At 42.3% G+C, this 57,671-nt stretch carries 60 protein-coding genes, 1 pseudogene and 2 other annotated features (2 of these 63 cut by a window edge); of the genes and pseudogenes, 51 read left to right on the top strand and 10 right to left on the bottom strand.

Features of this window, described 5'->3' with window-relative positions:
- The 5 genes in view from AC3ISE_RS16490 to hemL are tightly spaced (at most 42 nt apart) and all read left to right on the top strand, a layout consistent with a single transcriptional unit that may run on beyond the window.
- A protein-coding gene (locus AC3ISE_RS16490; protein WP_070876414.1) for a cytochrome C assembly family protein crosses the window boundary here: on the top strand, window positions 1-207 show its 3' end. 627 nt of this gene lie to the left of the window's left edge; the window shows 207 of its 834 coding nt (coding positions 628-834); its start codon lies beyond the left edge, outside the window; its stop codon occupies window positions 205-207.
- A 42-nt stretch (window positions 208-249) separates the two neighbouring features.
- Entirely contained in the window at window positions 250-1,182 is a 933-nt protein-coding gene (gene hemC / locus AC3ISE_RS16485) for a hydroxymethylbilane synthase (protein WP_489221807.1), read from the top strand.
- On the top strand, window positions 1,182-1,967 hold the full coding sequence (locus tag AC3ISE_RS16480) for a uroporphyrinogen-III synthase (RefSeq protein ID WP_489221806.1): 786 nt from the start codon (window positions 1,182-1,184) through the stop codon (window positions 1,965-1,967). Before hemC ends, AC3ISE_RS16480 begins: the two co-directional genes overlap by 1 nt.
- A 6-nt stretch (window positions 1,968-1,973) precedes the next feature.
- Window positions 1,974-2,954, top strand: coding sequence for a porphobilinogen synthase (gene hemB, locus AC3ISE_RS16475; protein WP_489221805.1), 981 nt, complete (start codon window positions 1,974-1,976; stop codon window positions 2,952-2,954).
- Between the two features lie 18 nt (window positions 2,955-2,972).
- The gene (gene hemL, locus AC3ISE_RS16470) at window positions 2,973-4,259 is read left to right on the top strand and encodes a glutamate-1-semialdehyde 2,1-aminomutase (RefSeq protein ID WP_489221804.1); all 1,287 of its coding nucleotides are present in this window, start codon (window positions 2,973-2,975) and stop codon (window positions 4,257-4,259) included.
- Between the two features lie 196 nt (window positions 4,260-4,455).
- Here the strand turns inward: hemL and AC3ISE_RS16465 are convergent, their stop codons facing one another.
- Complete coding sequence (locus tag AC3ISE_RS16465; RefSeq protein ID WP_489221803.1) at window positions 4,456-4,623, bottom strand: hypothetical protein; 168 nt, start codon at window positions 4,621-4,623, stop codon at window positions 4,456-4,458.
- A gap of 88 nt (window positions 4,624-4,711) precedes the next feature.
- On the bottom strand, window positions 4,712-4,900 hold the full coding sequence (locus AC3ISE_RS16460) for a CsbD family protein (RefSeq protein WP_309192464.1): 189 nt from the start codon (window positions 4,898-4,900) through the stop codon (window positions 4,712-4,714).
- 194 nt (window positions 4,901-5,094) lie between these two features.
- Between AC3ISE_RS16460 and spoVID the strand changes: the two genes are divergently transcribed.
- Window positions 5,095-6,117, top strand: a complete 1,023-nt coding sequence (gene spoVID, locus AC3ISE_RS16455; protein WP_489221802.1) for a stage VI sporulation protein D — start codon at window positions 5,095-5,097, stop codon at window positions 6,115-6,117.
- 135 nt (window positions 6,118-6,252) lie between these two features.
- A complete protein-coding gene (ysxE, locus tag AC3ISE_RS16450) occupies window positions 6,253-7,275 on the top strand; it encodes a spore coat protein YsxE (protein WP_489221801.1) in 1,023 nt (340 codons plus the stop codon).
- A 32-nt stretch (window positions 7,276-7,307) separates the two neighbouring features.
- On the opposite strand, the gene AC3ISE_RS16445 is transcribed toward ysxE, so the two are convergent.
- On the bottom strand, window positions 7,308-7,499 hold the full coding sequence (locus AC3ISE_RS16445) for a hypothetical protein (protein WP_309192467.1): 192 nt from the start codon (window positions 7,497-7,499) through the stop codon (window positions 7,308-7,310).
- 158 nt (window positions 7,500-7,657) lie between these two features.
- Window positions 7,658-7,886: a binding site (T-box leader), on the top strand.
- Window positions 7,887-8,010: 124 nt separating this feature from the next.
- Between AC3ISE_RS16445 and AC3ISE_RS16440 the strand changes: the two genes are divergently transcribed.
- The 3 genes from AC3ISE_RS16440 to AC3ISE_RS16430 all read left to right on the top strand — a co-directional run bounded on the left by AC3ISE_RS16440 (window position 8,011) and on the right by AC3ISE_RS16430 (window position 13,837).
- Window positions 8,011-10,653, top strand: a complete 2,643-nt coding sequence (locus AC3ISE_RS16440; protein WP_489221800.1) for a valine--tRNA ligase — start codon at window positions 8,011-8,013, stop codon at window positions 10,651-10,653.
- Between the two features lie 82 nt (window positions 10,654-10,735).
- Window positions 10,736-12,040: a bifunctional folylpolyglutamate synthase/dihydrofolate synthase gene (locus tag AC3ISE_RS16435; RefSeq protein WP_489221799.1), complete on the top strand. Its 1,305-nt coding sequence runs from the start codon at window positions 10,736-10,738 to the stop codon at window positions 12,038-12,040.
- 84 nt (window positions 12,041-12,124) lie between these two features.
- Window positions 12,125-13,837 (top strand): sensor domain-containing diguanylate cyclase, encoded by a 1,713-nt coding sequence (locus AC3ISE_RS16430; RefSeq protein WP_489221798.1) that lies wholly within the window; start codon window positions 12,125-12,127, stop codon window positions 13,835-13,837.
- Window positions 13,838-13,874: 37 nt separating this feature from the next.
- On the opposite strand, the gene AC3ISE_RS16425 is transcribed toward AC3ISE_RS16430, so the two are convergent.
- From AC3ISE_RS16425 to AC3ISE_RS16415, 3 genes are read right to left on the bottom strand one after another with little or no spacing between them, the layout of a single operon-like run.
- Window positions 13,875-15,503, bottom strand: a complete 1,629-nt coding sequence (locus AC3ISE_RS16425) for a hypothetical protein (protein ID WP_489221797.1) — start codon at window positions 15,501-15,503, stop codon at window positions 13,875-13,877.
- A gap of 13 nt (window positions 15,504-15,516) precedes the next feature.
- On the bottom strand, window positions 15,517-16,020 hold the full coding sequence (locus AC3ISE_RS16420; protein WP_489221796.1) for a PulJ/GspJ family protein: 504 nt from the start codon (window positions 16,018-16,020) through the stop codon (window positions 15,517-15,519).
- Complete coding sequence (locus AC3ISE_RS16415) at window positions 16,017-16,457, bottom strand: type IV pilus modification PilV family protein (RefSeq protein WP_489221795.1); 441 nt, start codon at window positions 16,455-16,457, stop codon at window positions 16,017-16,019. Before AC3ISE_RS16415 ends, AC3ISE_RS16420 begins: the two co-directional genes overlap by 4 nt.
- Before the next feature lie 165 nt (window positions 16,458-16,622).
- Here AC3ISE_RS16415 and AC3ISE_RS16410 point away from each other — a divergent pair, with 165 nt between their 5' ends.
- From AC3ISE_RS16410 to pheA, 28 genes are all read left to right on the top strand, one after another.
- Window positions 16,623-17,072, top strand: a complete 450-nt coding sequence (locus AC3ISE_RS16410) for a hypothetical protein (RefSeq protein ID WP_489221794.1) — start codon at window positions 16,623-16,625, stop codon at window positions 17,070-17,072.
- A gap of 2 nt (window positions 17,073-17,074) precedes the next feature.
- Window positions 17,075-18,451, top strand: a complete 1,377-nt coding sequence (locus AC3ISE_RS16405; protein ID WP_489221793.1) for a VanW family protein — start codon at window positions 17,075-17,077, stop codon at window positions 18,449-18,451.
- A gap of 3 nt (window positions 18,452-18,454) precedes the next feature.
- Complete coding sequence (locus AC3ISE_RS16400; RefSeq protein WP_489221792.1) at window positions 18,455-20,110, top strand: GspE/PulE family protein; 1,656 nt, start codon at window positions 18,455-18,457, stop codon at window positions 20,108-20,110.
- 7 nt (window positions 20,111-20,117) lie between these two features.
- Window positions 20,118-21,158: a type IV pilus twitching motility protein PilT gene (locus AC3ISE_RS16395; RefSeq protein WP_489221791.1), complete on the top strand. Its 1,041-nt coding sequence runs from the start codon at window positions 20,118-20,120 to the stop codon at window positions 21,156-21,158.
- Window positions 21,158-22,363 (top strand): type II secretion system F family protein, encoded by a 1,206-nt coding sequence (locus tag AC3ISE_RS16390; RefSeq protein ID WP_489221790.1) that lies wholly within the window; start codon window positions 21,158-21,160, stop codon window positions 22,361-22,363. The genes AC3ISE_RS16395 and AC3ISE_RS16390 overlap by 1 nt, the downstream gene beginning before the upstream one ends.
- A 106-nt stretch (window positions 22,364-22,469) precedes the next feature.
- Window positions 22,470-22,874: a type II secretion system protein gene (locus AC3ISE_RS16385; protein ID WP_489221789.1), complete on the top strand. Its 405-nt coding sequence runs from the start codon at window positions 22,470-22,472 to the stop codon at window positions 22,872-22,874.
- A 31-nt stretch (window positions 22,875-22,905) separates the two neighbouring features.
- The gene (locus AC3ISE_RS16380) at window positions 22,906-23,649 is read left to right on the top strand and encodes a prepilin peptidase (RefSeq protein WP_489221788.1); all 744 of its coding nucleotides are present in this window, start codon (window positions 22,906-22,908) and stop codon (window positions 23,647-23,649) included.
- Window positions 23,650-23,666: 17 nt separating this feature from the next.
- Window positions 23,667-24,698, top strand: a complete 1,032-nt coding sequence (pilM, locus tag AC3ISE_RS16375; protein WP_489221787.1) for a type IV pilus biogenesis protein PilM — start codon at window positions 23,667-23,669, stop codon at window positions 24,696-24,698.
- Window positions 24,699-25,331, top strand: a complete 633-nt coding sequence (locus AC3ISE_RS16370) for a PilN domain-containing protein (RefSeq protein ID WP_489221786.1) — start codon at window positions 24,699-24,701, stop codon at window positions 25,329-25,331.
- On the top strand, window positions 25,312-26,130 hold the full coding sequence (locus tag AC3ISE_RS16365) for a hypothetical protein (protein ID WP_489221785.1): 819 nt from the start codon (window positions 25,312-25,314) through the stop codon (window positions 26,128-26,130). Before AC3ISE_RS16370 ends, AC3ISE_RS16365 begins: the two co-directional genes overlap by 20 nt.
- A 118-nt stretch (window positions 26,131-26,248) precedes the next feature.
- Window positions 26,249-27,286 (top strand): hypothetical protein, encoded by a 1,038-nt coding sequence (locus AC3ISE_RS16360; RefSeq protein ID WP_489221784.1) that lies wholly within the window; start codon window positions 26,249-26,251, stop codon window positions 27,284-27,286.
- Window positions 27,287-27,767: 481 nt separating this feature from the next.
- On the top strand, window positions 27,768-28,340 hold the full coding sequence (locus AC3ISE_RS16355; RefSeq protein WP_489221783.1) for a Maf family protein: 573 nt from the start codon (window positions 27,768-27,770) through the stop codon (window positions 28,338-28,340).
- Between the two features lie 37 nt (window positions 28,341-28,377).
- Window positions 28,378-29,061: a RadC family protein gene (radC, locus tag AC3ISE_RS16350; protein WP_070879453.1), complete on the top strand. Its 684-nt coding sequence runs from the start codon at window positions 28,378-28,380 to the stop codon at window positions 29,059-29,061.
- Between the two features lie 120 nt (window positions 29,062-29,181).
- Window positions 29,182-30,204 carry a rod shape-determining protein gene (locus AC3ISE_RS16345; protein ID WP_223436984.1) on the top strand — a complete coding sequence of 341 codons (1,023 nt, stop codon included), beginning with the start codon at window positions 29,182-29,184 and terminating at the stop codon, window positions 30,202-30,204.
- A gap of 34 nt (window positions 30,205-30,238) precedes the next feature.
- Window positions 30,239-31,132 (top strand): rod shape-determining protein MreC, encoded by an 894-nt coding sequence (mreC, locus tag AC3ISE_RS16340; protein ID WP_070879455.1) that lies wholly within the window; start codon window positions 30,239-30,241, stop codon window positions 31,130-31,132.
- Window positions 31,132-31,650, top strand: coding sequence for a rod shape-determining protein MreD (gene mreD / locus AC3ISE_RS16335; RefSeq protein WP_489221782.1), 519 nt, complete (start codon window positions 31,132-31,134; stop codon window positions 31,648-31,650). The genes mreC and mreD overlap by 1 nt, the downstream gene beginning before the upstream one ends.
- Before the next feature lie 146 nt (window positions 31,651-31,796).
- Window positions 31,797-32,480: a septum site-determining protein MinC gene (gene minC, locus AC3ISE_RS16330; protein WP_489221781.1), complete on the top strand. Its 684-nt coding sequence runs from the start codon at window positions 31,797-31,799 to the stop codon at window positions 32,478-32,480.
- Between the two features lie 2 nt (window positions 32,481-32,482).
- The gene (gene minD, locus AC3ISE_RS16325; RefSeq protein WP_070879458.1) at window positions 32,483-33,289 is read left to right on the top strand and encodes a septum site-determining protein MinD; all 807 of its coding nucleotides are present in this window, start codon (window positions 32,483-32,485) and stop codon (window positions 33,287-33,289) included.
- Between the two features lie 201 nt (window positions 33,290-33,490).
- On the top strand, window positions 33,491-34,267 hold the full coding sequence (locus AC3ISE_RS16320; protein ID WP_489221780.1) for a peptidoglycan DD-metalloendopeptidase family protein: 777 nt from the start codon (window positions 33,491-33,493) through the stop codon (window positions 34,265-34,267).
- The gene (locus tag AC3ISE_RS16315) at window positions 34,260-35,126 is read left to right on the top strand and encodes a M50 family metallopeptidase (RefSeq protein ID WP_489221779.1); all 867 of its coding nucleotides are present in this window, start codon (window positions 34,260-34,262) and stop codon (window positions 35,124-35,126) included. Before AC3ISE_RS16320 ends, AC3ISE_RS16315 begins: the two co-directional genes overlap by 8 nt.
- Before the next feature lie 59 nt (window positions 35,127-35,185).
- Window positions 35,186-36,619: an Rne/Rng family ribonuclease gene (locus AC3ISE_RS16310; protein WP_489221778.1), complete on the top strand. Its 1,434-nt coding sequence runs from the start codon at window positions 35,186-35,188 to the stop codon at window positions 36,617-36,619.
- A 52-nt stretch (window positions 36,620-36,671) separates the two neighbouring features.
- Window positions 36,672-36,756, top strand: a sequence feature (ribosomal protein L21 leader region).
- Window positions 36,757-36,771: 15 nt separating this feature from the next.
- Window positions 36,772-37,080 carry a 50S ribosomal protein L21 gene (gene rplU, locus AC3ISE_RS16305; protein WP_489221777.1) on the top strand — a complete coding sequence of 103 codons (309 nt, stop codon included), beginning with the start codon at window positions 36,772-36,774 and terminating at the stop codon, window positions 37,078-37,080.
- An 11-nt stretch (window positions 37,081-37,091) separates the two neighbouring features.
- Window positions 37,092-37,445, top strand: coding sequence for a ribosomal-processing cysteine protease Prp (locus AC3ISE_RS16300; protein WP_489221776.1), 354 nt, complete (start codon window positions 37,092-37,094; stop codon window positions 37,443-37,445).
- Between the two features lies 1 nt (window position 37,446).
- Window positions 37,447-37,740, top strand: coding sequence for a 50S ribosomal protein L27 (rpmA, locus tag AC3ISE_RS16295; protein ID WP_070879464.1), 294 nt, complete (start codon window positions 37,447-37,449; stop codon window positions 37,738-37,740).
- 299 nt (window positions 37,741-38,039) lie between these two features.
- Window positions 38,040-38,588 carry a Spo0B C-terminal domain-containing protein gene (locus AC3ISE_RS16290; protein WP_489221775.1) on the top strand — a complete coding sequence of 183 codons (549 nt, stop codon included), beginning with the start codon at window positions 38,040-38,042 and terminating at the stop codon, window positions 38,586-38,588.
- 23 nt (window positions 38,589-38,611) lie between these two features.
- On the top strand, window positions 38,612-39,898 hold the full coding sequence (obgE, locus tag AC3ISE_RS16285) for a GTPase ObgE (RefSeq protein WP_489221774.1): 1,287 nt from the start codon (window positions 38,612-38,614) through the stop codon (window positions 39,896-39,898).
- 66 nt (window positions 39,899-39,964) lie between these two features.
- Window positions 39,965-40,408 carry an ACT domain-containing protein gene (locus tag AC3ISE_RS16280; protein ID WP_070879467.1) on the top strand — a complete coding sequence of 148 codons (444 nt, stop codon included), beginning with the start codon at window positions 39,965-39,967 and terminating at the stop codon, window positions 40,406-40,408.
- A 15-nt stretch (window positions 40,409-40,423) separates the two neighbouring features.
- Complete coding sequence (pheA, locus tag AC3ISE_RS16275) at window positions 40,424-41,281, top strand: prephenate dehydratase (protein WP_489221773.1); 858 nt, start codon at window positions 40,424-40,426, stop codon at window positions 41,279-41,281.
- A gap of 42 nt (window positions 41,282-41,323) precedes the next feature.
- Here the strand turns inward: pheA and AC3ISE_RS16270 are convergent, their stop codons facing one another.
- Window positions 41,324-41,869 (bottom strand): transcription repressor NadR, encoded by a 546-nt coding sequence (locus tag AC3ISE_RS16270; RefSeq protein WP_489221772.1) that lies wholly within the window; start codon window positions 41,867-41,869, stop codon window positions 41,324-41,326.
- The gene (locus AC3ISE_RS16265; RefSeq protein WP_489221771.1) at window positions 41,856-43,022 is read right to left on the bottom strand and encodes an IscS subfamily cysteine desulfurase; all 1,167 of its coding nucleotides are present in this window, start codon (window positions 43,020-43,022) and stop codon (window positions 41,856-41,858) included. Before AC3ISE_RS16265 ends, AC3ISE_RS16270 begins: the two co-directional genes overlap by 14 nt.
- A 101-nt stretch (window positions 43,023-43,123) precedes the next feature.
- Here AC3ISE_RS16265 and nadB point away from each other — a divergent pair, with 101 nt between their 5' ends.
- The 12 genes and pseudogenes from nadB (at window position 43,124) to yajC (ending at window position 55,301) form a co-directional block, all read left to right on the top strand.
- Window positions 43,124-44,707 (top strand): L-aspartate oxidase, encoded by a 1,584-nt coding sequence (gene nadB / locus AC3ISE_RS16260; protein WP_489221770.1) that lies wholly within the window; start codon window positions 43,124-43,126, stop codon window positions 44,705-44,707.
- Window positions 44,694-45,524, top strand: coding sequence for a carboxylating nicotinate-nucleotide diphosphorylase (nadC, locus tag AC3ISE_RS16255; protein ID WP_489221769.1), 831 nt, complete (start codon window positions 44,694-44,696; stop codon window positions 45,522-45,524). Before nadB ends, nadC begins: the two co-directional genes overlap by 14 nt.
- Window positions 45,525-45,579: 55 nt before the next feature.
- Complete coding sequence (gene nadA, locus AC3ISE_RS16250) at window positions 45,580-46,647, top strand: quinolinate synthase NadA (protein WP_489224362.1); 1,068 nt, start codon at window positions 45,580-45,582, stop codon at window positions 46,645-46,647.
- 187 nt (window positions 46,648-46,834) lie between these two features.
- Window positions 46,835-47,263: pseudogene (gene safA, locus AC3ISE_RS16245) on the top strand (SafA/ExsA family spore coat assembly protein); the annotation flags it as partial.
- Window positions 47,264-49,148: 1,885 nt separating this feature from the next.
- A complete protein-coding gene (locus tag AC3ISE_RS16240; protein ID WP_489221768.1) occupies window positions 49,149-49,880 on the top strand; it encodes a YhcN/YlaJ family sporulation lipoprotein in 732 nt (243 codons plus the stop codon).
- 165 nt (window positions 49,881-50,045) lie between these two features.
- Entirely contained in the window at window positions 50,046-50,609 is a 564-nt protein-coding gene (locus AC3ISE_RS16235; RefSeq protein WP_489221767.1) for a BofC C-terminal domain-containing protein, read from the top strand.
- Between the two features lie 348 nt (window positions 50,610-50,957).
- Complete coding sequence (ruvA, locus tag AC3ISE_RS16230; RefSeq protein ID WP_489221766.1) at window positions 50,958-51,566, top strand: Holliday junction branch migration protein RuvA; 609 nt, start codon at window positions 50,958-50,960, stop codon at window positions 51,564-51,566.
- An 11-nt stretch (window positions 51,567-51,577) separates the two neighbouring features.
- Window positions 51,578-52,579: a Holliday junction branch migration DNA helicase RuvB gene (ruvB, locus tag AC3ISE_RS16225; protein ID WP_489221765.1), complete on the top strand. Its 1,002-nt coding sequence runs from the start codon at window positions 51,578-51,580 to the stop codon at window positions 52,577-52,579.
- On the top strand, window positions 52,576-52,776 hold the full coding sequence (locus AC3ISE_RS16220) for a DUF2905 domain-containing protein (RefSeq protein WP_070879762.1): 201 nt from the start codon (window positions 52,576-52,578) through the stop codon (window positions 52,774-52,776). Before ruvB ends, AC3ISE_RS16220 begins: the two co-directional genes overlap by 4 nt.
- Window positions 52,777-52,794: 18 nt before the next feature.
- The gene (queA, locus tag AC3ISE_RS16215) at window positions 52,795-53,823 is read left to right on the top strand and encodes a tRNA preQ1(34) S-adenosylmethionine ribosyltransferase-isomerase QueA (RefSeq protein WP_489221764.1); all 1,029 of its coding nucleotides are present in this window, start codon (window positions 52,795-52,797) and stop codon (window positions 53,821-53,823) included.
- A 29-nt stretch (window positions 53,824-53,852) separates the two neighbouring features.
- Window positions 53,853-54,995: a tRNA guanosine(34) transglycosylase Tgt gene (tgt, locus tag AC3ISE_RS16210; protein WP_070879764.1), complete on the top strand. Its 1,143-nt coding sequence runs from the start codon at window positions 53,853-53,855 to the stop codon at window positions 54,993-54,995.
- Between the two features lie 21 nt (window positions 54,996-55,016).
- Entirely contained in the window at window positions 55,017-55,301 is a 285-nt protein-coding gene (yajC, locus tag AC3ISE_RS16205) for a preprotein translocase subunit YajC (protein ID WP_309192509.1), read from the top strand.
- 58 nt (window positions 55,302-55,359) lie between these two features.
- Here the strand turns inward: yajC and AC3ISE_RS16200 are convergent, their stop codons facing one another.
- The gene (locus AC3ISE_RS16200; RefSeq protein WP_489224361.1) at window positions 55,360-55,740 is read right to left on the bottom strand and encodes a TIGR04086 family membrane protein; all 381 of its coding nucleotides are present in this window, start codon (window positions 55,738-55,740) and stop codon (window positions 55,360-55,362) included.
- Between the two features lie 151 nt (window positions 55,741-55,891).
- Between AC3ISE_RS16200 and AC3ISE_RS16195 the strand changes: the two genes are divergently transcribed.
- Complete coding sequence (locus tag AC3ISE_RS16195) at window positions 55,892-56,542, top strand: DUF421 domain-containing protein (RefSeq protein ID WP_489221763.1); 651 nt, start codon at window positions 55,892-55,894, stop codon at window positions 56,540-56,542.
- 3 nt (window positions 56,543-56,545) lie between these two features.
- On the opposite strand, the gene spoVB is transcribed toward AC3ISE_RS16195, so the two are convergent.
- Window positions 56,546-57,671, bottom strand: the 3' portion of a protein-coding gene (gene spoVB / locus AC3ISE_RS16190) for a stage V sporulation protein B (RefSeq protein WP_489221762.1). Its footprint extends 437 nt past the window's final position; 1,126 of the gene's 1,563 nt are visible here — the last part of the coding sequence; the start codon falls outside the window, past its right edge; the stop codon is at window positions 56,546-56,548.

Raw genomic sequence — 57,671 nt, 5'->3', positions numbered from 1 at the left:
AAACTTCCAAACTTTCACTGGTACGATGCAAAAGTGCTTGGATCCTTTATGATGCTCCTCGTTTATAGTTTTTATTTATACAGCCGCATTGTGAAAGAGTGGCAGGGCAAGCAGGTTGCTTACTTAAATGCAGCATCCTTTTTAATTCTATTAATTAATTTCTTTTTATTTGGAAGTTTGTCCCGATTTCATATATGGGATTCATAATAAATGCACCATACATCAGGTTGAAAGTTGGAGGTACTCATTATGCGCAAAATAATAGTAGGTTCTAGACGTAGCAAATTGGCATTAACCCAAACGAACTGGGTGATTGATCAGTTAAAAAACATAGGGCTGCCTTTTGATTTTGAAGTGCGTGAAATCGTGACAAAAGGCGATCAGATATTAGATGTGACACTTTCAAAAGTAGGCGGAAAAGGTCTGTTTGTCAAAGAAATTGAGCAGGCCATGCTTGACGGCGAAATTGATATGGCTGTACATAGTATGAAAGACATGCCCGCTGTTTTGCCTGAAGGACTGACAATCGGCTGCATTCCTTTCCGTGAAGATCCGAGAGATGCATTCATTTCAAAAAATCATGTGAAGCTTTCTGAGCTGCCGGCAGGCGCGATTGTTGGAACGAGCAGTTTAAGAAGAAGCGCGCAGCTGCTTGCGATGAGGCCGGATCTTGAGATTAAGTGGATTCGGGGAAATATTGATACACGTCTTGCAAAGCTTCAGCATGAAGAATATGATGCAATTATTTTAGCTGCAGCCGGTCTGGCCAGAATGGGATGGAGTCAGGATGTTGTAACTGAATTCCTGGATGCAAATGATTGTGTCCCGGCAGTTGGACAAGGTGCACTTTCGATTGAATGCAGAGAAGATGATCACGAGCTGCTTGAGCTCTTGTCTCATTTTACGGATGAAGCAACAAGACTCGCGGTTCAGGCTGAGAGAACATTCCTTCATGTCATGGAAGGCGGTTGTCAGGTTCCGATTGCAGGCTATGCTACAGTTGCTTTTGATAACGAAATCTCCTTAACTGCTTTAATTGCCTCACCTGACGGAAAAGAGATATATAAAGAAAGAATCGTTGGGAAAGATCCGGAGGCGATCGGCAGGGAAGTTTCAGACCGCCTGATCAAACAAGGGGCTAAAGATTTGATAGACCGGGTGAAAGAGGAGCTTGATCTATAATGGCTCCTGACCTCTCCGGTAAGAAAATTTTAATTACGAGAGAGCATACACAGGCGACCACATTTGCCGAAAAAATTAAAAACGCCGGCGGAGTTCCCATTGTAACTCCGCTTATCCGTTTTGAAAAGGCAAAGAATGAAAAGCAAATTCATGAGATTATCGACAGCATCAAACCCAAAGACTGCCTAGTTTTTACAAGCACAAATGGGGTTGCTTACTTTTTTGACTTCCTGACTGAACATAATATACATATAACCAAATTATCAAAGTGCGTCTTTGCCGCAGTCGGCAGAAAAACAAAGAAATTGATAGAAGACAAAGGCTTCCCGGTCACCATCATTCCAAAAGAATATGTGGCAGAGCGATTAGCAGAGGAGATTGCAGCAACGACCACTGCCTCTCAGCATATTTTTCTGTTCAGGGGAAACCTCGCCCGAGAAATCTTAATCAATAAGCTTACGGATAAGGGCTTCTCCGTGACAGATGCCAAGCTGTATGAAACAATACATAATGTAGAAGATGGACAAAAAATCGAGCATTTGCTGAAGCAAAATGAGCTGGATTATATCACATTTACAAGCTCTTCAACCGTAGATGCTTTTATGAAAGTAATGAAAAACAAGGGTCTGGATTCGCTGCTTTCTGGGGTTACTTTGGTAAGCATCGGGCCTATTACTCAGCAGACCCTTGCCAATTACGGATTTAATGGGATTGTTTGTGAAACGTACACAATCGATGCCATGATAAATAGAATGAAAACTCATATTCAATCTGAAAGGAAATGAATAACTATGGACCTTCAATTTACAAGACACCGCAGACTCCGCACCACCAGCAGCATGAGATCAATTGTACGTGAAACTCACCTTCATGCAGAAGACTTCATTTATCCAATCTTTGTAGTAGAGGGAGAAAAGAAGAGAAATGAAGTAAAATCAATGCCTGGCGTTGAACAGATTTCACTTGATTATTTGAATGCAGAAATGCAGGAAGTATCCGATTTGGGCATTAAATCGGTTATCGTGTTTGGTGTTCCCGATGAAAAGGACGAGGTCGGTTCACAAGCTTATCATGACCACGGGATTGTTCAGAGAGCGATTACCCAAATTAAAGAAAACTTCCCTGACCTGGTTGTCATCGCCGATACTTGTTTATGCCAATTTACAGACCACGGACATTGCGGCATTGTTAAAGAAGGCAAAATATTAAATGACCCTACATTGGATCTGCTTGTACGGACTGCTGTCAGCCAGGCAAAAGCAGGAGCTGACATTATCGCACCATCCAACATGATGGACGGATTTGTAGCAGCAATCCGCCGCGGATTAGACGAAGCGGGTTTTGAAGATGTGCCGGTTATGTCATATGGAATCAAGTACTCAAGTGCATTTTACGGTCCATTCCGCGATGCTGCACACAGCACACCGCAATTTGGCGACCGCAAAACGTATCAAATGGATCCTGCTAACCGCATGGAGGCTTTAAGAGAAGCAGAATCAGATTTATTGGAAGGTGCAGATTTTCTAATTGTGAAGCCTGCTTTATCTTATCTTGATATCATCCGTGATGTAAAAAACAACTTCAATGTGCCGATTGTTGCTTATAACGTAAGCGGAGAATATGCCATGATCAAAGCGGCTGCACAAAATGGCTGGGTTGATGAAAAAGCGATCGTGATGGAAATGATGATCAGCATGAAACGTGCGGGTGTAGATATGATTTTGACGTACCATGCAAAGGATGCTGCACGCTGGCTTAAAGAACAACACTAATCGTAAGGGAGAATTCTTATGCGCAATTATGAAAAATCAAAGCAGGCCTTTAAAGAAGCGCAGGATTTAATGCCAGGCGGTGTAAACAGCCCGGTGCGCGCATTTAAATCGGTTGCAATGGATCCTATCTTCATGGAACGCGGAAAAGGCTCCAAGATTTATGATATCGATGGAAATGAATATATTGATTATGTTTTATCATGGGGACCGCTTATTTTAGGTCATACAAATGATGAAGTGGTTGAAGCAATCAAAAAGGTGACGGAATCAGGTACAAGCTTCGGTGCACCGACATTAATTGAAAATGAACTTGCAAAGCTTGTGATTGACCGTGTCCCTTCAATTGAAGTGATTCGCATGGTAAGCTCAGGAACAGAAGCAACAATGAGTGCATTGCGCCTTGCCCGGGGTTTTACCGGCCGAAACAAAATTCTCAAATTTGAAGGCTGCTACCATGGACATGGTGACTCATTATTAATCAAAGCGGGGTCTGGTGTTGCAACACTAGGTCTGCCGGACAGTCCTGGTGTACCTGAGGGAATTGCAAAAAACACGATAACGGTTCCATACAGTGATATGGAAAGCGTAAAATACGCATTTGAACAATACGGAGACGATATTGCGGGTGTGATTGTTGAACCCGTTGCAGGAAATATGGGAGTGGTGCCGCCGCTTAAAGGATTCCTGGAAAACCTTAGAGAAATTACCGCTCAATACGGCTCACTGCTTATCTTTGATGAAGTAATGACAGGTTTCCGTGTTGATTATGGCTGTGCGCAAGACTACTTTGGTGTAACACCTGATATTACATGCCTTGGGAAAGTCATTGGCGGAGGATTGCCTGTTGGAGCTTACGGCGGGCGTTCAGACATTATGAAGCAGATTGCTCCAAGCGGACCGATTTATCAGGCTGGTACCTTATCCGGAAATCCGCTTGCTATGACTGCAGGATATGCAACTTTAAAACAGCTGACTCCGGATTCTTATAAAGAATTTGGCCGCAAAGCAGATATTCTCGAAGAAGGCTTAACGGCTGCAGCGAAAAAGCATGATATTCCGATCACATTCAACAGAGCCGGCTCAATGATAGGCTTCTTCTTTACAAATGAAAAAGTAACAAACTTTGAAACAGCCAAAACATCTAATTTAGAGTTTTTCTCAAAATTCTACCGTGAAATGGCAAATGAAGGTGTCTTCCTTCCGCCGTCTCAATTTGAAGGTCTATTCTTATCTACAGCCCATACAGATGAAGATTTGAATAAAACCATTGCTGCTGCTGAAAAAGCTTTTTCTAAATTAAAATAGTCATTTGAAAACCCCTGTACAAAAATGTACAGGGGTTTGTTTTTAAGAGATAAGAAAGTATAAAATTTTGTGCTTCGATGTCTAGCTCCATCGCCCAACTCCTCGGCCAGAAAGGATCTGCAAGTAAAGGCAAAAAGCGCCTTTACTTGCAGATCCTTATCTGTCTGTCGGAGCTAAACGGGCGCTTGCGCTTTTCTTATTTTTCCTCATAACCAGATTTCCTGCTCAGCCACTTGCTTGCAAAAATAATAGCAAGACCAATTAAGCCTACTGCAGCCATCAGCCAGTCATCGACAATATTGAACCATAATGGGATCTGAAGCAAAAAAATAAGACCTATAATTATAAAAAATAAGGGTTTCATAGAATCTCCTGTGTTTTTCTTCTAGTATAGCAGGTATACCACAAAATAAAAAAGAGAGCCGGCTTTGGCCAGGCTCTCTTTATGTACATTAATACCGGCGGGAATCATCCTTCGCTTTTCCTACACCTTCTTGGATGTTGCCTTTAAGCTTATCTTTTTTGCCTTCACGCTGCATGTTAGGATTGTCTGTTGCATTGCCGACCTGGTCTTTCACTTCACCTTTGGCCTGGTTTACCTTGCCTTTTACTTTGTCGCTTAAACCTTGATCTTTTGACATTGCAGATCACTCCTTTTTGTATGTTACTGTCTATATTCCCTGTCCGGGGATCGTTGAAACACTTAATTGAAAATACTAAAAAGCCCTAATTGAATGAAGTCTAATTCGAAAAATCACTCATAATCTTTGAATCTGGAACATAAACCTTTAATGTCATAGCTATTTGGTTAGGCCATTGAAAGGAGGAGTTCAAGTTGTCACAGGATCAACAATCATCATTACGGTTTTCTGTTGAAGAATCCGTTTGGTTTCAAAAGGGACAGGAAGTAGGTGAGCTGTTATCCATCTCATTAGATCCAGACATCACCATCCAGGAGTTTGACCAGTACATCTCCATTCGGGGTGCACTGCAGTTAACGGGTGAGTACAAAATAGATGAGGATTATAACGAAGAGGAATTTGAATATGCCAATCTCCGGTTCGTAAGCAGTGTTGAAACCCGGGAGGAAGACGGCATTTCGCAGCTTGTTCACCGATTTCCTGTGGATATTACGATCCCAAGAAACAGAATTGGAAATTTAGAAGAAGTATATGTGACGATTGAATCGTTTGACTATGATCTATCTGAAAGCAGAAATCTTAAGCTTGTTGCAGATTTAGAAATAAGCGGAATCGCAAGTCAGGATTCTTTTGAAGAAGTTCAGGAAGAGGAAGAAGAAGAGCACACATATAACCACTCAACTGAAGAAGAGCTTGAGCCTTTGTACCGTTCTTCTCAGGCTTTGCTCTATGAAGAGGAGACTCAGGAAGCATATTCAGAAAGCTATGATGCCGTTCTTGCTGAAAACACTCCTGAAAAAGAAGAGTTTTATCAGCCTTTTGATGTAGAGGTCAGAAAGCAGGCAATCGAAGAAGAAACGGTACAGCCTGAAATTCATTATAATGCGGGAAGGCCAGCTGAAGATGAGGTCCAAGAGGTTTACTCAGCACCGCCTAAAAAAAGTCCAAAAAGCCGAAAAGAAGAAGCGAAAAAGCAGGAGCAGCCGAAGGAGACCGAAAACTCTCTTTATTTAACAAAGCTTTTTGGCAGAGAAGACGAAGAAGAGTTTTCAAAACTGAAAATCTGCATTGTGCAGCATGGTGATTCCATTGACAGCATATGCGACCGTTATAATATTACGGTCCAGCAGCTGCACAGGGTAAACCAGATTAGCTCAACGGCAGACGTGCATGAAGGGCAGACATTATATATTCCGGTTTATGCAAACACGCATTAAGATGGACAGAACAGCTTGGGGAGGAGTATTCCTCAGCTGTTTTTTTTGTAAGAATTAATCTCTAGTAAAGCAAGCTAAAATCGTTCACTTATTCCTTCTTAAAGGAAGGTGAGGTATAGAGTGGTGAGAGGAATTATGGATAAGCTAGTGCCTGTAATCAGCCAATATGATTTAACTGGCGAGTACGCGGAATCAATCAGTGACAAGCTGACCAAAATCTATGCAAGCTCAGGGGCATCTTATGCTTTAAAAAGAGTGACAGCAAACCGGAATGGGAATTTTATAGAAACCCTTCATACTGCTCATCAAAAAGGATTTTCCGGCTATGTGCCGATCTTCAGAAATAAACACCGGCAATTTTTCACCTCAGATGGCGAGAACTGGTATTACATCATGCCTTGGCTGCACAATGAGCCTGAAGAAGAGAGAGACGAGCGCCATAAAAACATGTTCAGGGAACTCGCTGTGCTCCATCAGAAAACAGCGACTGAGGAAAAACTGAATCAGGATGCGCTTAAAGTTCACTATGAAACGTTATCAAAGCAATGGGATGACAACAAAGCCATTTACGAAAAATATGTGGAAGAATGCGAAAAAAGATGGTATTTGTCCCCGTTTGAACTGCAGGCGGTTACGTATTATTTTGAAACAGCAAGAGCGACGGATTTTGCACGTAAGAAACTTGATGAATGGTATGAGATGATGAAGGAAAAGGAAGATACCCGCCAGGTTATTATTCATGGCAGAGCTTCCATCCATCACTTCCTATATGATGAACAGAACACTGGATTTTTAACAAACTTTGAACAATCCAGATACTCATCTCCAATCGATGATCTGCTTCTCTTCTATCATCGCACGTTTCATACGTATCCATTTGCGGATGATGATTGTGTGGATTGGCTCTATACGTATCAGCAGCAGTTTCCGTTCAGAGAGGAAGAAATGCTTTTATTCACTTGCTATCTTGCATATCCGGATTTCATCTACAGAAATTTAAAGAAGCACATGAACCATGGAAATCGAAGTGTTCCGGAGCTCAAACGAAATCAGGATCTCATTAAATCCTATTGGACTTTTAAAAACATCGAATACTTTGTAATGAAAGTGACCCAAATTGAAGATAATAAAAAAATAGCGGCAGAGCAATCATCATAAAAAAATCCCAATCATCTCACTGATTGGGTTCTTTAAATCCACTCCATATGAAGGGCTACACCAAGTAAAATCAGCAAGGATAATAGAACAAGGTCTACTGGAGAAGGAAAGATCAAAGTCCTTATCGTCTGGAAAATCGTGATCGGTACAATGAACTGGCCTGCAATCACTTTGAATTGCTTTACCCATGGTGACATATTGTAGTAATTAATTTTTCTGCGCATACAAATTCTCCTAACCTGTTGGCTCATGCTAACAAGATATGTGCATTTACCCAAATTTGTGCTGACTGTGAATAAAGGACAGAAAAATTGGAGAAGATGATTGACGTAAAATGATAAGATTGTATACAATAATACATATATGCTTTTATTGAATAAAAGAACATACATTGACAGGGAAGAGTAAAGCCGAAAGCTGTTTTTAGAGAGAGAAATCATTTGCTGAAAGATTTCTTAAACAAGCTCGCTTGAAGGTCGCCCTCGAGTAATTCTCTTGAACTTGAAGTAGAGAGAATCGGCATGAACGCCGTTATCCCATTTGAGAGCATAGGCTTATTTTCGCCTATGAAAAAAGGTGGCACCGCGAAATCAACTCCTTTCGTCCTTTTATTGGATGAAAGGAGTTTTTTATTTTGTCCAGCTTCTGCGCCTAGATCCTCGGTCAGAACGGATCTGAACAAGGCGCTTGCGCTTTTCTATTTAATCACCGGTTTATTTTTAAGGAGGAAGAAAAATGGAGAACAATGAACAAACACTCTCTACAAAATATGATCCGCAGGCAATTGAGCGTAACCGCTATGACTACTGGCTTGAAGGCAAGTACTTTGAAGCGACAAACGACCAGGAAAAACAGCCTTATACAATCGTTATTCCGCCGCCGAACGTTACGGGCAAGCTTCACCTCGGGCATGCGTGGGACACAACGCTTCAAGACATTGTGACCCGCATGAAAAGAATGCAGGGCTATGACGTGCTGTGGCTTCCTGGCATGGACCATGCTGGAATTGCTACTCAGGCAAAAGTAGAAGGAAAGCTGCGCGAGGAAGGCAAATCCCGCTATGATCTTGGCCGGGAAAAATTCGTTGAAGAAACATGGAAGTGGAAAGAGGAGTATGCTTCTCATATCCGCACGCAATGGTCAAAGCTTGGACTAGGACTTGATTACTCGAGAGAGCGTTTTACATTAGACGAAGGTTTATCAAAGGCAGTAAATGAAGTGTTTGTATCACTTTATAAAAAGGGACTTATTTACCGCGGTGAATATATCATCAACTGGGATCCTCAAACAAAAACAGCTTTATCGGACATCGAAGTTATTTATAAAGATGTTCAAGGCGCTTTTTACCATATGCGCTATCCTCTGTCTGACGGCTCAGGCTTTATTGAAATCGCTACAACCCGTCCTGAAACGATGCTTGGCGATACAGCCGTTGCCGTTCATCCGGAAGATGACCGCTACAAGCATTTAATCGGAAAAACAGTTGTGCTTCCAATCGTTGGCCGTGAAATTCCGATTGTCGGAGACGACTACGTCGATATGGAATTTGGATCAGGAGCTGTTAAAATTACGCCTGCGCATGATCCGAACGATTTTGAAATCGGAAACCGCCATGACTTAGAACGTGTTCTCGTGATGAATGAAGATGGAACAATGAATGCTAAAGCAGGCAAGTACAATGGTCTTGACCGTTTTGACTGCCGCAAGCAAATCGTGAAAGATCTTCAGGAGATGGATGTTTTATTCAAGATTGAAGAGCATCTTCATTCTGTCGGGCACAGTGAACGAAGCGGAGCCGTTGTAGAACCATACCTTTCAACACAATGGTTTGTTAAAATGCAGCCGCTTGCTGATAAAGCGATTGAGCTTCAAAGCAAAGAAGAAAAAGTAAACTTTGTTCCGAACCGATTTGAAAATACGTATATGCGCTGGATGGAAAACATCCGTGACTGGTGTATTTCAAGACAGCTATGGTGGGGACACAGAATTCCGGCATGGTATAACAAAGAAACAGGCGAGGTTCATGTTGATCACTCACCGCCTGCAGATATCGAAAACTGGGAGCAGGATACAGATGTGCTCGACACTTGGTTCAGCTCTGCGCTATGGCCGTTCTCAACAATGGGCTGGCCAGACACAGAATCAATCGACTATCAGCGCTTCTATCCAACAGATGTGCTCGTAACGGGCTACGATATTATTTTCTTCTGGGTATCCCGCATGATCTTCCAGGGTCTTGAATTTACAGGTCAGCGTCCATTTAAAGATGTGCTGATTCATGGACTTGTACGCGATGAACAGGGCCGCAAAATGAGTAAATCTCTTGGCAACGGCGTCGATCCAATGGAAGTCATCGAGAAATATGGAGCAGATTCACTGCGTTACTTCCTGTCTACCGGAAGCTCTCCGGGCCAGGACCTGCGTTTCAGCTATGAAAAGGTAGAAGCGACTTGGAACTTTGCAAATAAGATCTGGAATGCTTCACGTTTTGCTTTAATGAACATGGACGGCCTGAAATATGAAGAAATTGATATCAGCGGCGAAAAGTCAGTCGCTGACAAATGGATTCTGACTCGATTAAATGAAACCATTGAGCATGTGACCAAACTTGCTGATAAATATGAATTCGGTGAAGTTGGCCGCCTTCTTTATAACTTCATTTGGGATGATTTCTGTGACTGGTATATCGAAATGGCGAAGCTTCCGCTTTATGGGGACAATGAAGAGGCAAAGAAAACAACTCGTTCCATTCTTGCTTATGTGCTTGATAACACAATGAGACTTCTTCATCCATTCATGCCATTCATTACCGAGGAAATATGGCAGAACCTTCCTCACGAAGGCGAATCAATTACGATTGCCAAATGGCCAGAAGTTGATGCTTCATTAACGGATTTAGAAGCTGCTGCAGATATGAAGCTGCTTGTTGAAGTGATCCGTTCTGTAAGAAACGTGCGCGCAGAGGTAAATACACCTATGAGCAAGCAGATTCCGATGCTGATTAAAGCGAAAAATGCGGATGTTGCACAGCAGCTTGATCAAAATCGCGCTTACATTGAGCGTTTCTGCAACACAAGCAGTCTGACAATCAGCACGGATGCAGAGTCAGGTGAAAAAGCAATGACTTCTGTCGTAACGGGAGCTGAGCTTATTTTCCCTCTTGAAGGCTTAATTAATATTGATGAGGAAATCTCACGCCTTCAAAAAGAGCTGGACAAATTAAATAAAGAAGTCGAACGTGTTCAAAAGAAACTGAGCAATGAAGGCTTTGTGAAAAAAGCACCTGAAAAAGTAATTGAAGAAGAACGTGCGAAAGAAAGCGATTATGTAGAGAAAAGAGAAGCTGTTCTTTCAAGAATCAGCGAATTAAAAGGGTAAGCTTTTTAGAGAGGCTCGGGTTGTGATCGGCAGAATCACACCCGAGTTTTCATGTAAATAGAGAGAAAAGGGGCAGAGGCTCATGTTTCAAACCTATGAGGAAGCTGTAGATTGGATTCATTCCCGCTTAAGATTCGGGATCAAGCCAGGATTAAAGAGGATGACCTGGATGATGGAAAAATTAAATAATCCCCATAAACACATTCGCGCCATTCACGTTGCGGGGACAAATGGCAAGGGTTCAACTATTGCCTATATGCGCAATGTTCTTCAAGAAGCAGGGTATACAACAGGTACGTTTACCTCTCCGTTTCTAGAAACATTCAACGAAAGAATCAGTATGAACGGCAAACCCATTTCTGATGAAGAAATGCTGTTTTTAGTAAATATGATCAGGCCTTTTGCAGATGAACTTGAAGAGACAGAGCTCGGCGGACCGACTGAATTTGAAGTGATCACGGCCATGGCTTTCTACTATTTTGGAAGACATGAAAAAACGGATATTCTGCTGCTTGAAACAGGTCTTGGCGGCACATATGATTCAACCAATATTGCAGAACCGATCTTAACGATGATCACAAGCATCGGCTTTGACCACATGAATATTCTTGGCAATACAATCGAAGAAATCGCTGGTGAAAAAGCGGGTATCATCAAGCAGGGCATTCCTATGCTGACGTCTGTTGCAGATGAACGTGCTTTAAACGTCATTAAGAAGAAGGCAAATGAGATGAACGCTTCTCTTTACTATGATTCTTTTCCGGTATTGTCTCACCAGCCTATCCCAAGAGGAGAAAGGTTTGAAATGAAGACGCCGTTCAGTCATTATCAAAATCTTGAGATATCAATGCGCGGAGAGCATCAGGTTCAAAATGCCGCTCTTGCAGTGATGGCACTTGATTATCTGCGGGCGAATGAATTATTCCACATCGATGAGCAACATGTCATTAAAGGTCTTTTGCAGACAAGCTGGAGCGGCAGATTTGAACAGGTATCCGAATACCCCGCCATTATTGTTGACGGTGCTCATAATAAAGAGGGAGTAGAAAGCCTGACAGCAGTGATGAAACGCCATTATCACGGCAAAAAGATTCATATTCTTTTTTCTGCTTTAAAAGATAAGGAATACGCTGAGATGATTGATATTCTCTCTTCGATTGCAGACAGCATGCATTTTACAACCTTTGATTTTCCGAGGGCCGCTTCGGCTGCAGAGCTTTTTGAGGCGTGCAGGCATCCAAAAAAAGAATTTGATGAAGAATGGAAATCTGCTTTTGATAAAATGATGACAGCGGGAGAATTAGGAGATATCTTCTTGGTGACAGGATCTTTGTACTTTATTTCAGAAGTCAGGCCTTATTGTCGAAATTTCTTATCGGAAAATTAGGCTGATAGTCCTAAAATAAATGACAGATATCTGAATTTTTGTTAAAATATAAAAATAGTAAAAGATAGAGAGGGGGAACAGTACGTGGATAAACATCTTAAAGTTGTATTGTGGGTGTCCTGGGCGATTATGTTTCCGTCAGCACTATATGCAGCCTACTATTTTTGGCCGCCGATGATAGCAGGCAATGAGCTGGAAATTGCAACTTTCCTGATCTTGATGTGTATTGTTTCCATCTTTCCTATTATCGTAAACGAAACACCTGTTTTTTTCGCCCAGGGTGTATCGATTTCTGTTTTTCTGCTCTTCGGTCCATTTGTTGAAATGATCCTGATGCAGGTTTCCCTGACGGTTCTTCTTATTAAGCTTCGCGTAGGTTCTAAAGAAATCTACCGCTACCCCACAAATTCATTGATGTTCATAATCGTTTCGATCGCAGGGGCGGCAGTCTATTATGCTGTTGGCGGATCACACGGGCAAACTGAATTCACTCTGGAATTCTTAGCAAAGGTCATTATTTATGCTTTTACCATCTGCCTGACCAATCACTTTTTTCTCCAGCATGTGATCAGAGGCTTCTTTTATAAAAATAAAGAAAAATTCTTTTCGAAAGATTTCTTATGGGAGATCTTCACCACTCTCATGTTCCTGCCCGTTGGAATCATGCTGTATCTTTTATATAAAGATTTAGGTCTAGAAGCATTGTTCTATGTAGGAATTCCATTTGTCGGAATATCCTTTATTCTGCTCCTGCTTTCAAACAGCCAGCGTTTGAATACATACCTTCAGCAATCGAGTGAAATTGGCCATCAGCTTACTGAAAGGCTGGAAGTAAAAGAAGTGCTGGACGTCTATATTGATAAGCTGACATCCATGATCAAAGCAGACTACGCTTATATAATTGATGTCATCAATGAATATGAGCTTAAAGTCATCCGGAAGCTTGAAAATGGACAGATTTTATCCAATACAAAAGAAACGCTTTCTGTTCATCAGGGGATCGGCGGGCTGGTTTATGCCAAAAAGAAAAGCGTTCTTTACAAAAAACGTGAGCATTGGGCAAAGCTTGAGAAAACTCTGCTGCCTGAAACGATTGAAAGTATGATTGCGGTACCGATAGTCAGAAACCAAAAAGTCGTTGGCATCGTGGTGCTTGCTTCTGACAAAAAACGCTCCTATGATCAGTCACAGCTGATGATCGTTGATTTATTAACTGCCTATCTCGGTGTTGCGATTGATAATGCAAGAAGCTATGAGGAAACGAAAAAACAAAGTGAACGCTGTGCGCTCACAGGTCTCTATAACTATCGCTATATGGAGAAGCTGCTTGAATCGGAGTATATGGAACTAGAAGGCGGTAAACTAAATCATTTATCCCTTATCTTGCTCGATATTGATCACTTCAAAAAAGTGAACGATACATACGGGCACCAGGCGGGAAATGAAATCCTGATCACACTCGCAGACCGGCTGGTAAAGTTTATCGGAGACCGGGGCACCGTTGCAAGATATGGGGGAGAAGAATTCGTAATCCTTCTGCCAAACGTAGACAAGATGGCATGCTTTGCCATCGCTGAAGGGATCCGTAAAACGATAGCCAACCGGTCATTCTTGATTGATCAGGGCATTCAAGCCATTGGCAGGCGCCAATCCGTTCCGATCACTGCGAGCATAGGATACGCAACTGCTCCTTATGACGCAGAGGGACCGCTTGACCTTATCAGACATGCTGACCGTGCCATGTATATCGGAGCCAAACAGGCAGGACGAAACCGTGTGGCGGAGTATGTGAAATAGAAAACCAGCTCCTTTTGCGGGTGCTGGTTTTTTGGTGTTATTCGATTTTTTGGTCGATTTCGGTGATCTGCAGTTTTTCCACTGTCGGCAGGCCGACTGGGGGATTTTGAATTAACTCTGGCTTGAATTCTATTTGCAGACGGGACGGCAGGTTTGGATTGGTTTGGTTTTTTTCTAGATACAATCCTCCTAGAGAGTCAAAATTGCTTGTATTTAGATTAGGGTTATAAGAAGAATGTCCTGTTGTAGGATAAGTCTCCCCTTTAGTAGCATTTAAAGTAATATTTTTACCGTAGACGCCTCCATTTATCTTAATATTAGACCCGACTCCATAGATTTCAAGATCTTGATCTGAATAAAGGAAAGCATCAATTTCTCTTGCCGTTTTTTGAAAAACATTATTATTAGCTACTCTTAAACTGCCTTTGCTTAAAATAACAGCAGTTCCTCCGCTCTTGTTTGACAAGTCCTCGATTGTGCTGTCGCCGGATACAAAAATAGTTCCATTCATATTTAAATTCTTTTTGATGCCGACATTTCCTGAGTTGTAAATATGAGAGTTGACCGTTAAATCAGAAATGGCTGTATCGCCATCAATAAAAATATAGTTTTCATTATTAGTAATATCAATTTTCCCTGATAAAGCATTCGTTTGTTTTTTACTGTTCTTTATGTATACATTCCCTGCTACTTTTAAACTGCCTTTGGAGGTCAAAATGATTCCTTCTTCTAAAGTAAGATCTCCTTTAACTGTTAAGTCGCTTTCTACTATCAGAAAATGTTTAAAGACAGCATTATTATTTATAACCTTTGAAGATTTGATAGATGAATCATGATAGTCGGATGAGAAATTCTTTTTGGTATCTAAATCCTGTTTTTTGTCTCCTATAATCTTTTGAATATTAAATTGTTCAAATTGAATGGATCGGTCTTTTACAGCCGGTGTATTAGGTAAATAGGTTTTAAGTGTGCTCATATCATTAACCGGATGCCATGTAGGTTCCTTGCCTTCAAAGACTTTCAAGCCCAAAGAGGTTGCTTTTTTAACCATTATATTTCCGTCAATTATAGGATAATCAGTTAATGGGGTGTAAATGTTGTTATTTACCATAAACTTTGCATATCTGCTTAAGTAGATGCCGTTATTTGCGAAAATGTCTCCTTTAATAGTGGCGGCCCCATTAAATATTAATTTTCCCTCAGTCACTGTGCTGAACCTGAAGATATCTGCAGCAGAGGTAATGGTTACTGTTTTAGTTAGGTATCTCATTGAATCGCCTATTTTGACTTTTATTGTGACCATTTCAGAAAAGCGGTTATCGTTTGAAGTAATGGTTCTTATATTTTTTGGATCGAATTTAATACCTTCATTAGGTAAATTTAAAGATTTAATGTTGGCTTCCAATTCTGATTTTAAATCCTCTCCGCTGATTTGATTCAAATTCACCTCATTATTAAACTGGTTTATCTTATTTTCTAATCGGATCATCGATTCATCCATCTTCATTTCCGCTGCAGCAAGATTCTCTGTATAACTCTCTGAGTAAGCGGTGAATTTCTGGGAGCTGAGCGTCATTCCGATTAAAGAGATTCCAAAGATCGTCACGATTGTGAAAATAAGGACAACATTCAATAAAGCATACCCGTTTTGATTTTTTAGGTTCATACCGTTTCCTCCATCAGGACAAGTCAAATATTTTAATGATTTTATAAGGTTCAGCGTTAGAATTTTTCGTATTTATGATGAGTGTACATACTAATTGATTGCCGATTATGAGAAATTTCGTATCTTTTAAGATGTGGCGGTCATCGCTAATCTGCTTGCCACTGATGAATAGAGCATTCCCTTTAACTTCAATAGAGAATGTGTTTCTGCTTTCGGTAAATTCTTTTTTATTCTCATCATAAATCTTTTCGATTTCTAAGAGATTTACAGCCTTCACCTCAGTATCAATCTGACTGTCAGATGCAAATTCATCTGTATTTTCCATTGCTTTATTTAAAGCATCCAGAATAAGAACAGATTCATTTCTCAATTCATTTTTTGTCATTGTAAGATTCCCGGCTTTAAACATCCCGGTCTGAAAGGAAGCACCTAAAATAATAACCATTGAAGACAATGCCAGCACAGCCAGCAGTTCAATTAAGGAGATTCCTTGTTGATTTTTTAACAGCTTCATCATTTTCGAATGTACCCCTCAATCTTTGAAGTACCAGAAGTATTTCCTGTATGGGCTGACACAGTAACTTGAATTCGGATTAATTGATCAGTCTGGATCCTATTTGGATCTGGAGGAAGAAAGGAGACAGCAGCTTCATAATCAGCAGCATTAAACATCGATTCAGGTAAACCCAGCTTTTCAGTTATTTCTTTTCCTGATAAATTCTCAGGTGGATATCCCACTTTTTTCTCAGCTTCTTTAAATCCCTCTGCCTGATATTTCTCCAGGAGACTCTTACTCAGCTGCACAGCAGACAATTTTTTGTCGAATGTATTTGAGTAAGAAGCACTATTTACAAAGAACCCACTTAAAACTGAAAACATGATGGCAAGTATCACAATAGATGCCAGAACTTCAATTAAAGTGAATCCTCTCTGACTGATAAACCGCTGTTTCATTACATTCACCTGCTTATATACAAAATATATTGGCAATTCTTCCATTTCTTTCTTTTCTTCTCTTAAAAGCTATTATACAATAAAACTAGTCGATTATTGTCTAGTATTTGGAAATTATTAATTCTTATTTCATGGGTTTATTTAACTAGTAAAGGGTGTTGGGGTTTGAGTGCAGAACAAATGATTTTAGCTATAGTAGGTGTCTTGATTATTTTTCCTTTCCTTGCAAGGCAGCAGATCCCAGTAAAACGGTCTAAGATATGGATCGTTGCTCCCCTGTCTTTCTTGCTTGCGGTAATTGGTGTTGCAGCTAGTTATTTTTTCTCATTATTGAGCGGATTGCTGATTCTGGTTATTTTGACAGCGGCAGCCGGCTTCTTGTTTGTAAATTCTCTCAGGATGCAGGATGTTGTACCTGCTGCTGCTGAGGTCGTAAAACTGTCTGCTAGGCCAGAAAATACAGCTTTGCCTGCAGATTTACCCCGTCCTGCGTCAAACCTTTTAGAGGATGACTATATTCCTGAACTGGCTTATGTTTCTTCCGGGGAGGAAGAGATTGATATAGACTTTGAATCGCTTCTTAACAAAACGAATCTAGTTAAAGGAAGGTCATAAAAATGGAGAAGGCTGTGAAAGTAAAAATCTTTGTCCTATTAACAGGATCTGTGTTCTTCATTTTTGGTTTTTCTGTTTTTGGTGCAAAGGCATACGGAGCACTATTTTCTGATAAAACGGTTCGTGAAGGTGTGGTTGTAAGCGGTGTTGATCTTTCAGGTTTAACAGAAGAAAAAGCCGCTGCCAGGCTGGATGATGCCATTAAGTCGTGGAGAGAAAAGAGCTTTTATTTCCTTCAGGCGGATAAAGAGCTCACTCTAGATTTAACACTTGTGGAATTTGATGTGAAAAGAACAGCAAAACTCGCACTTGAAAATAAAGCTGCAGCCATTGCGGTTAAATTGAATGAAGCAGCTTTTACAGCGTTTCTTCAAACTGAATTGCCCGCGGAAATCTTCCATGCCGTTGATCGAAAAGCTTTAACAGCTGAGATTGAAGCTGCCTCATCAGAGCTGATAGAAGGAATTATTTCAATTAATCTGGATGAATATTACTTGAAAGAAAAAGCGCCAAAAACCATTATTGCGGGTACATCCCTGGCAAACGAGACATTCATTTTGGGAAATCCGCTGACATTGACAATTGAACCTAAACAAACTTTTTCATTGGCATCATATATAGAAACAGCCGGTCTGCAGGACTTTGATGATGCCGCTTTAAAGTGGATTGCAACGGGAATTTATCAAACGATTCTTTCCGCAAATTTTGAAATAGTTGAAAGACATATAAGCCAAGTGCTGCCTGCCTATGCTGAGGTGGGAAAAGAAGCGAGTTTCACAATGGGTAAGCAGGATTTTATTTTTTATAACCCAAACGATACTGTTTTTGAAGTAAAGCTCACACAAAATGCAAGTTCCCTGCTTATTTCACTGGAAGGACTGGAATTTGAAAAAAGCTACAGCATAACGATGGAAAATGACAAAAGCTATAAACCTAAAAAAATCATCCAGTATGATCCTGCCTTAGCAGAAAATACAACAAGAGTAGAAGAAGAGGGGATAGAAGGGAAGTCTATTTCCGTCTACCGCAATGAGCTCGATCAAGAAGGGAACATCGTTTCGACTGAGTTTATTTCAGATGATTATTATGCTCCTGTGCACCGGATTGAAAAGACAGCATTAAAAGCAGTTCCAGAAGAAAGCCCCGCGGCTCCTGATCAAAGTGAAACACAAGTTAACCCTGGAACAGATGGCGCTGCACCAAGTGTGAATTCCAATCAAAATCCTAATTCGGATTCAGATCAAACTAAGAATCCGACAGAAGCCTCAAACGTTGCTTTGAGTCCAGAACAGACTGTGAATTCTTCTTCTAATGCTCCTATTTCTGCTGAAGATCATGAGTTATGGGAAGAACCCGCATTTGAAAAGGGGGAGAGATAAGTCATGAAGCAAATGAGAAAAAGACTTGGTGACCTTCTTGTTGAAACGGGTCTTATTTCCGAAGAACAGCTGCAGCTGACGCTAAAAGAAAAAAGCGAGAAGCAAAAACTCGGTGATGCCCTGCTGCAGCGCGGTTATATAACAGAACAGCAGCTGATTGAAGTTCTTGAATTTCAGCTTGGCATTCCGCATGTAAGTCTGTTCCGTTACCCGTTTGACACCAAACTGTTTACCCTGATCCCAAAAGAAACGGCCAAGCGCAATTATATGATTCCTTTAAAAAAAGAAGGAGACAAACTTTTTGTAGCGATGGCGGATCCAATGGATTTTTACGCAATTGAAGATTTGAGGCTTTCAACAGGCTTTCAGGTTGAGCCGGCTATTGCCACAAAAGATGATATTCTGCGCACGATTACAAAATATTTTGATATGGAAGAAGATATCGATCAGCTGATTGGAGCGCCTGAAGAAGCGGTGCAGGATGAAAGACTGGCTGATGCGGATTCTCCCATCGTAAGGCTTGTCAACCAATTGCTGCAGAATGCGGTGCAGCAGCGGGCAAGTGATATTCATATTGATCCGCAGGAAACAAAAATTGCTGTACGATATCGCATCGATGGTGTTCTGAAAACAGAAAGAACGCTGCCAAAACATATGCAAAGTGTTCTGACAGCAAGAATCAAAATTATGTCCAATCTTGACATTACAGAGCAGCGAATACCGCAGGATGGGCGGATTAAATTGAATCTCGATTTTCATCCGATTGATTTGCGGGTAGCTACCCTGCCGACCGTGTTTGGAGAGAAGATCGTTTTAAGGGTGCTTGATTTAAGCAGTGCCCTAAATGATATGAATCAGCTTGGTTTCCATAAGACGAATCTTCAGCGATTTGCAAATTTGATTGAACGGCCATCCGGGATTGTGCTGATCACAGGTCCGACCGGGTCTGGAAAGTCCTCTACTTTATATGCTGCACTTAATAAACTGAATTCAGAGGATGTGAACGTCATTACCATTGAAGATCCTGTTGAGTATCAGCTTGAAGGCATCAATCAGATCCAGGTCAACACAACTGTTGGCATGACGTTTGCAAAAGGTCTTCGATCCATTTTAAGACAGGATCCAAACATTATCATGGTAGGGGAAATCAGGGATAAGGAAACAGCAGAGGTTGCAATCCGGGCTTCGCTTACAGGACATCTTGTATTAAGTACGCTGCATACGAATGATTCAGTCGGAACGATTACCCGTTTAATAGATATGGGAGTAGAACCTTTTCTTGTAGCCACATCATTATCGGGAGTTGTCGCACAGCGTCTTGTCAGAAAAGTTTGCCGTGACTGCGCTGAGAGTGTTCCGTCTTCGGTAAGAGAAACGGAGATCTTTGCTAAAAGAGGCATGACTGTAGACAGAATAGTCAGAGGCAGAGGGTGCGGTACGTGCAACATGACCGGGTATAAAGGGCGTCTTGCCATACATGAGCTTTTAGTGATGACCGATGAAATGAAAAAAGTCATTATGAACGGGGAATCGTTCTCAAAGCTTCGTGATCTGGCGGTTAAAAATAAAACGCTGTTTCTAATTGATGATGGTCTTCTTAAAGTAAAGCAAGGGCTGACAACAACAGAAGAAATTCTGCGAGTTGCGCTATCGGAGTGATAAAGAAATGAAATCAAAACTAGAAGGAATTATGCGTGCGGCCTTTGAGTTGAAGGCCTCTGACATTCATCTTACAGTCGGAATCTCACCTATGCTTAGAATTAATGGGGAACTGAAAAAATACAGCAATACCGTTCTTCAGCCTGCCGACACAGAGGAAATGGCGAAGTCGATTCTGCCGCAGGCGATGTGGGACAAGTTTCAGGAAAAAGGCGAACTTGATTTTTCATATGGCATTCCCGGGATCTCCAGATTCAGGGTGAATACGTATAAGCAGCGCTCATGTGTAGCGCTTGCAATCAGGATTATTCCGACATCAATCCCAACACTTCAGGACCTCAAACTGCCAGAGATTTTAAGCGCGATCTCCCACAAACCTCAAGGGTTAATATTGGTTACAGGTCCTACTGGCAGCGGGAAATCTACAACTCTTGCAGCGATGATCGATTATATGAACCAATCGAGCAGAAAGCATATTATTACGCTGGAAGACCCGATTGAGTATTTGCATAAACATGGGTCATGCATCATTGATCAGAGAGAAGTCGGCTTTGATACTTTGAATTTTGCAAATGGATTAAGAGCAGCGCTGCGCCAGGATCCAGATGTGATTTTAGTAGGGGAAATGCGGGATTTAGAAACCGTGCATACTGCCATTACCGCAGCTGAAACAGGGCATCTCGTTTTAGGGACGCTGCACACATCCAGCGCTCCTTCAACGATTGACAGGATCATTGATGTCTTCCCTCCAAATCAGCAGGGGCAGGTAAGAATTCAGCTTGCCTCTGTTCTCGTTTCGATTGTGTCGCAGCGGCTGTTTCAGACGATAGATTTTAAAGGAAGAAGAGCAGCAACAGAGGTATTGGTCAACAATCCGGCAATCGCCAATTTAATACGCAATGAAAAAATCCACCAGATTCATAACATCCTTCAGACCAGCCGCGATCAAGGAATGATGACACTTGAGGCGAGCATAAGAGAGCTTGTGCAATCAGGAGTGATTCTGCGTGAAATGGCGGATCCCTTTTTACAGGAGACGATGAATTAATGGCTAGATTTAAATACGAAGGACGGGGCAAAACGGGCCAGTCAAGCGGAGTGATCGTCGGTACATCAAGGCGCGAAGCCATTCTGAAGCTTCAAGAAAAGGGCGTCCGGATCACAAAAATAGAAGAATTGCAGGAAACGCTGCTCACAAAAGAAATCAGCATTGGAAACCCTGTGAAACTTCAGGATTTTGTCATCTACCTGAGGCAATTTTCAACGCTGTTAAAAGCAGGAATATCTGTCGTTGAAGCGACAAATATTCTGGCAAGACAAACCGACAGCAAGGCTCTAAGCAAAGCGCTATTTGACGTAGAAGAGGACCTGCGTTCAGGAAACCCTCTCTCTGCAGCGGCCGGAAAGAATAAAAAGATCTTCACTTCGATGTTTACTAACATGGTAAAGGCTGGTGAAGCTGCCGGGAACATGGATGAAACCCTGGACAGGCTGGCCGTTCATTACGAAAAGCAGTATAAAACCAGGCAGAAAATCATTTCAGCTTTAGCCTATCCGGCAGTTGTCGGCATTGTTGCTATCGCAGTAGTCATCTTTTTATTAGTAGCGGTTGTGCCGACATTTGTTGACATGTTCAGTGATTTTGGAGCAGAACTGCCTCTGATTACCCAATTTGTGCTTGGAGCAAGCGAGTGGATGCAATCGTTCTGGTGGGCGGTCATTATAGGCATTCTAGCAATCTCTATTGGTCTGGTATTCATGAAGAGTCAGCCTTCAACTAAGTATTACTTGGATATTGTCATCTTGAAAACCCCTATTTTCGGAAGAATGCTGCAAAAAGCAGCTCTTGCAAGAATGACGAGGACTCTTAGTTCGCTGTTCTCAAGCTCTGTTCCGATATTACAGGCTATTTCAATAGTTGAGAATATCGTTGAAAACGAAGTGATCAGCAGAGTGCTGAAGGATTCAAGAAATGCCCTGGAAAGAGGGAACTCTTTGACAGAGCCAATGAAGGATCATTGGGTATTTCCGCCGCTGGTCACCCAGATGATTGCAATTGGAGAAGAAACAGGATCACTGGATGAAATGCTCTCAAAAGTAGCTGATTTTTATGAGGAAGAAGTAGAACAGGCGACAGATCGTCTCAAATCATTAATCGAACCGTTAATGATTGTTTTCCTTGCAGGAATTGTCGGTGTGGTCGTGACTTCTATCCTAGTACCTATGTTTGATATTTTTAACAAAATAAATTAAAATTTGACAAAAAATTAACAACATCATCCAATTTTCTATGCTATAATGACGATAGTCTACATACAAAGAACTATATTACTAATTTACTAGTTAAGGGGAGAAAGACATGCTTAAAAAGATGTTAAAGAACGAACGAGGATTAACGCTTATTGAGTTACTTGCTGTTGTTGTTATTTTGGGGATTATTGCTGCGATTGCTGTGCCGGCTATTGGTGGAATTATTGATAAGTCTAAGCAAGATGCTGCTGAAGCAGATGCAGTTCAAGTTTTAACTGCTGCAAAACTATATATTGCTAGTAATCCAATTAAAAGTGCAGAAACAATAACTCAATCTAGTACAGTAAGTGATACAAAGTTAAAAGATTATATGGAGAATGGTCCAACTGCCTATAGTATTACGATTACACCGCCGACTAGTACTAATAAAAATTACACTTACACTGCTATTTCGGCAACAAAAAATGGGAAAACTGCTACTGCAGCAACCGAAGCAGCTCTATTAGATAATTAATTGTTATAAAATGGTGATATATATAAATTTAATGCTGTTATTACTCTACGGCCTCCTACTAGGATCTTTCTTCAACGTAGTAGGTCTCCGCATACCAAATAAAGAATCCATAGTGGCGCCCCGGTCAGCATGTCCGGGGTGTCATCATACGTTAACGGCAGGAGAGCTTATTCCGGTTGTTTCCTACTTGCTTCAGGGCGGGAAGTGCAGAAAGTGCAGGGCGAGGATTTCTCCGCTTTACCCGTTTGTTGAGATGATGACGGCAATTCTTTTTACGATATCACCGCTATTGGTGGGATGGTCAAAAGAATTGGTTATTGCGCTTACTCTCATCTCGTTATTTATGATTATCTTTGTCTCGGATATCAAATATATGATTATTCCTGATAAAGTGCTGTTCTTTTTTGCAGGTTTGTTTTTAATAGAAAGAATTTTTATTCCGCTGGCTCCTTGGTGGGATTCACTGATTGGGGCTGCGGCCGGTTTCTTTTTGCTCCTCTCAATTGCTTTCATGAGCAGAGGCCGCGGCATGGGCGGCGGAGATATAAAATTGTTTGCTGTGCTTGGTTTCGCTCTTGGCTGGAAACTGGTTCTGCTGTCCTTCTTTTTATCATGTCTGGCTGGTTCCGTGATCGGCCTTGCTGCTATTTTAACGGGCAAACTGAAGCGCAGGCAGCCGATGCCGTTTGGGCCGTCAATTATGGCTGGAACCTTGCTTGCTTACTTTTACGGCGAAGAACTTTTAATGTGGTATTTCAGAATGATTGGTTTTTAGGGCAGGGGGAGAAAAAAGTGAAATTATCTGGATTTGCGCTTAATAAGAAAATAGGGAATTTGACTATTAAAGATGAAGTGATCCGATACATAGAATTGAAACAGTCAAAGCCGGTGGTTCTCCAGACATGTGTTGAGCGCTATCTCCCGGAAGGTTTGATTCGGGGAGGCGTCATTCAGGATTTTGATACGTTGTCGATGATCGTGGATGAGTGTGTACAGGATTGGGGCATCAAGGGCAGAAAAGTCCGGTTTACGGTTCCAGATGCTTTTGTTGTCATCCGCAAGGTTACGGTACCAGGTGACCTTAAAGATGATGAAATTAGAGGGCATCTTTATGTTGAAATTGGTTCATCTATTCATCTCCCTTTTGATGAGGCAGTCTTTGACTATATTGTTTTGTCAAGGAGCGGTAAGCATCTTCAATTGCTGCTTTTTGCTTCGAGTGAAGAGCTTGTGCGATCTTATTCAGATTTGCTTGATGGGGCAAAACTAAAGCCTATCGCTGCAGATATTTCTCCGCTCTGCAATTACCGTCTTTACTCTCAACAGGCTGAAGCTGAGAAGACAGATTCATCAGCCATGCTGATTCAATTTGATTTGACAGCCGTGAATTTAAGTATTTTTCAGCAGCAGCAGCCCGTTTTTATGCGCAATATAGAAATGGAGAAAAACCACATGATTCTGGATCGTGGAGACATCCCCTTAAAAGAAAGCACACAACTGCTCTTTCAGCAATCAGAAGAAAAATACATTAAGATATCTGTTTCTAAAGAGGAATTTCTGCTGCAGGTTGATGAAATTCTGAAAGAAATGGATCACGTTCTGAATTTTTATCGTTTCTCCTTAAATCAGGGCAATGATGAAGTTTCATCGTTTATCTTAACAGGCGATCATCCCATGCTGGCTGATGTCCATGAGAGGCTTAGCGCCAGGTATGATTTAAAAATTGCTGCATTGAAACATGTGCAGGCAGAGCTTGCAGACAAGTCTCCGCTTCCTGCTTCGTTTTATTTAACAGCAGGTCTTGCCTTAAAAGAGGTGCATTAAATGCTGGCTGATATTAATTTACTTCCCAAAAAAGACCCGAGAAACGTTGCTGCTTTATCCCTTTATTTCATTATTGCATTCATAACGCTAATTATGGCTGTCACCTTTTTCATACATAGCTATTCAGCGAATCAAAATCTCAGTGCCATTCAAGCAGAAATCACACAGCTTGAGGCGGAAATTGCAGCCTTGACTGCAAATGACTCAGGCGCAGCAGGCAGCTCTCAATCGTCAATAACTGCTTTGCAGACAGCTGTTGACTATTCAGAGGGTATTTCACTTGATACGGTGCCTATCTTAAGGGAGCTATCTAAACAGCTTCCGGAGAGAGGCTTTTTCAAAGCTTATTCGTATAATGACGCCGGAGAACTGACCCTGACCGTTCAGTTTGATACCAATCGTGAAGCAGCCTACTATTTAGCGAGGTTAAAGGACTCTATTTTTTTCACTGATGCAGATTTAACTAGTTTGTCTGCAGCAGCAGAAGCCGATCTAGTGAATTCTCTTTCAGAAAGCAATTCAGCGAGTGAAGAGGCTCTTCCGAGAGCTGAAGCTCAATATTTGCTTAAAGTAAACCCAGACTATGTGAATCAATCCAGTGAGGATGAAACCAATGACAATCCATCTTCATAAAAAACATCTCATTTTGCTGCTGGCAGCTGCTTTTGTGCTCGGATCTCTATATGCCGGTGCCTATTACCTATTCATCAAACCAGTGAATGCTGAGATTGATAGTTTATCAAGTATGAAAACCATGCAAGAAGAGCAGTTACAGCAGAAAAAAAGCAGCGAGGCTTCGACACAAACTAAGCCAGTTGTAAATTCTGTAGAATTACAGCGAAAGGTCCCGGTTTCCCCGATGGTTGAGCAGCTTGTCCTCGACCTGGAAAAAGCAGAAACTGTGTCTAACAGCAGGATTCAGAATGTGACATTTGCAGAAAGTGAAGACACTCTGCTGCCGCCTGCTGCTCCCATTGAACCTCAAGCAGATCAACCTTCGGAAAATCAGGCAGGGGCACCTGAAGAGGACGGAACACAAGAAACAGCTGATTCTGAAGAGAAACAGGATTCTTCTCCTGCTGTCGCTGCAGAATCTCTTGCACCGCTGCCGGATGCACCTGAGGGACTGAAAAGAGTGATTCTTTCACTTGAAGTGACATCCAGGCATTACTTCGATATGGAAACATTTATCGAAACCCTTGAACAGCAGCCGCGGGTCACCAAAGTTGATATTTTAACGTTTGAAGGACTTCCTGAGCTTACTTCACTTGATCAGGAGGCAGAGCCGCTCACATATACGCTGCAGGTTTCAGCTTTTTATGCGGATGGTTTGCAGGATCTCAGCGAGGAAACACCTAAGGTTGCTGCTCCTCAGCCAAGCAATAAATTTAATCCTCTTTCTTCGTCTCTTGAAACGGAGGATGGCGAATAGGGTGTTTATTTGACGAAAACCTTTCTGAACAAGACGACAAATGTCTTGTTCTTTTTTTATTTTCGTATGCTAGCATGGAATTCAGATACGAGAATCGTTTCAGATAGGCGGTGTTGAATTGGACAAGCAGCGGGCAAATGCAATTAAGATCAAGATCAATGGGGAAGAGCGCAAACTGAAGAGTGTGAAACAGCCGAAAAAGAAACCGGACGAAAACGAACAGGATGGGGGCACTCTGAATTTTCCTGTTCTGAGCTGGGATGAGAAAGTGATGGCTGAGAAAGAAGTTGCCGCTTCTGGTGCAGAGAAAGAGGATGAGTTTTCTTGGGTTTTGCCTGAGGATGACGGTGAAGTGTTTCAGGATGATCCGAAAGTAGTTGCTTCTAAAAAATCATCTTCAAAGGGTAAAGGCTCCCCTTACTTCGGCATGGGCAGAAAGAATTCGCTCAGCACCTATCCATTTAAACAATATGCGGTTACCATCATTCTCGCGATTGTGCTTGGTGTGAGCTTTGGATTCGTTGCACTGAACTTTATTTCAAATGAGGATTTGCCGGCAGCCCTGCAGCAGGCTGGCGCTGAGTCAGAGCAAGCGGCCGCTCCAGCGGATTCTAAGGGTGGCGCGGCAGGTTCAGGGGAAGCTTCTGCCGACATTCAGCTGTTCTTCGCTCAAATAGGAAAGTTTTCAACGGAGGACGGGGCAAAAACTACAGCTTCTGACCTTAAAAGCAAAGGGTTCCCTGCTATAGCTGTTGAAGAAGAGGGCTCCTACTTTGTGTATGGCGGTGTCGGAAATGCCAAACAGGAAACAGATGGTTTGAGCAATGTGTACAAAACCAGCGCCATCGAACCATGGAGCGGGAAAAGTGCTGTTTTTTCAATCAATACAAATGAAGACGCAAGTGCCATTATCAATCATTTTAAATCGTTAGTGACTTTATCTTCATCCGCTGTTACAGGTCAGACAGATGGGATTGAGGCGGAATCTGATGCGGTTTTGACAGAACTGAACAAACTCAAACCGAAAGATGAAAATCTTGCAGCTGTGAAAAAAGGTTTGACGGATGTTTCCATGCTTTTAAAAGAAGATGTAAACGAAAAAACAGGATGGGCTGCCCAGCAAAAGCTTATGGATCTCTTACTGACATTAAAATGAAGATTGTCCTTCTATAAAAGGGCAATCTTTTTTTATTGTTTAGCTAAATTATATAATGTAGAAGGTTGTGGAAAAGTAAATAATGTTATCTAAGGCAGGCGGAAGCGCCTGAATCGTACCCCGCAAAACCGAGAAACGATATTAGAGGGTAAGGAACCGTCGGAATCGTACCCCGCAAAACCGACTAACGGTATTGGAGGGTAAGAATGACCATGATAACCTCTCCAAAAAAAGAGAATACCTCCCGTTTTCCGCCTCAGTGCAGCGATCATCTTTCACCATCCAGATTCCTAAACCTGTTTTCACATAAAAAGTCGGGACCCGGACTTTTCTGTCGGATTCTTATCTGCCTGTCGGAGTGGGCCTTGGCGCTTGCGTTTTTGTTCTGCAAAATCGGATTTTTCCTATTTGTGTATCCCCTCAGTGTTTGCTACGATACAAATGTATCTCCCTTTTAAACCGAATGAAAGGATGTTGAAGGATGGAGCAACACCTTATTTTGGCATCAGGTTCTCCGCGCAGAAAAGAACTGCTTGAGAATGTTCGTGTGCCTTTTACAGTTGTAATCAGTGATGTAGAAGAAGTTGTGGATCCAAAGCTTCCGCCTTCTGAGATTGTGATGTCGCTTGCAGAGCAAAAAGCTGCAGCCGTAGCAGACCGTTTCAATGAATCGTTTGTTCTTGGAGCAGATACCCTTGTTGTATATAATGGAGAAATTTTAGGCAAGCCGGCCAACACAGAAGAAGCAAAGCAGATGCTTACTAAATTATCAGGCAATACACACCAGGTTTTAACAGGGGTTGCCATTCTTTTTCAAGAAGAGAAAATCTTGTTTTATGAACAAACAGATGTCACCTTCTGGACAATTTCAGAAGAAGAGATTGAAGATTATATCGATACAGAGGAGCCGATGGATAAAGCAGGATCCTATGGAATTCAAGAGCTCGGTTCCCTATTTGTGAAAGAAATAAAGGGCGACTACTTTTCGGTTGTGGGATTGCCAGTCGCACGCACGGTCAGAGAGCTGAAGAAAGCAGGATTTTCGCTTAAATAAAGGATTAAGCAGAGAGGGAAATAGGAGGAGACGACGATTGGAAGTTTTAAAAATCCATGATTTCCCTGAAGAAGACAGGCCCCGTGAAAGATTGATCCACGACGGTCCTGAAAGTCTTGCAAATCACGAGCTGCTTGCTATCTTGCTTAGAACAGGTTCAAAAAAAGAATCTGTTCTGCAGCTTTCAAACCGGCTCCTCACTCACTTTGAGGGTTTAAGGTTTCTTAAAGAAGCATCGGTTGGGGAACTGACAAGCATCTCTGGAATAGGGGAAGCGAAAGCCGTGCAGATCCTCGCAGCTCTTGAATTGGGCAGAAGAATTAACCGCCTCACATACGAAGACAGATATGTCATCAAGTCCCCTCAAGACGGTGCCAATTATGTAATGGAAGAAATGCGGTTTTTATCACAGGAGCATTTCGTTTGCCTCTATTTAAATACGAAAAACCAAGTGCTTCACAAACAAACGGTGTTTATCGGCAGTCTTAATGCCTCGATTGTCCATCCCCGCGAAGTGTATAAAGAAGCTTTGAAACGGTCGGCAGCTTCAATTATCTGCATCCATAATCACCCCTCGGGAGACCCTACTCCAAGCCGCGAAGACATCGAAGTCACAAAAAGGTTAACAGAGTGTGGTAAAATGTTAGGGATAGAGCTTTTGGACCATCTTATTATCGGTGAGCAAAAATATGTGAGTTTAAAAGAAAAAGGATATTTGTAACACTTTTATTTTTGCGTAATTACGCTATAATAATGTTTATGAGTTTTTTTAGTTCTCATATGACCACTTGAAAATAAATAGTAGAAAGTAATTCGGTTTTTAGAAAGGGAGATACATCTGATGTTTGGAATTGGGACAAGAGACCTTGGTATAGATTTGGGTACAGCAAATACCCTTGTTTTCGTTAAAGGAAAAGGAATTGTGGTTCGTGAGCCTTCGGTTGTAGCGATGCAGACAGACACTAAGTCTATCGTTGCAGTAGGAAACGACGCAAAAAATATGATTGGACGCACACCTGGAAATGTTGTGGCGCTCCGCCCGATGAAAGACGGCGTAATTGCCGATTATGAAACAACTGCATCAATGATGAAGTACTACATAAAACAAGCAACAAAAGGTAAAGGTGTTTTCTCCAGCAAGCCTTATGTTATGGTCTGTGTTCCTTCCGGCATTACAGCAGTAGAAGAGCGGGCAGTCATTGACGCGACAAGGCAAGCAGGCGCACGTGATGCTTATACGATTGAAGAGCCGTTTGCAGCTGCAATCGGTGCGAATCTTCCTGTCTGGGAACCGACTGGAAGCATGGTGGTTGATATTGGCGGAGGCACGACAGAAGTGGCGATTATTTCTCTTGGAGGAATTGTTACGTCTCAATCTATCCGCGTTGCCGGTGACGAAATGGACGATGCCATTGTCAATTATATCCGCAAAACATATAACTTAATGATTGGTGACCGTACTTCAGAATCTATTAAAATGGAAATTGGTTCTGCAGGGTCCGCTGAAGGTGTCGATAATATGGACATTCGCGGCCGTGATTTACTGACAGGTCTTCCTAAAACGATTGAAATTACAGCTAAAGAAATTGCAGAAGCTTTGCGTGATACGGTCAATTCAATTGTTGATTCTGTTAAAAATACACTTGAAAAAACACCGCCTGAGCTTGCGGCGGATATTATGGACCGCGGCATTGTTCTTACTGGAGGCGGAGCATTGCTTCGCAACATTGATAAAGTGATCAGCGAAGAAACAAACATGCCTGTTTTAATTGCAGAAAACCCGCTTGATTGTGTTGCAATCGGTACAGGGAAAGCTCTTGAGCATATTCATTTGTTCAAAACAAAAGCAAGAGACAGCCGCTAATTGTGAAATAAACATTAAGAGGGTGTAAAGTCACATGCCACAGTTTTTCTTGAATAAACGTCTTATCTTGTTGCTGGTTAGTATCATCTTTTTAGTGGCATTGATTGGGTATTCTTTAAAAGAAGACAGACAGCTAACATGGCCAGAACAATTTGTTAAAGATTCAACAGGATTATTCCAAACTGTATTTCATAAGCCCGCACAATATGTAGCGGGCTTCTTTGAGAATGTCGGCGATTTGAAAAATACATATGAAGAAAATAAACTGCTTAAAAGCAAAATTGACGAGCATATGAAAATAGAGACCGAGCTTCAAGAGCTGAAGCGGGACAATGAAAAGCTCCGGGCTGAAATCGGCGCAGAAGAATCGCTTAGAAAATATAATCCGATTGTTGCCACTCTAATTGCAAGAAATCCGGATCCTGGCCGCTGGTTTGACCTGATTACGATTGATAAGGGATCACAGCACGGTATCCAAAAGGACATGGCCGTCATTACGGATAAAGGATTAATCGGAAAAATTAAAAATACGTCAAAATTCAATTCAACCGTTCAGCTATTAAGCTCGCCGGACCGCAAAAACCGGATTGCAGCTGAAATACAGGGCAAGGAAGGGCAGCCAAATATTTTCGGATTGATCGAAGGATATGATGAGAAGAAAAAAGCGCTGCTTCTTAAAAAAATTGAATCTGATGTTAAGATTGAAAAAGGGCAGAAGGTGGTCACCTCGGGGAGCAGCGGAATCTTTCCAGAGGGCCTTGTCATTGGTGAAGTCATGGAAGTAGAGCCTGATTCATACGGACTCTCGCAAATGGCCTACATCAAACCTGAAGCTGATCTTTATGATATTGACCGTGTTTTTGTTACAGAGCGAGTGAAAGAAACGATTGATATCGATAATATGGATCCAGAGGAGGAGGAAGAATAATGAACCGCATTCTCCTTCCTCTTTTGATCTTATTTATTTTTATTTCCGAAAGCACGTTTGTTGACTTGATTGAGCTTCCATTTACAAATGAGGATCAGGTTATCATTCCGCGCTTTGTTATGCTCTCAATCGTTTTTATCACGGCATATCACAGTCAAAAATTAGGGCTGATTTACGGCCTGGTTTTTGGACTGCTGCATGACATTGTGTATACAGAAATACTTGGCATTTACTTATTTGCCTATCCGCTATTCGCATATTTAATTTCAAAAGCTTTGAAAGCACTGCAGGGAAATATGCTCGTTGTGCTTTTCTTGTCTTTGCTTGCTGTTACACTTTTGGAATTTTACTCGTATGGCATTCAAATGCTGATCGGCTACTCCAATTTGCCATTCTATGATTTTACTAATCTGAGGCTTTTGCCTACAGTGGCTGCGAATTCTGTCGGGGCTGTTGTCCTGATTTATCCGATGAGCCGTTTTATATCAAGAGTCAAAAGTGATTATCTGGATGACTAGCGATTATTGATGAATCACATTCTGGATTACGGCTATCGCTGCGGCAGACATGTTGGATCATCAGCCGAATAATCAAAATTCTCTTATAAAAAAAGAGGAAGATTGCATCTATCTGTCGAAATAGTATAGTCGTTGAGGTGAACGTCATGAAGGCTCAAAAACAGCAATTTGTCACAATAAAAGGTACAAAAGATGGATTAACGCTGCATCTCGATGATTCATGTTCTTTTGAAGAACTGCTGAATGAACTTGAGCAAATGTTATCCTTAAAGCAATACATTCATGAAGATGGGCCATATATCACCGTTAACGTTAAAGCGGGTAACCGTCTGCTTCATAAAAAACAGCAGGATCAAATTGAAGCTGTTATACAAAAAAAACGGAATCTGGTTGTTGAAACGTTTGAAAGCAATGTTGTGACAAAAGATCATGCCCTGCAAATGAAAAAAGAAGCAGAGGTGGTCTCGGTTGCTAAAATGATTCGATCCGGACAGGTTCTTAAAGTTGAAGGCGATTTGCTCCTGATCGGAGATGTTAACCCGGGCGGCACTGTTATTGCACGCGGAAACATTTTCATCATGGGTACGCTTAGAGGCATTGCGCATGCTGGATATAACGGGAACAAATCGGCCGTCATCGCCGCATCGGTGATGAAACCGTCGCAAATCAGAATTTGCGACATCGTAAACCGTGCCCCTGATTATATTCAGTCAGAAAAGCACGAGATGGAATGTGCTTACATAGATGAAAGTGAAACTATCATCATTGATCGACTGCAGCAGTTGACTCATTTACGACCTAACTTGACAAGGTTTGAAGGGGGAATTTGACCGTGGGTGAGGCTATCGTTATTACCTCTGGCAAAGGCGGAGTTGGCAAAACAACGACTTCTGCTAATTTAGGAACATCTTTAGCGATTTTAGGAAAACGCGTATGTCTCATAGATACAGACATCGGCCTGCGAAACCTCGATGTTGTGATGGGGCTTGAGAACCGCATCATTTACGATTTAGTGGATGTTGTTGATGGCCGCTGTAAAATTCATCAGGCGCTTGTAAAAGATAAACGCTTTGAAGACAGGCTCTATTTGCTTCCGGCTGCGCAGACGAGCGATAAATCGGCTGTAAATCCTGAACAGATGAAGAAGCTTGTAGATGAGCTGAAGCAAGACTATGACTATATTGTGATCGATTGTCCGGCAGGCATCGAGCAGGGTTTTAAAAACGCTGTGGCAGGTGCTGACAAGGCAATCGTTGTAACTACTCCTGAAATATCAGCAGTGCGTGATGCAGACCGCATTATCGGTTTGCTTGAGAAGGAAGAGGGCATTGAACCGCCGAAGCTGGTCATCAATCGAATCCGCAACCATTTAATGAAAAACGGGGACATGCTTGATGTGGATGAAATTGTTACGCATCTTTCGATCGATTTAATCGGAATCGTAGCAGATGATGATGATGTCATTAAAGCGTCTAATAATGGTGAGCCGATTGCAATGGATTCAAACAACCGCGCATCTATTGCATACCGGAACATTGCCCGCCGCATCCTGGGAGAATCCATTCCTCTGCAATCATTAGAAGATGCAAATCCAGGTGTCTTTACAAAAATCAAACGCTTTTTCGGCGTTAGAGTATAAGGAATCAAGATAAGCGCAAAATTCTATATTTCATTTCTATTAAAAAGCAATCTCTGATTTTAGGAGATTGCTTTTTTTATATAAAACTTCACTGCTGCTCCATTTTCAAAAACACATGGTCGCCGTTCCGCAGGCTTGTCATATTCCATAAGGACAAGGCATAAAATTGAGTAAATGTGATTCGAGGGGATGGGTGTGGCAATGGGGAATCGAGCGGATGATTTGCGCAGGAGAATGGCAAAAAGAAAACGGGACCGCAGTTTAGGAGCTGAGAGGATAAAACCTCAAAAACAGCTGCCCGATCTATCATTCACAGATGATGAAGAAAAATATGGAGGCTCCGCTTATCACACGTATGATCCGGGAAGAGGCGGAAGCGGCTCCCATCCATTATTTAAACCGGATGTATTTATGTTTAAGCTGCTGATTGGAGCTTGTTTAGTTCTTGTGGCTGCCATTGTTTTTAAGAATGATTCGCCTCCTTTTGAAAAAGTTCAGAGTGTGGTCACAAGTACCTTTGAAGAGGAATTTCAGTTTGCCGTAATTTCAAAGTGGTACGGTGAGCAGTTTGGCGACCCGCTTGCCCTGATTAAAACCTCTGATGGGGCACCAAAGTCTGAAGATACAGAATTCACAGCTCCGGCTTCAGGAAAAGTACTTGAGACGTTTGAAGATAATGGCCAGGGTGTGATGGTTGAAACTAGCAGCAATCTTGTAGAAGCGATGAATGAAGGAATTGTTATTGAAATTGCTAAAAAAGAAGACTCTGGTTTGACGGTTGTCGTTCAGCATGCAGATTCAACCGAGAGCTGGTACGGCAATCTGGAGGAAGTGAATGTTTCCCTTTATGATTTTGTGGAAAGCGGAAAAGAAATCGGCAAAATCAAAGCGGCAGAAGACCAAAAAGGGACGTATTATTTCGCTATTAAAAAGGGTGATCAATTTATCGACCCGATTCAGGTGATATCCTTTGACTAAATATTTATCTGTTTTTCTTCACATTCATATTCACCCAATTCTATGGTTAATCATGGGGATTTCGATTATGACGGCTCATTTTCAGTCACTGCTGATTTTGCTGTCCATTATCCTCATACATGAGCTTGGTCATGCCATGACAGCCAGACATTTCAACTGGAGACTGAAATCGATTGTTCTGCTTCCATTTGGAGGTGTGGCAGAAGTGGAGGAGCACGGGAACAGGCCTTTGAAGGAAGAGCTTCTGACAATTGCCGCCGGACCTCTGCAGCATCTTCCGCTTCAGGGAGCAGCTTTTCTTTTACAAACGGCAGGTTTTCTTAGTTATGAAACCTATCAGCTCTTTACCTTCTACAATGTCATGATTCTTCTGTTCAATTTATTGCCGATTTGGCCGCTGGACGGAGGGAAATTGCTGTTTTTGCTTGTATCAATGAAGCGGTCCTATCAGGATGCTCATCGGACTATGCTTATGGTTTCAGCAGTGTCCTTAGCTCTGTATCTTCTATTTTTTCTTATTTTTTATCCGCAGCAGCTTAATGTTTGGGTGATTGCAGGTTTCCTTATTTATTCTTTATATATGGAGTATAAGCACCGAAGTTTTGTGAGCATGAGATTTTTGCTCGAGAGATATTACGGCAACCAGCAGGACCCGGGAATATTAGAGCCGATTATTGTAGATGAAGGAGAGCCCATCTATCAAACGCTGCTGAAATTCAGACGGGGGTGCAAGCATCCGATTATTGTTGAACGAAATGGAAAGAAGCTGTTTGAGCTTGATGAAAACGAGCTTCTTCATGCCTTTTTTGCAGATAAGCGGACACAATCAACTGTTGGCGAGCTGAATTATGATTATTGACGCAGGACTGATAAAATGAGTAAATATGAGAAAGACATCTACAGAAAAGAGGATGATCATTGCGTAAGTTAGTTCTAAATGCAAAAGGCGGTCAAAATCGCTGTGCACTGATTGAAGAAAATCTGGTTCAGGAAATTCACATCCATCATATAAATGAAACGGCCGGCAGCATATATGCGGGCCGTGTTTTGAATGTTCTTAAAGGCATGCAGGCCGCTTTCGTCGATATCGGGCTAGAAAAGAACGGATACCTTTCAGTTAATGATCTCACCCCTGTTTTGAAATCAGCCAGGCTTAATGAAGGACAGCAGCTTTTGGTTCAGGTGGCAAAAGAAGCAACTGAACAGAAGGGGCCGAAACTGACCGCCAATCTTGAATTTGGCGGACAATATCTTGTCTACATGCCGACTTCAGGCTATACGGCTGTTTCAAAAAAAATAGAGGATCCATCTGAAAGGGAGCGGCTCAGGTCCATTGGAGCTCATTTTTGCGAAGAGAATGAAGGGCTTGTTTTCCGGACTGCAGCAAGCGGACAAGCAGAAGAAACCCTGCATAACGAATATCGATACTTGAAGGAAAAATACGAGGCTCTGCTGCATGCAAATACGAAGGCTCCTGCCCTTTTAACTGAAGGCACGCCATTCTTTGACAGAATCCTGCGGGAAATCGATCCTGAAACGCTGCAGCAGATCGTGTGCGATGACAGCGATCTCGCCCTCGATTTAAAAAGCAGGTATGAGAACCTGGAAGTTGTGTTTCACCAATCAAAGCAGCCTGTTTTTGATGCGTACAAGATTGAACAGGAACTAGAAAAAGCGCTGAAACGGATAGTCTGGCTGAAAAATGGCGCCTATCTTGTGATCGATCAGACAGAAGCATTAACCGCTATTGACGTAAATACAGGGAAATTCTCAGGCAAGTCTTCTCTGCAGGATACGGTATTGAAGACGAATTTAGAAGCGGCAAGAGAAGCGGCAAGACAGATCAGGCTCCGCAACTTAAGCGGAATGATCATCATTGATTTCATTGATATGCCAAGACAGGAGGACAGGCAGTCTGTTTTGCGGGAAATGCTCAGGGAAGCGAAGCAGGACAGAGTTCAAACAAAAATGCTTGGTTTTACTCAAATGAATATTTTTCAAATGACCCGTAAACGAGTGCGTCCCGATCTTCCATCTCTCATCACGGAACCCTGCCCGGTCTGCAGCGGCACAGGCCATGTGCTGACCCCTGAAACTATCGCTTTTAAAATTGAACGGGAACTATGGGAGCTGCAGTACATGGAGCATGAGGCTGCCTTAATTGAACTGCCTTCTTATGCTGCTGAAGTATTAAGAGGGAAAAATGATGAACATCTTAAACGATTGGAAAAAGCCCTGCACTTTGAGATCTTTTTGACGGAAAAGAAAGAATGGACCGATCACTATAAAATTGTGCAGCTGGGAAATCGCGAAATGATTCAGGGGCTTATGAAAAATAAAGATAAAATATAATTGACATACTGGAGCCTATTTTGATAGTATTGTTATGTTATTGATTGTAGCACCCGTGCTACAACCGCACAGATGCAGGTATAAAGTTTTTCGGATTGCTCCGGATCACCTGTCTGCTGGCGAGTCTGAGTCTAATTAGGAGGTGCATAGGAATGTACGCAATTATTGAAACTGGTGGAAAACAAATCAAGGTAGAAGCTGGTCAAGCGATCTACGTTGAAAAGCTTGCTGGTGACCAAGGCGACACTGTTACTTTTGACAGAGTTTTATTCATTGGCGGAGATGACGTGAAAGTTGGTAGCCCGATCGTTGATGGAGCGACTGTTACAGCGAAAGTTGAAAAACAGGGCCGCGCTAAAAAGATCACTGTATTCAAATACAAAGCTAAGAAAAACTACCGCAAAAAACAAGGTCATCGTCAACCATACACGAAACTTGTTATTGACGCAATCAACGCTTAAGGCCATTTAAGATGATAAAAGCAGTCATTAACCGCTCAAGCTGCGGATTAATTGAATCCTTTACATTATCTGGACATGCCGATTTCGATGTACATGGAAAGGATATTGTCTGTGCCGGAGCATCTGCCGTCACATTTGGCGCTGTTAATGCGGTACATAAGTTAACAGGCATAACGCCGATTGTTGAACAGGGAGGAGACGGAGGATTTCTTTCGTTTCAGCTGCCTCATGATCTAGAGCAAAAAGCGGGCGAACAGGCTCAGCTGCTGCTTGAAGGCATGCTCGTATCGCTGCAGTCAATTGAATTGAACTATGGACATTTCATAAAAATTACGATAAATAACAATCAGCAGGAGGTGGACTAGAATGTTTTTAAGTTTAGATCTTCAGTTCTTCGCTTCTAAAAAAGGAGTAGGTTCTACTAAGAACGGTCGTGATTCAATCTCTAAGCGTCTTGGCGCTAAAAGTGCGGATGGCGAATTCGTAAGCGGTGGTTCTATCCTTTTCCGTCAACGCGGAACGAAAATTTACCCAGGTGAAAACGTTGGCCGCGGCGGTGACGACACTCTTTTCGCGAAAGTGGACGGAGTTGTACGTTTCGAGCGTTTCGGACGTGACCGTAAAAAAGTTAGCGTATATCCTGTAGCACAAGAAGCATAATTTCTTTTAGGAAAACTCTAGCCCTCTGGTTAGAGTTTTTCTTTATTTTCAATTCTGTTTTGAGCCCCAAGGATAAAATCATCAGTTAGCGGACTGATTTGGTACTTAAAACAGAAATCTTACAAAAAATAGTCATTTTTTTTAGGAAAACCTCCCCATATCTTTGATTTCCTCTTGCTTTTTTCAAATTGCACTTATTTTCCCCAGGATAGTTTGTTATAATTTAGTACGACATTCAGTTTCCAAGTCTTAAAGCTCCTAGAGAAAAGAATAGAGAAAAAGGGAGTAGGAGTGCCGACATGAAAAAAACAAATGAAGAGTGGAATATTGTTGATGTGTTAAGTCATTCACGTCACGATTGGATGAATAAACTGCAATTAATCAAAGGAAACTTATCATTAAATAGACACGATCGCGTACAGCAGATTATTGAAGAAATCGTCATCGAAGCACAAAGCGAATCAAAGCTCTGCAATTTAAAAATGCTTTCATTTGCGAGCCTCTTAATGACGTTCAATTGGAAAAGGCATCACTATTCTTTGGAGTATGAAGTCCTTGGTTCCATTTATGACTTGTCGGAATACGATGTGAAGGTTGCTGCATGGTGTGGGCAATTCTTTCAGATTCTTGACGATTCCGTTGACAAGTGCAATGAGAATCACTTAAGCATCACAATAGAAACAGAAGCCAATCAGGGACAAGTTCGATTCTTTTTTGATTTTAATGGCATAATAACAGAGACAGCAGTGTTATTAAATTGGCTGAAATCAAATGAAGAGAATCAGGTGTCAGTAAAGCATTATGAGCTTTCCCCGGACGAACTGACCATTACGGTCGGAGTTGTATAATTGGCTTGGAGCGGAGGATTACCATGTTTATAGATCAGGTGAAAATATATGTAAAAGGCGGCGACGGAGGTAACGGGCTAGTTGCGTTCCGCCGCGAGAAATATGTTCCTAAGGGCGGACCTGCAGGCGGAGATGGCGGTAAAGGCGCTGACGTTATTTTTGAAGTTGAAGAGGGCCTGCGCACATTAATGGATTTCCGCTATCAGCGTCATTTCAAAGCAGACCGCGGACAGCACGGCATGTCGAAAAATCAGCATGGCAGAAATGCAACGCCGATGATTGTTAAAGTTCCGCCGGGAACAGTCGTTATGGAAGAAGAAACAAGAACGGTTATTGCTGACCTGACTGAGCACGGACAGCAGGCTGTTATTGCAAAAGGCGGACGCGGAGGACGCGGAAACAGCCGTTTTGCCACACCAGCCAATCCTGCTCCTGAGCTTTCTGAAAATGGAGAGCCCGGACAGGAACGGAACATCATTATGGAGCTTAAGCTTCTTGCAGATGTTGGCTTAGTCGGTTTCCCGAGTGTTGGAAAATCAACGCTGTTATCTGTGGTAAGCTCGGCTAAACCGAAAATTGCCGAATACCATTTTACAACGCTTGTGCCGAACCTTGGTGTTGTTGAAACAGGAGATGGACGCAGCTTCGTTATGGCAGATCTGCCTGGATTAATTGAAGGTGCACATGAAGGAGTGGGACTTGGTCATCAATTCCTGCGCCATATTGAAAGAACCCGAGTCATCGTTCATATCATTGATATGTCAAGCGGCGAGGGCCGTGATCCTTATGAAGATTATCTGACTATCAATGCTGAGCTTAAAGAATACAATTTGCGACTGACTGAAAGACCGCAGATTATCGTTGCAAATAAAATGGACATGCCGGAATCAGAAGAAAACCTTGCAGCTTTTAAAGAAAAGCTTGAGGATGAGCTTCCAATCTTCCCTGTTTCTGCTATTACCCGTGAGGGCGTCCGCGAACTTTTATTTGAAATCATGAATACAATTGAAAAGACACCGGAATTCCCGCTATATGAGGAAGAGGATCTTTCCGATCACCGTGTTCTTTATAAATTCGATAAAGAAGCAGCAGAATTTGAAATCACACGTGACAGTGACGGAACATTTGTTGTATCAGGAGAGAAAGTGGAATATCTCTTCAAAATGACAAACTTCCTGCGCGAAGAGTCAATCAGACGTTTCTCAAGACAGCTGCGCGGAATGGGTGTCGACGAAGCTCTCCGTCAAAGAGGAGCAAAAGACGGCGATATCGTGCGATTGCTTGAATTTGAATTTGAATTTGTTGAGTAGCCTAAAGAAGAAGAGCCTTAATCCGCTCTTCTTTTTTCACAGGCAGATGGAGAAAAGGAGCAGGTCATGAAGGAAGAAACCTTTTTTTTAGTACGGGAAGACGTTCTGCCTGAGGCGATGAGAAAAACGCTTGAGGTGAAAAAACTGATTGAACGAAAAAAAGCAGACTCTGTTGCTGAAGCTGTTCAGCGCGTGGATATGAGCCGAAGCGCTTATTATAAATACCGTGATGCTGTTTTTCCATTCCATACAATGGTAAACGAGCGCATTATCACGCTCTTTTTTCATCTGGAAGACAGATCAGGCACTTTATCACAGCTTCTCGCAGTTGTTGCCACAGCCGGCTGCAATGTACTGACAATCCATCAGACGATTCCGCTGCAGGGACGCGCAAATGTCACGCTGTCTTTAAATACAAATGGAATGAAAGAAGATATCAATAGCGTCATGGCCAAGCTGAAGCGTCTTGAATTTGTTGAGAAAGTAGAGATATTAGGATCTGGAGCTTAGGGGAGAGGATTTCTTATGTCATATAAAGTTGGTTATTTAGGTCCGGCGGCTACTTTTACACATCTTGCCGTCACAAAATTTTTCGAAGATCATGCCGGGCATGTTCCATTTTTGACCATTCCTCAATGCATGGATGCAGCAGCTGAGGGGAAAATTGACTTAGCTGTTGTCCCGCTTGAAAATGCGTTAGAGGGTTCTGTTAACTTAACAATTGATTATCTCGTTCATGAACAGCCGCTTTCCATCATTGGAGAAATTGTGGCGCCTATTCAGCAGCATTTGATGGTTCATCCTTCAAGGGAAGACTCTTGGGAAGATGCAGAAAGAGTATACTCTCATTCCCATGCCATTGCGCAATGTCATAAATTTCTTCATCATCAGCTTCCTAAAGCGAAGTATGAGTACGCGACATCTACAGGGGCAGCTGCAAAATACATCCAGGAGCATCCTGAAGAAAATATTGCGGTTGTCGCAAATGAACTGGCAGCTGAAGAATATAATCTTAAAATTGTCCGCAAGAATATCCATGATTATACCCATAATCATACCAGGTTTGCTGTTCTGCACCCAAACCAGCATACATATATCAAGACCAAATTAAATAAGATCACAGACCGGACAACCCTCATGATTACCTTGCCTTCAGATCAGTCTGGGGCCCTTCACCAAGTGCTTTCTGCTTTTTCATGGAGAAAGCTGAATTTGTCAAAAATCGAATCAAGACCAATGAAAACAGGTCTTGGAAACTACTTTTTTATTATCGACATTGATATGAAAATGGATGCTGTCCTGATTCCAGGTGCGATGGCAGAGCTTGAGGCCCTGGGCTGCAGTGTCCGGACTCTTGGTACATACAGCGCTTATTCTATATAAAAAATGAACCGGCTTGCAAATGCAAGCCGGTTTTTATCTAGTTTAATCTTCTTCGTTAACAAGAAACCCCGCCGTCTTCAAAGCAGTACATACTTCATCTAATTTTTCCTCGCGGTCAGCTACTAATGTATGCAAGTGCAATCCTTCTGTAAGCTGGGATAAATAGGCTGCCTTTGTTTCCTCAATTTTTTCAATGAAATCACGTACTTCCTTACGGTTGCTTACCATAATGGATGCTGTCAATTCCCCGTATACAGGATGTTCAATGATCACATCTTTCACGGTTACACCGTAATCAACAATGATATTTAGTTCTTCAGCCGTTGCTTCTGGCTTATGGCTGCTTGCGATGATGCGCTTATAGGCAGGAAGCTCCTCATTTTCCTGTTTCATATAAACATAGCCTTGGCTCGTTGCAAGGATTGGTTCATTTTGTGCTTTTAATAAAGATATGTCCTGAACAATGACTTGCCTGCTGACATTAGTCTTCTTTGCCATGTCGCTGCCTTTCATTGGAACTTTCGTTTCTTTCAGCCAATTCAGGATTAATTCTCTTCTTTTCGTTCCAGGGATTTTACCTTCGCTCATGCATTCTTTCCCTTCTTTCCATATACCTCTCGCTAATTGCTTTTTCTATGATGTCAGTCATTTTATAAAGATCTTCGGCATTTGTATGTTTCCCTGTTGAAATCCGGATGTACTGCAGGGCTTCATCGCTGGTCAGGCCGATAGCCGTCAGCGCCTTTGAGGGAGTCTGCATGCCAATTTGGCAGGCTGTACCTGTGGAAATGGCCAGTCCTCTTCGGTTGGCTTCAAGGAGCATATATTGTCCCTCGATCCCACGAATCACGAGGCCAATAATAGTTGGAAGCTGATCATCCACATCTTTATTGATCATGTGAACATGTTCGGGATAGTCGCTTAGTTTTGCTAAAAACCTTTTCTTCAACGATTCGAGTCTGCTGAATTCTGTCTCCATGACTGAACAAGCTGCCGCCGCGGCATATGTAAATGCTGCAATACCCGGTACATTCACCGTGCCTGCTCTAAATCCATTTTCATGTGTGCCGCCCGAAATAACAGGAGTAAGATGTTTACGCGGATTCAAATAGAGACCGCCGACCCCTTTTGGTCCATACACCTTATGACTTGAAACAGAAATCGCATCCACCTTCCACGCATCCGCTTTAATGGGGATCTTTCCAAACGACTGAACACAATCGCTGTGAAAAAAAACAGGCTTATCGTGTAAAAAATAACCGATATTCTCTAGATTTTGGATGCAGCCTATTTCAGAATTTGCGTGCTGAATGGAAACCAGTGCTGTTTGTTCCCTTAAGGCATCTCTTATTGCTTCTACATGTAGTTTACCATGTTTATCAGGCAATAAAAATGTTACCTCATAGCCTTTTTGCTCGAGAGATTGTAAATAATTATAGCTAGAAGAATGTTCTAGCGCAGACGCAATTATATGATTTTTGTGTTTATGAGAATTTTTTAAGAGTGTTTCAATGGCAAGCACATTGGATTCACTGCCTCCGCTTGTGAAGCAAACTCCAGAGGCATTACCGCCAATCAGGTTTGCTATCTGTCCGCGGCAAGCATCTAATAACGTTCTGGCGGCATCTCCTTCATCATGCAGACTATTGCTGTTTGCGAACGCCTTTTTTGATGCCTCGGCAAATACATGGAGTGCTTCATCGCTAATGGGTGTTGTAGCCGCGTAATCTAAATAAATCAAATTTGAGTCTCCTCTCAAGGTTCAAAAAAATCTCTTGTCATTATTTTAGTTTTGTGTAAATATAAGTGTCAAGACACTTGTAAAGAATAGGGGGTTATTTTGTGCCTCAAACGGATGCAGTCATTATCGGAAGCGGCATTGCAGCTCTGTCTGCAGCCTATCAGCTTCAATCTTCAAGAAAAGTCACCATACTTACTAAATCAACTAAATACGAGAGCAATTCTATGCTGGCCCAAGGAGGAATTGCAGCAGCTGTGGATAAATATGACAGCTGGAAGGGTCATTACGAAGATACGATAACGGCAGGATCTCATCATAATGATGCTTTTGCAACTGAACTGCTTGTAAAGCAAGGGGCAAAAGAAGTTCTTGGTCTTATAAAAGATGGATTTCAGTTTGACCAGGATACAGATGGTAATTTACTGCTTGGTCAGGAGGGAGCACACAGATTCAGCAGAATTCTTCATGCAGGCGGAGATGCCACAGGAAAAGCTGTGATTCATTTTTTATTATCACAGCTAAATGAAAACACAGAAATCATTGAAGATGAAATGGCGCTCGACCTTATTATTATTGACGGAATATGCAGGGGGGTTTTTACGCGGAATGCTCAAGGTGACCTTAAGCGGTATGTTGCCGGGCACACCATTCTCGCAACGGGCGGCTGCGGCAGTCTATACAAACATACTTCCAACTCACAGGTTACAACAGGTGACGGACTTGCAATGGCATTTCGGGCGGGGGCTGTCCTCACGGATATGGAATTTACTCAATTTCACCCGACGATGCTTCTGGTGAATGGTGAATGTGTAGGGCTTATATCTGAGGCAGTAAGAGGAGAAGGAGCCTTCCTTCAAAATGAGAGTGGAATTCGATTCATGGAAGGTATTCATGCATTTGGAGATCTTGCTCCAAGGGATATCGTTGCAAGAACGATTTTTTCACAGATGAAAAAAGGCCACCGTGTGTTCCTTAACATCTCGTCCATCCCAGCCTTTGAAAGCCGCTTTCCAACGATTTCGGCAATGTGTAAAAAACATGGTGTCAACCTAAATGAAGGCTTGATTCCAGTAGCCCCGGGAATGCATTTTCTTATGGGCGGGATCAAAACAGATATAGATGGCAAAACTTCGGTCAGCCGGTTATATGCAGTTGGGGAAGCTGCCTGCACAGGAGTTCACGGCGCAAACAGACTGGCAAGTAATTCACTGCTTGAAGGCCTTGTTTTTGGCAGCCGTCTAGGCATGTCCATCTTACATTCTCCTCAACATGCATGTGAAGAACCTGAGTCAGTGAAAACGAGAACCAGCAGGAAGCAGGAAATCATTTTACCTTCCACGGAAGAGATAAAGTGGATGATGACAACCTTTGCTGCCATTGAGCGTTCTGAAGAAGGACTTTTTAATGCAAAATGCTGGTTTGAGAAATTCTTATTGCCAATCTCTTTTTGGGATATCAATGTGAATAATTTCACAAATAAAGAATACGAAAAAATAAATATGCTGACAGCAGGCTGGCTTATTGTGGCTTCTGCACTGAGAAGAACAGAAAGCAGGGGCGGCCATTTTAGAACAGATTACCCCTATAAAGAAGACCGGTTATGGCTGAAAAAACAAATTCTTCTTTCTAAATACGATAGAGGGTTAAAGAATGATTCAGAGGTGATGGAAATTGAATTTACTTAAACTGAAAAAACAATTAGAAGCTTTCTTTATTGAAGATATCGGTGATCATGATGCTACAAGCTCGTATATTTTTTCAAAAGATCAGCGGGGAAAAGCCATAATTACCGCCATGGAAGGCGGGACCTTTGCGGGTGCGGATGTGATCAGAATAGGGTATGAAATCCTTGATCGTCATGTATCAGTTAACCTTCTGAAACAAGATGGTGAACAAATAAATATAGGAGAGCATGCAGCTGTCATTGAAGGTCCAATAGGTTCCCTTCTTACTGGAGAACGAGTCATCCTAAACCTGCTTCAAAGAATGAGCGGAATTGCGACACTGACAAATCAGGCAGTGAATTGCCTGAATTCTGCTCATACGAAGATTACTGATACCCGGAAAACGACACCAGGCCTGAGAATGATTGAAAAATATGCTGTTCGGTGCGGCGGAGGATACAATCACAGATTTGGCCTGTATGACGGAATTATGCTTAAAGATAATCATATTGCAAGCAGCGGTTCTATTTTTGAAGCTGTAAAAAAGGTAAGGGCGCATGCAGGGCATATGATAAAAGTAGAGGTTGAAATAGAATCTGAGGAACAGCTCCTGGAAGCAATTGAAGCAAAGGCGGACATTATTATGTTTGATAACCGGACACCTGAAGAAGTGAAAGCTTTTGCCAATCTGACACCTCCATCAATCATTACAGAAGCTTCCGGAGGTATTACCCTTCAAAACCTGGGTGATTACGGTGACACCGGAGTGGACTATATTTCACTCGGAATGCTGACTCATTCCGCCAAATCTCTTGATTTAAGCATGAATGCAGAATAAGGAGGAAGTTACAGTGAATGTACTGGATATGCTTCAATTTGAAACAAATGAAAAAATGCCGCCGCATTATAAAGAACTAACAGAAGTTGAAATGATCGGAAGAGTTAAACGGATTAAAGAAAAGTTTGGCCGCCGGCTGCTGATACCCGGTCATCATTATCAAAAGGATGAGGTTATTCAGTTTGCAGATATTACGGGGGACTCCCTGCAGCTTGCACAGGCCGCTGCAGAAAACAAAGAGGCAGAATACATCGTTTTTTGCGGCGTGCATTTTATGGCTGAAACAGCAGACATGCTGACGAGTGAAGGGCAAAATGTTCTGCTGCCTGATATGAGAGCAGGATGCTCGATGGCTGATATGGCGGATATTGATCAGACTGAGCAGGCATGGACAAAGCTTCAGGAAATGTATGGGGATACAATTCTGCCATTGACCTATGTGAATTCAACCGCAGCAATTAAAGCATTTGTCGGGAAAAATGGCGGGGCAACTGTCACTTCCTCAAATGCAGAAAAAATGCTGCGCTGGTCTTTTGAACAAAAACCGCGGATTCTATTTTTGCCGGATCAGCATTTAGGAAGAAATACGGCTTATAACTTAGGCGTTCCGCTTGATAAAATGGCGATTTGGAATCCGCTGACAAACGAGCTTGAATTTGATGGAAATCCAGAGGATGTTATCGTAATTTTATGGAAAGGCCATTGTTCCGTCCATGAAAAATTCACGGTGAAAAATATCGAAGATTTGCGCCTTACTAAGCCTGATATGAAAATAATCGTACATCCGGAATGCAGCAGAGAAGTAGTTGCTGCAAGTGATTTGGCAGGCTCTACAAAATATATCATCGACACGATTGAAGCAGCTCCTGCCGGAAGCAAATGGGCAATCGGAACAGAAATGAATCTTGTGAAAAGGATTATTGACCAGCATCCTGATAAGGAAATTGTCTCGCTGAATCCGTTTATGTGCCCATGTTTGACGATGAACAGAATTGACCTTCCACACTTATTGTGGTCACTCGAAGGACTGGAAGAAGGTAAGGTCATCAATCAAATTAAAGTTGATCCAAAAACAACAGAACATGCCGTTCTCGCTTTAGAGCGAATGCTTGAACACGTATAAAATGGAACTGACAAAATAAGATGAAAATAAGTGCAGCCGCATGCTGTCTTCGTCTTAAGTTTGTCAGTTTTTTTATTGGCCGGGAAACATATATTTGTCTTCTTAAGCATAAGTTGTGATGAAGAAGAATGGCATAATTGCCTGCTAATCATATGCGATAAAGTTTCAAGCATAGGAGGGGGAAAGGTTGAAAATCCACATTGTTCAAAAAGGCGATACGCTTTGGAAAATTGCCAAAAAATATGGGGTAGATTTTGAAGAACTGAAAAAGATGAACTCTCAGCTAAGCAACCCTGACTTAATCATGCCTGGAATGAAAATAAAGGTTCCAAGCGAAGGAGTTCCTGTTAAGAATGAAACAAAGGTTAACTTTTCAGGGAAAAAGGAAATGCCGAAATCCGAGCATCCTTTTGCAAAAGAAAAACCGAAACAAGTGATGGATGTCACAGATACCAAACCGAAGGAAGTTCCGAAAGAAAAGCCCTCGGTGCCATATGTTCCTCCAGTGCCGAACATTAAACAGCCAGCATATCCAGAGCTAGATATTAATAACTACTACATGCTGAATATGGCGATGATGCCGCAGGCACCGCAGCCGCAGCTTCCGCCAAAGCCGTCAAATGTTCTGCCTGAGATGATGAAGCCAGCCGAAAAGCCAGCTCAAAAACCGGCTGAAAAACCAGCTGAAAAGCCAAAATCAGTTTCACCTGCTAATAAAGAGGAGGCCACAAAGGATATGGAAAATAAGCCGAACATGCCGCAGCAAGGAGTTATGGGGGCTTATCAGGGCGGTCAGGGTCCACAAGGATTTCCTGGCGGCCAGGGCGGGGCTCCGTATCAGAACCCTGGTGCAGTCGCCGGTGCCCAGGATCAGGCACCTGGAGGTCCAGGCTTTCCGGGCGGGGATGACTGTTATCCAGTTTCACCAGTGATGCCAGGACCAGGATTCGGTCCGGGATTTGGAGGCCCAGGATTCGGAGGTCCAGGATTCGGCGGACCTCAAATGCAGCCATATGGTATGCCGTATCAGCAAGGCCCTGGCATGGGAATGCCGCAGCAAATGCCATTTGATGATGATGATGATGACGATGACGTAATGGGAGCATATATGCCTCAGCAGCAAATGCAAATGCCGTATGGTCAGCAAGGGTTCGGAGGCCCAGGATTCGGTGGTCCAGGATTTGGAGGCCCAGGATTCGGAGGCCCAGGATTCGGTGGTCCAGGATTCGGCGGTCCAGGATTTGGAGGCCCAGGAGGATATCCGCCTGGCTGCTATCCGATGTCTCCTCCGATGCCGGGTCCGGGTTTCGGATTTCAGCCTCAAGTTCAAGGAGCGTTCAGCGGCGGTCCAAATATGCCGCAGGGTGTAGCCGGTGCATGGGATCAAGGGATGATGAACAATATGCCTCCGCAAGTAAGCCCTGCAATGGATAAAAAAGATTGCGGATGCGGCGGACCTGGGCAAGGCTATGGCGGAATGCCGGGACAATTTGATCAGGGCGGTCAATTTGGCGGAATGCCGGGGCAGTTTGGTCAGGGCGGTCAATTTGGCGGGATGCCAGGGCAGTTTGGTCAGGGCGGTCAATTTGGCGGAATGCCAGGGCAGTTTGGTCAGGGCGGTCAATTTGGCGGGATGCCGGGGCAGTTTGGTCAGGGCGGTCAATTTGGCGGGATGCCGGGGCAGTTTGGTCAAGGAGGTCAATTTGGCGGAATGCCGGGGCAGTTTGGTCAAGGAGGTCAATTTGGCGGAATGCCGGGACAATTCGGTGATGGTGGTCAATTTGGGATGCCGAGATTTGATGATGAGGACGACGACGATTGATATAGATCTAAGAGACGAGACATATTGTTCGTCTCTTTTTTTTATTTATAATTCCATGTGCAGGTACAGGGGCTTTGAGTACACTTTTCACGGTTCTTCATGAAATTGAGGAATCATACCGGCACTTTGAGTACACATTTCACGCTTTTACATAATATTGAGGAATCATACCGGCGCTTTGAGTACACATTTCACGCTTTTACATAAAATTGAGGAATCATACTGGCGCTTTGAGTACACTTTTCACCCTCTTACATGAAATTGAGGAATCAAACAGGTGCTTTAAGTACACTTTTCACCCTCTTACATGAAATTAAGGAATTAAACAGGGCTTAGAGTACACATTTCACGCATTTTCATCAAATTGGGGAATCAAAGAGGGGCTTTGCCTGAACCACTTGGCAGAGATCAAAAATCGTTTCGCGATTAAACTTTATAAAAAAATTTCGCAAACAATTGTGTGTTTATCAATCAAAATAAGATAAGATCCGCATTTAAAAATTTGAAAAAGATTCTCCATTTATTTTTCCCTAGTTCCATTCAGGTCACCCTCAACTAAAAAATTGCCTCCATTATTTTTAGGACTTACCGTTAACTAACAGATTAATGCTTCCCTGAACGAGCAACCTATACAAGAGCGTAATTTGCTCGCGACAGGAAAATCAGGGGGGTTTTAATATTGAGGCATAAAGTTACTGCATTTGCTGCAATTGCAATAGCTGCGACTGGACTTGCAGGCTGCAACAATAATGAAGGCGCACTTGACACGAGATATGATGATTCAACAAGACCTATCGGTTATTATTCAGATGAACACCGCAATAACAACAACGATGGAGTGGATAACGTGGATAATGATGGACCATTGACAGAAATGATGGAAGGCGACATGAATGATAATTACTTCACAAAAGTAAATGATCGTGATACCGCATTTCATAATGGAAGAATGGATAATCCAACAGCCCCGCTTTCTAATGAAGACGGCATGATTGAAAAAGACAACCGTTTCAGCAGAACAGATGAAAATTATCATGGTCAGGTGAAGCAAGTCAATTATTACAATGACCAAGATGAAGCCATTGCTAAAAATGTTTCTGAAAAAGCTGCAGATGTCAAAGATGTCGATGATGTCCGCACGGTTGTAAATGGAGATCAGGTGCTTGTTGCCATTGATACGGATGACAAAAACGACAAAGACGTTAAAAATGCCGTTTTGAATGCAGTGCGTCCGGCAGCTGAAGGCAAAGATATTAAAGTTGTCACCGATGAAGGCACATTTAATCGTGTCAGAACGATTAATGACAATATTGAAACAGGACAGCCGAAAAATACAATCAATGAAGATATTAGAGATCTTTTTGATGATATGGGCAATGTCATGAAAGAGCCCTTTCAGCAAGCAAGATAAACAATGAAAGGGGGTATCTGTATATAGATGCCCCTTTTTTCTGTTTTTTTATTATCTAATTAGAAGAAAAAAATCATGAAAGGTTAAAATTTCTATTTTTGGTCAAACTAGAAATGACGAATACTTGCCTTTATGGTAAATAGCTCATGATATGGGGTGTATGTGATGATGTCGTCTCATCGTTTAATGATTGGTGCCTTTGCCTGCGTCATAGTCACATTATTTTTCATCATTCCTTCTTTCCATCAGAAAGAATCCAGTGCATCAGAGAATGCAGCAGAACCGGAAAATGAAGTCTATGAGGTAAGCGGTCCGCTGACCGTTACAGTGGTGCTCGAACGAATCTATTTGGATGGTGAAATCAGTGAAGAAGTGAAAACCGAAACCATTCTGGCAATGGAGGATTTTTGGGCGAAATATGAGGATTGGCAATTAATTGATCAGGACGATCATCAGATTATTTTTCAAAAAGAAGTGGATGATATCTCCCCTTTACTAAAAGCAAACGGGTATTTCGGCATTTCATCAGAAGGTGTCTTCTCTATTTTTAATGGAAAGCCTGATGATGCTTCGGAAATTATTCAGTCATTCTTTCAAATTGATGTTAAAAAACTTGAAACACGAAAGCATGATGAATTAAGGCAGGGAATTCGCATAGAATCAAAAGATCAGTACTTAAAGGTCATTCAGTCATATAAAGCCTATTCATCACCAGCAGATGTGAAATAAAGAAAGCTAGTGCAAAAGCGCTGGCTTTTTCTGTGTTTATGAGGATTTTCATTGTTTTTTTTAAGGCTGTTTTCGCAGATAAATGTTGTCCGTTCCTTTCCGCTCCAGGAACTTGCTTTCCGCGGGGAGGGTGGGAGCCTCCTCGGCTTTTAGCCTGTGGGGTCTCCCATTTCCCTCTATTTTCCCGCAGGAGTCAAGTTCCTTCCGCTGCAATCCACTCATGGTCTAAAATATCTAGTTTTATAGCAACAAAGTTTACGAAAAGAGCCTTTTTAAATGATTAATACTACAGGCAAAAGAAAAAATTATGATACAATGAGGTACAGTTGTAAAGAGGTGACTAACGTTTTGATTGAATTTATAAAAGGCTATATTGATTTTGTTACTCCGGAATTTATTGTCATTGACCATGGCGGAATCGGTTATCAGGTGCACACTCCAAATCCATTCAGCTATCAGCGCAATCGATCTTCAGAAGTGACGATTTATACATATCAGCATGTCAGAGAAGATATCCTCGCGTTATATGGTTTTCATACAAGAGAAGAAAAAGCATTATTTATGAAGCTCCTGAACGTTACAGGTATCGGACCAAAAGGAGCGCTTGCCATACTTGCTTCAGGAAATCCTGCGCAAGTAGTCGGTGCGATCGAAAATGAAGACGAGAAGTTTCTTGTTAAGTTTCCTGGGGTTGGGAAGAAGACTGCGAGGCAGATTATTCTTGATCTCAAAGGAAAGCTTGCCGATGTAGCGGGGGAGCTTGCTCCTGATTTGTTTACGCATGAAGAGCATGAACAAAAAGAAACAGCATCAAAAGCCCTGAATGAGGCACTTGAAGCTCTAAAGGTGCTGGGATATGCTGAACGCGAAATTAACAAGGTCGTTCCATCACTTATGGAAGAAGAGCTATCAACTGATCAGTATGTGAAAAAAGCTTTGCAAAAGCTATTAAAGTAAGGTGAAAAGACATGGATGAACGTCTTGTATCAAGTGAAGCGGACCTAGATGAAGGTGCAATCGAGCTAAGTTTAAGACCTCAGACTTTATCTCAGTATATTGGACAGGATAAAGTAAAAGAAAACTTGAAAGTCTTTATTGAAGCCGCTAAACTCAGAAGCGAAACATTGGATCACGTCCTTTTATACGGTCCTCCGGGCCTTGGGAAAACAACGCTTGCTACGATTATCGCAAACGAAATGGGCGTAAATATCCGCACAACATCAGGACCGGCTATTGAAAGGCCGGGAGACTTGGCTGCCATTTTAACAGCTCTTGAGCCCGGGGATGTCTTATTTATTGATGAAATCCATCGTCTTCAGCGCTCAATTGAAGAAGTCCTGTATCCGGCGATGGAGGATTTCTGTCTCGACATTGTGATTGGAAAGGGCCCATCTGCCCGTTCTGTCCGCCTTGATCTGCCGCCGTTTACTCTTATAGGGGCCACCACACGCGTTGGCTTGCTTACGGCTCCGCTCAGAGACCGGTTTGGTGTTCTCAGCAGGCTGGAATATTATAATGAAGAGCAGTTGTCTCTCATTGTTGAACGGACTGGAGACATATTAGGGATCGGCATGGAAAAAGAAGCTTCCCTGGAACTTGCAAGAAGATCAAGGGGTACGCCTCGAATCGCAAACAGGCTATTAAGACGGGTAAGGGACTTTGCCCAGGTGCTTGGCGAGCCGACTGTATCGGGGAGTCTTGCTGAGGAAGCATTAGAAAAACTTCAGGTCGACAGATTGGGCCTCGATCATATTGATCACAAGCTTTTAATGGGGATCATTGAAAAGTATAAAGGCGGTCCCGTCGGAATTGATACGATTTCAGCTACAATCGGAGAAGAATCACACACGATTGAAGATGTATATGAGCCGTATCTTTTGCAAATCGGTTTTATACAACGCACTCCAAGGGGTAGAATGGTAACGGAAGCAGTTTACCATCACTTTCAAATGGAGGCTCCAGAAAAATGACCCAATTCCCCAAAATCCTGATGATGATGGGCGCCGTTCTTTTTTTCGCAGGATTATTCATGCAGCTCATTGGAAGACTGCCTGGAGATTTTGTCTTTAAAAAAGGCAGCACAACGTTTTATTTTCCGATCGTTACATCAATTGTAATCAGTATCTTGCTGACGATCTTGTTTAATGTTTTCGGACGGTTTAAATAATAGAAAAGGTGAAAAACAATGAAAGTAGATTTATTTGATTTTAACTTGCCAGAGGAACTAATTGCACAAGTGCCGCTTTTAGAAAGGGATGCTTCTAAACTGATGGTCCTGGATAAAGAGACCGGCTCGATTCAGCATGAACAATTCAGATCAATCATTGATTATTTTCATGAGGGAGACTGTCTGGTTCTGAATAATACCCGTGTTCTGCCTGCCCGTTTAATTGGGGAAAAAAAAGACACGGGGGCTAAAATTGAACTGCTTTTGCTTAAGCAAGAGCAAGGAGATGTTTGGGAAGTTCTCGCGAAACCGGCAAAACGTGTAAAAATCGGCACCGAGCTTGTATTTGGAGACGGCATTCTGCATGCTGTTTGCACAGGGGAGTCTGAACACGGCGGAAGATTGCTTGAGTTCAAGTATGAAGGGATTTTTTATGAAGCATTAGACTCTTTAGGGAAAATGCCGCTGCCACCATATATTAAAGAGCAGCTGGATGACCAGGAGCGGTACCAGACTGTCTTCTCCAGAGAGAGGGGATCAGCTGCAGCCCCGACTGCAGGACTGCATTTCACAGAGCAGATCTTAGATCAATTGAAAGATAAAGGTGTTCATATTGTCTTTATCACTCTGCACGTTGGTCTTGGAACATTCCGGCCAGTAAACGCTGATGTAGTTGAAGAACATGAGATGCATGCTGAATTTTATCAAATGAGTGCAGGAACAGCCCAGCTGCTTAATCAAGTGCGCGCTGAAGGCGGACGAATTATTTCAGTAGGGACTACTTCAACACGCACTCTTGAAACCATCGCTTCAAAAAATGATGGAACATTCATCGAGGACAGCGGATGGACAAATATCTTTATCTATCCCGGGTATGAATTCCGTGCTATTGATGGAATGGTCACAAACTTCCACTTGCCAAAATCATCTTTGATAATGCTTGTAAGTGCGCTGGCTACAAGAGAGCATGTCATGAATGCCTATGAAACGGCAGTCAAGGAAAAATACCGATTCTTCAGCTTTGGCGATGCCATGCTTATCATCTAAAGAAAAACAGCCTTGAAGGAGGAAAAAAGGTGTCATCACCAATACGTTATGAATTAATTAAAACCTGTAAACAAACCGGTGCAAGACTCGGCCGTGTTCATACACCTCATGGGTCGTTTGAAACGCCTGTGTTTATGCCGGTAGGAACTTTGGCTACTGTAAAGACAATGTCCCCGGAAGAACTTGTGCAAATGGGTGCAGGCATCATCTTAAGCAATACGTATCATTTATGGCTGCGTCCTGGTCATGAGATTGTCAAGGAAGCGGGCGGGCTTCACAAATTCATGAACTGGGACCGCGCGATTTTAACGGATTCAGGCGGCTTTCAGGTTTTCAGTTTAAGCGAATTCCGCAAAATAGAAGAAGAAGGCGTGCATTTCAGAAATCATCTGAACGGCGACAAATTGTTTTTGTCCCCGGAAAAAGCGATGCAGATTCAAAATGCCCTAGGTTCTGATATTATGATGGCATTTGATGAATGTCCTCCGTTCCCGGCTGAATATGACTATATGAAAAAATCAGTAGAGCGGACAAGCAGATGGGCAGAGCGCTGTCTTAACGCTCATGAGCGTCCGCAAGATCAGGGACTATTTGGGATTGTACAGGGCGGAGAATACGAAGAATTAAGAAAGCAAAGTGCCCGAGACTTAGTTTCAATGGATTTCCCTGGCTATGCAGTCGGCGGTCTTTCCGTTGGAGAACCCAAAGACATTATGAACCGTGTGCTTGAATCAACAACTCCATTGCTTCCGTCCAATAAACCACGTTATCTGATGGGCGTCGGCTCTCCGGATTCTCTAATTGACGGGGCGATCAGAGGAATTGATATGTTTGACTGCGTACTGCCGACGCGTATTGCGCGTAATGGCACATTGATGACAAGCAGCGGGCGTTTAGTTGTAAAAAATGCTAAGTATGCACGTGACTTCGGTCCGATTGATGAGAATTGCGATTGCTACACTTGCCGCAATTACAGCCGTGCTTATATCCGCCATCTCATGAAGTGTGACGAGACTTTCGGGATCCGATTAACTTCTTACCATAACCTTCATTTTCTGTTAAAATTAATGGAGCAGGTCAGACAGGCAATCCGCGAAGACCGATTAGGCGATTTCAGAGATGAATTCTTTGAACAATATGGGTTTAACAAGCCGAATGCTAAAAACTTCTAACACTTGAAAGGGGTGAAAAATATGGAATTATTGACTACGGTTGGCCCGTTAATCTTAATGTTCGCGATCTTTTATTTTTTATTGATCCGTCCTCAGCAGAAACAGCAGAAGAAAGTGCGTGAAATGCAGGACAGTCTTTCAAAAGGCGACAAAGTCGTAACGATTGGCGGTATGCATGGCATCGTTGATTCAATCGACGAAGAAAAAGTAATCATCAAAGCTGGTGATGGCTCACGCCTCACATTTGACCGCCGCGCTATTCGCGACGTTGTTGAACAAAAAGGCATCACGATGGAAAAAGCCTAATACATAAGGCATGAACAAAAAGAAGCGCTGTTTAAGCGCTTCTTTTTTGCTTTCTGCTTTATTTAGAGGAACCCGACAAATTCACTCCCATAACGCCTCCGAGCATGGCTATAGCAAGAAAACCGCCATGATACATGGTCTGCTCCATTGTAAATGTTTTTCCGTAGCCTAAAAATTGAAATAAAAAGATAATTAATGTATAAAGGACGGCTGATGTGCCCCCGATCAGCCATCCGCGCTCTTTTCCTTTTCCTCCGGCAATAAAACCCCCGATGAAAACGGCTAAAAATGAGAGGCCCAGTATAAACCATTTAATGGAATCTTCCGTTAAGCCAGTGAATTTAAGCAGCAATGAAAAAAGTAAGCTTGTTGCAAGTGCTGCCATTAAAATGCTGGATAATCCGTAAAGAATGGCTTTACCCCATCTTCGCGTTTCGATTGCAATCTCCCCCTTATCCCAGTCAGCTTGTTTTTGCTCGTCTTATTACCATCCTATTCACATCAAAAGAAAATAGAATCAATTTGCTTTACATGAAAATGATTTATCCGTTCAAAATAAACCTATGTGACAAAGGTGAGGAGGATGTGAGATGGAAGAGCATTTGATCATTATCGGAAGAACCATTTTTTTATATTTTCTTATTCTAATCATCTTCAGATTAATGGGGAAGCGGGAAATCGGCGAGTTAAGCATCCTGGACTTAGTTGTTTTTTTAATGATCGCCGAAATGGCTGTAATGGCCATTGAAAATACGGATGATCCCTTAATACATACCGTTATACCAATGTTCCTGCTTCTGAGCATACAGATTGGCCTTGCCTATCTGTCCCTTAAAAATCACAAAGTAAGAAAACTGCTCGACGGAAAACCAACAATCATTATTGATAGAGGCAAAATCAATGAACGCGCCATGAAAACGCAGCGCTATAATTTTGATGATCTGCTCATCCAGCTCAGGGAAAAGGAAATTAACGACATCAGCGAAGTTGATTTTGCCATTCTTGAACCATCAGGAAAGCTATCTGTTATTAAAAAAGAACATGAGCATGAGCATCAGGAGCTGCAGCTGCCGTTAATTATTGACGGATCAATTCAGGAAGAGAACTTGTACCGTATTGGCAAAACAAACTTCTGGCTCAGGCAGCAGCTTAGGGATTCTGGCTATTCCGATATCAAAAACATCTCTTTTTGCACACATAATAAAGGTGCATTTTTCATCGATTTGAGAGATGAAAAATAATCATCAGCGAGGTGCAAACTTAGAAAGAGTGTTTCCTATATACGGTATCCTTTTTATTTCTTCCTTGTGAACTAAACGGAAGATGACGAGAAGGATGCAATAAACTGTAAATGTAAACAAAACCGAAATGATTAACTTTTTTCCCATGCCGAGAGAAAGCAGCTGGTAGAAATAAAAACCTGCTATGCCGGAGAGAATCATTGTCAAAAAGCACTTGGCATATTCTCCAATCCTTATCGAGAGAGAGATTACCTTCATGACGGTTGCTAAATGAAGCAGCGTGACAAGCATAATCCCTGCTACAATGGCAAGGGCGGCTCCCATGATTCCGAGAGATGGCCGCGTTGCTAAAAGAAAGATCAGGGCTGTTTTAATAGCAGAGCCGACAAAGCTGTTGATCATGGCGGCTTTTGCCAAATTTAGAGCCTGTAAAACGGCTTGAAGAGGTCCCTGAAAATAGTAAAAGATAAAAAAGGGAGCCATAACCTGAACAAAGATGGCCGCGTGGCTGCTTCCGTACATAACCGTCATCATTGGCTTAGCATAGATATATAAAATAACTACGGCGAACCCGCCTGTCACAAGAGACAGTCTGAATGCCTGCTGAAGTCTGTGCTGGACAAGGTGCAGCTTTTTTTGTGCCATAGCTTCGCTGATTGCGGGGACAAGTGCTGTAGATAAGGAATATGTAATAAATGACGGAAGCATTAGAAGCGGAAGGGCATACCCTGTCAATTCACCGTACTGTCTGGTTGCCATCGCTGCTGTAAATCCTGCAATAGCCAAGCTTTGTGCCACAACAATCGGCTCAAAAAACCAGGCGATGGAACCAATCATGCGGCTTCCGGTTGTCGGGAGCGCAATGCTCATTAAGTTTTGGAAGGTATCTTTTCCGTCGTGGAGTGATTTAAAAAACTTCCTTCGGATTTTGAATTTCTTTTTCATTTTAAACATTGAGAATAAATAGAGGAGAGAAATCAGTTCTCCAATAACGGCAGATGCCATGGCTCCTGCTGCTGCGTACTCAATTCCATATGGCAGGAATGTTTTTGTGAAAACCGCGATTAATGAGATACGGACGATTTGTTCAAGTACTTGTGAGATCGCTGCAGGACGCATGTTCTGCTTT

The organism is Metabacillus sp. KH_069 (assembly GCF_057838075.1).
This window is presented reverse-complemented; position numbering and strand designations above follow the sequence as displayed.

What these genes read in the sequence shown, in the direction of transcription:
- hemC (WP_489221807.1), top strand. Translation starts at nt 250, where the DNA reads ATGCGCAAAATAATAGTAGGTTCTAGACGTAGCAAATTGGCATTAACC.
- AC3ISE_RS16480 (WP_489221806.1), top strand. Translation starts at nt 1,182, where the DNA reads ATGGCTCCTGACCTCTCCGGTAAGAAAATTTTAATTACGAGAGAGCAT.
- hemB (WP_489221805.1), top strand. Translation starts at nt 1,974, where the DNA reads ATGGACCTTCAATTTACAAGACACCGCAGACTCCGCACCACCAGCAGC.
- hemL (WP_489221804.1), top strand. Translation starts at nt 2,973, where the DNA reads ATGCGCAATTATGAAAAATCAAAGCAGGCCTTTAAAGAAGCGCAGGAT.
- AC3ISE_RS16465 (WP_489221803.1), bottom strand. Translation starts at nt 4,623, where the DNA reads ATGAAACCCTTATTTTTTATAATTATAGGTCTTATTTTTTTGCTTCAG.
- AC3ISE_RS16460 (WP_309192464.1), bottom strand. Translation starts at nt 4,900, where the DNA reads ATGTCAAAAGATCAAGGTTTAAGCGACAAAGTAAAAGGCAAGGTAAAC.
- ysxE (WP_489221801.1), top strand. Translation starts at nt 6,253, where the DNA reads ATGGATAAGCTAGTGCCTGTAATCAGCCAATATGATTTAACTGGCGAG.
- AC3ISE_RS16445 (WP_309192467.1), bottom strand. Translation starts at nt 7,499, where the DNA reads ATGCGCAGAAAAATTAATTACTACAATATGTCACCATGGGTAAAGCAA.
- AC3ISE_RS16440 (WP_489221800.1), top strand. Translation starts at nt 8,011, where the DNA reads ATGGAGAACAATGAACAAACACTCTCTACAAAATATGATCCGCAGGCA.
- AC3ISE_RS16435 (WP_489221799.1), top strand. Translation starts at nt 10,736, where the DNA reads ATGTTTCAAACCTATGAGGAAGCTGTAGATTGGATTCATTCCCGCTTA.
- AC3ISE_RS16425 (WP_489221797.1), bottom strand. Translation starts at nt 15,503, where the DNA reads ATGAACCTAAAAAATCAAAACGGGTATGCTTTATTGAATGTTGTCCTT.
- AC3ISE_RS16420 (WP_489221796.1), bottom strand. Translation starts at nt 16,020, where the DNA reads ATGATGAAGCTGTTAAAAAATCAACAAGGAATCTCCTTAATTGAACTG.
- AC3ISE_RS16415 (WP_489221795.1), bottom strand. Translation starts at nt 16,457, where the DNA reads ATGAAACAGCGGTTTATCAGTCAGAGAGGATTCACTTTAATTGAAGTT.
- AC3ISE_RS16405 (WP_489221793.1), top strand. Translation starts at nt 17,075, where the DNA reads ATGGAGAAGGCTGTGAAAGTAAAAATCTTTGTCCTATTAACAGGATCT.
- AC3ISE_RS16400 (WP_489221792.1), top strand. Translation starts at nt 18,455, where the DNA reads ATGAAGCAAATGAGAAAAAGACTTGGTGACCTTCTTGTTGAAACGGGT.
- AC3ISE_RS16395 (WP_489221791.1), top strand. Translation starts at nt 20,118, where the DNA reads ATGAAATCAAAACTAGAAGGAATTATGCGTGCGGCCTTTGAGTTGAAG.
- AC3ISE_RS16390 (WP_489221790.1), top strand. Translation starts at nt 21,158, where the DNA reads ATGGCTAGATTTAAATACGAAGGACGGGGCAAAACGGGCCAGTCAAGC.
- AC3ISE_RS16385 (WP_489221789.1), top strand. Translation starts at nt 22,470, where the DNA reads ATGCTTAAAAAGATGTTAAAGAACGAACGAGGATTAACGCTTATTGAG.
- AC3ISE_RS16380 (WP_489221788.1), top strand. Translation starts at nt 22,906, where the DNA reads ATGCTGTTATTACTCTACGGCCTCCTACTAGGATCTTTCTTCAACGTA.
- AC3ISE_RS16370 (WP_489221786.1), top strand. Translation starts at nt 24,699, where the DNA reads ATGCTGGCTGATATTAATTTACTTCCCAAAAAAGACCCGAGAAACGTT.
- AC3ISE_RS16365 (WP_489221785.1), top strand. Translation starts at nt 25,312, where the DNA reads ATGACAATCCATCTTCATAAAAAACATCTCATTTTGCTGCTGGCAGCT.
- AC3ISE_RS16355 (WP_489221783.1), top strand. Translation starts at nt 27,768, where the DNA reads ATGGAGCAACACCTTATTTTGGCATCAGGTTCTCCGCGCAGAAAAGAA.
- AC3ISE_RS16345 (WP_223436984.1), top strand. Translation starts at nt 29,182, where the DNA reads ATGTTTGGAATTGGGACAAGAGACCTTGGTATAGATTTGGGTACAGCA.
- mreC (WP_070879455.1), top strand. Translation starts at nt 30,239, where the DNA reads ATGCCACAGTTTTTCTTGAATAAACGTCTTATCTTGTTGCTGGTTAGT.
- mreD (WP_489221782.1), top strand. Translation starts at nt 31,132, where the DNA reads ATGAACCGCATTCTCCTTCCTCTTTTGATCTTATTTATTTTTATTTCC.
- minC (WP_489221781.1), top strand. Translation starts at nt 31,797, where the DNA reads ATGAAGGCTCAAAAACAGCAATTTGTCACAATAAAAGGTACAAAAGAT.
- AC3ISE_RS16320 (WP_489221780.1), top strand. Translation starts at nt 33,491, where the DNA reads ATGGGGAATCGAGCGGATGATTTGCGCAGGAGAATGGCAAAAAGAAAA.
- rplU (WP_489221777.1), top strand. Translation starts at nt 36,772, where the DNA reads ATGTACGCAATTATTGAAACTGGTGGAAAACAAATCAAGGTAGAAGCT.
- AC3ISE_RS16300 (WP_489221776.1), top strand. Translation starts at nt 37,092, where the DNA reads ATGATAAAAGCAGTCATTAACCGCTCAAGCTGCGGATTAATTGAATCC.
- rpmA (WP_070879464.1), top strand. Translation starts at nt 37,447, where the DNA reads ATGTTTTTAAGTTTAGATCTTCAGTTCTTCGCTTCTAAAAAAGGAGTA.
- AC3ISE_RS16290 (WP_489221775.1), top strand. Translation starts at nt 38,040, where the DNA reads ATGAAAAAAACAAATGAAGAGTGGAATATTGTTGATGTGTTAAGTCAT.
- obgE (WP_489221774.1), top strand. Translation starts at nt 38,612, where the DNA reads ATGTTTATAGATCAGGTGAAAATATATGTAAAAGGCGGCGACGGAGGT.
- AC3ISE_RS16280 (WP_070879467.1), top strand. Translation starts at nt 39,965, where the DNA reads ATGAAGGAAGAAACCTTTTTTTTAGTACGGGAAGACGTTCTGCCTGAG.
- pheA (WP_489221773.1), top strand. Translation starts at nt 40,424, where the DNA reads ATGTCATATAAAGTTGGTTATTTAGGTCCGGCGGCTACTTTTACACAT.
- AC3ISE_RS16270 (WP_489221772.1), bottom strand. Translation starts at nt 41,869, where the DNA reads ATGAGCGAAGGTAAAATCCCTGGAACGAAAAGAAGAGAATTAATCCTG.
- nadA (WP_489224362.1), top strand. Translation starts at nt 45,580, where the DNA reads ATGCCGCCGCATTATAAAGAACTAACAGAAGTTGAAATGATCGGAAGA.
- AC3ISE_RS16235 (WP_489221767.1), top strand. Translation starts at nt 50,046, where the DNA reads ATGATGTCGTCTCATCGTTTAATGATTGGTGCCTTTGCCTGCGTCATA.
- ruvB (WP_489221765.1), top strand. Translation starts at nt 51,578, where the DNA reads ATGGATGAACGTCTTGTATCAAGTGAAGCGGACCTAGATGAAGGTGCA.
- AC3ISE_RS16220 (WP_070879762.1), top strand. Translation starts at nt 52,576, where the DNA reads ATGACCCAATTCCCCAAAATCCTGATGATGATGGGCGCCGTTCTTTTT.
- queA (WP_489221764.1), top strand. Translation starts at nt 52,795, where the DNA reads ATGAAAGTAGATTTATTTGATTTTAACTTGCCAGAGGAACTAATTGCA.
- yajC (WP_309192509.1), top strand. Translation starts at nt 55,017, where the DNA reads ATGGAATTATTGACTACGGTTGGCCCGTTAATCTTAATGTTCGCGATC.
- AC3ISE_RS16195 (WP_489221763.1), top strand. Translation starts at nt 55,892, where the DNA reads ATGGAAGAGCATTTGATCATTATCGGAAGAACCATTTTTTTATATTTT.